Here is a 57,671-nt window from a genome sequence, read left to right on the forward strand (position 1 = left end):
TCGGGGATTTTGAGCGAACGGTACGCCCGCGAGGTGGCCAGCAGGCCAGCGTGAGGGCTGGCCATTTCGTCGAGCGGTCGGGGGTCGATTTCGAAGGGGGACTTATGTTGAGTGGGTATGCGCGCAGACATGCGTGTGATATAGACATACTATCTATATCATGTCAACAGAAAAAATGCGCCTAGAAGCAGTTTTTTCGTCTTTTCAGAAAATTACGTGCGGATCAGGGTCATCCTCATGAGCGCTTAACTTAACTTCATGCGTCCCGCCCCAACACACCGGAACGCTGGCTTCAGCCGGCTTTAGCCGGCAGCCCCATGCGGTGACCGGACTCATTGAGCATTGTGCATCGAGCATTTTCCATTTTTCATTGCACGCAGCTCTGTAAGATTCTGAGCCCCTCCGTAAAAACTGTCAGAGGCCCCAATAAATAATAGCAAATACTCAATGTTCAACGCTCAATGTGCGTAATCGGTTTAGTGACGGCAGGCGCTGCCGCCTAAAGGCGCCTAAAGGCGGCGTTCCGCCCCGCCAAGACTGAGGCACTACGATTCAGGCTGGCTCGGTTTAGAGAGTTGGCTGGGGCGCGAAAGAGGGGCTCAGGCGCGCGAGGGTATTTTGTGGACGTCTTGACGATTCAGGAGCCGCCGGCTCATCGCTGAACAGGAACCGCAGGTCATCGAGCGTGAGGCTTTGGGCAAACTTCTCTTCCCCGAGGACATCCTGGACCAGGGCGGCCTTGGCGCGTTGGAGTTGGCGGATTTTCTGTTCGATGCTGTCTTTGATGAGCAGCCGGTAGGCCATCACTTTGCTGGTCTGGCCAATGCGATGAGTGCGGTCGATGGCCTGCATCTCCACCGCCGGGTTCCACCACGGATCGAACAAGACGACGTAACTGGCCGCCGTGAGGTTCAAGCCGAAACCGCCGGCCTTGAGTGAAATTAAAAAGACCGCGGCCCCTTTGGCTATCTGGAACTCTTGCACGAGTTGGCCTCGGTTTTCCGTTTCACCTGCCAAATAGAAATGCGCCCATTTCCGCTCAATTACGGTCTGGCGCAAGATGCCGAGCATGGAAACGAACTGCGAGAAGACCAGCACTTTATGGCCTTCCTCCATTAATGGTTCGAGCAGGTCCAACAATGCGCTGACCTTCGCGCTCTCGGCTTTGGCCAATTCCTCGCTGACCAGCGCCGGGTGGCAGCAAATCTGGCGCAATCGCAGCAGCGAGGTGAGGAAATGAAAGCGCTGCTCGTTAAGTTCCTTTTGCGTGGCGATGCTCAGCAGCATCTGCTGCGCGCGCTTGAATTCCGCGCGGTACAGCGTCTTCTGCTCGCCTTCCATTTCGCAGATGAGGTCTTCTTCGATGCGATCGGGCAGGTCCTGGGCGACCTGGCTTTTGGCACGGCGCAGCAGGAATGGGCGGACGCGTGAGGCAAGGCGGCGGCGGGCGAGCGGGTCCTCCTGGTGGTTATAGCGGCGGGTAAACTGGGCGCGGTTGCCCAGAACTCCGGGCATCGAGAAGGCGAAGATGCTCCAGAGATCGAGCAAGCGGTTTTCGATGGGGGTGCCGGTCAGGGCCAGCCGATGTTCGGCTCGAAGCGTGCGCGCGATTTGGGCGGTCTGCGAATCGGGGTTCTTAATGTATTGCGCTTCATCCAGAATGGCCGCTTGCCAGCGTGCCTGGGCTATCTCGGGGCTTAGGCTGCGCATTTGAGCGTAATTGAGAACAATCAAGTCAGCCTCGGCGCGGGCGGATTCCAAGGCCGCCGCCTCTTCACCCTGCCAAAGCCGGACGCGCAAGCCCGGGCAAAATCTTTGGGCCTCGGCGCGCCAATTGTCCATAACGGATTTTGGGCAAACGACCAGGCTGGGCAATGGGCAGGAGCCATTAATTTTGGCCTCATCGTTGCTGCCGTTGCCGTTGCTCTCCTTGGTATTGCTGCCGTTCCCATTGGTTCCATTGCCATTGCCGCCGTTGCCGTTGTGGGCCGCTGCGGATTGATGGCCGCCGGAGCGCAGCCAGGAAAGCCACGCGAGGGTTTGGAGGGTCTTGCCCAAACCCATATCATCGGCCAGCACGCCCCCAAAACGGTTGGCTGTCAGATACGACAGAAAATGGAAACCTTCGACCTGGTAGGGGCGCAGTTCGGCGTGGATGGCGGCAGGGACGGGCGGTGTAACACGCGTTTTCAACTCGGCGGCGCGGCGGTGAATTTCCTCTGCCTTTTGCTCCGGCAAGAACTTGCGCGCCGCCTCATCGGCCAGTTGCAAGGCATGGAGCCGTTGCGGTTCGGCGGTAAAATCGCGCGCATTCAAGCCGAGCCTGGCCAGGCGCTCATCTTCCTCCGGCGTGAGGTCGAACTGGAGGCGGCGCCACCCCTTTTTGCCCAGGCGCACAAAGCCGCCGCGGGCATTGAGCAGAAGCTTCAATTCCTCAGGGGTGAGGGTCATGTCCGAAACGTTGAGGGCGACTTTGAGGTCGAACCAATCGACACCGGCTTCCTCGACGTCGAGCCGCAGAGTGCCTGAGACCGGGTTGTCCCTGAGGGTGGCCAGTTCGCGATCAAGCTGGACCTCGACTTCGGGTGGCAGGGAGGAGAGCCAGGGAAGGAATGTTTCCGGAAAACTTTTGGTCAGCCGGATTCGCCAGCTTCCGTGGTAATTCTCCCACTTGGCATTCAAGGCCTCGAGCAGGGCGGGGAATCGCTTTTGAGCCGAGCGGTCGATGAGCGGAATAACCTCCTCGCTGCCTGCCGGTTGTTTTTTTGCGCGCGGCATGCTGGCATTGGGCGGGACGTGCCAGCCCTCGCTGCCGCAGTGCTCGGTATGCTTTCCTTCGACCTCGGAAAGAACGCGAATAAACACGGCCTCGTTCTGGCTGCCTTGGTAAGTTGGTTTTACTTCACAACAGAGCTTCACCACGGCCTGGACCCGGCGCGTCCGCTCCAGTATCCGCTGGGGCAAATCCAACTGCAGGCTCTGGATGAAAGCCACCCCTTGCGCGCATTCCATAGCAGGGGCTGGGATGCGGACCGGCTCGAGCATGCCAAACTGGTGTGGGGGAGGTCCCTGAAACAGGGCGCGCGCCGTCAAATAGAGAGAAGGCTGGCCGCTCAGCGCGAGCAAGACGGGTGGGGCCGGCGAGCCGTCGGCCAAACGCAGGGATAACTCATAATCATCGGATTCATCCTTGGCCGGCTGAAGCTGGTACTCAAGCGGCTCGGCTGGGCGCGCGAGCGGCAGGCCATCGGATGAAACAATACGTTCGGCCAAGTCAGGAAATGCCAAGACGCGCCTCAGCAACTTGCCCGTTTCCGCGCTGTCGTACTCGAAATGACAGGCGGTGTAATAGTCATAAGGCTTGTACAGCGCGTTCCAAATGGGGTCGGCCTGGGGCGTGACGTTTAACGCGCCATTCTCCTGTTCATTGTGGAAACGGCGCACGTGCGTTTGTTTGAGGTCCTTGAACTTTTCCTCGAACCCCATTTTCCATTGTACTCGCACTTCGTCGGGCAGCACCATCAGCCGAAAATCAACGGGTTCGCCTTCCGGTTGGCTCTCGCTTGCAGTTTGCGCCAGGTCGGCGCGCCAGGACTCGATGAGTTTACGCCGTTGCCACTCGTTCATAGCCGGTTCGATGGCGGCCAAATCCGTCACCGGAACCATGAACTGGGGAATAGCGGCCTTGCGGCGGCGAAGTTCCCAGGCGCAATAGAGCCAAAACTGGTGATCGTCCCGAGGCGCCTTGGGCCACAATGTCAGCGGTGTCCAAGCGTAGTCTTGCACTTGCGGAGAAAGCCGGCTGAGGTCCTGCCCGGTTATGCAGGCGCCGTTGCGCGCATTCTCATAGCAGTGTCGGATGAAATCCACATAGGCCACTTCGGCCCGGTCCAACTTGCGCCCGAGTTCTTGCGCCAAGGCAACGGTTAAAGCAGACGCCGGGGGTTGCGGGACTTTCGGTTCCTGGCGCAAGACGACCGGGGCTTTGGGTTTCGATTTGGAATTGGATTTAGAGCCAAGCGAGGAAGCAATGGTCGAAAGTTGTGCCCCGTTGCTCTTGAGGGCCAGCATGGCCGCAACGGCGTGTTTGCAGTCACGCTCCATGGGGCAGGTGCACAGTGCAGACCAGCCCGCGGTCGGATCATACCTAAACGTCACATCGTAATCGTCGTTGCCCCGAACTACGGCGGCATACTTCCGGTCCTGTTCAATACACGCCAATTCAATAACGGCGCCGTCAATAAAATAGTGTTTGCCGCGTCTGCGGCTTTTCGAGGGGAAAGTGTCCAGGAATTCCTGGATTTGTTCGCTCGCCAGCAAAGGATTCATAGTAATAAAAGCGTCACTCTAGCTTGAATGAATCAGGCCCGAGGGGACAAGCACGAGTTGCTGGCCAGTATTGACCGATCACTCACAGTCTGTTGACCGCGCCCTGTGAACAAGTGAGCAGCTCCTTTCTGGACTGCTGTAGGAGACGACGTAAGGAGTCTCTGACCAGCAACTTCCGGGTGAAGCAAAGGCGGCCGGCAGACGGTCTTGATCAGAGACTCCCCACGTCGTCTCCTACAAAGGTTTGGAACCGGCCTTATCATTGGCACTCTGAGCCTGCGGCAATTTTCGTGTCTTTTGAGGCGGGTTGTGGCAAATGAAGCGGAGTGCACCTGGCGCGACTTAGATTACGCGATTTCCGCAATTACGCGCGGCTGGATGTGGAGTTCGCGCCTGGGTTTCACCTTTTGCTTGGAGATAACGCCCAAGGTAAAACCAACATTCTGGAAGCGATTTATCTCATTGCGACTTTGCGCTCGTTCCGCGGCGTGGGCGGCGCCCAGATGGTGCGTCATGGCCAAAAGGGCTATTTCGTCGGCAGCCAAATCGTCGGCCAGGCCCCGCAGGAGACCAGGATGTACTGGTCGGCCCGCGAGCGGAGCCTCTCGCTCAATAACCGGCCCGTGCGCCGGCTCACCGAGTATCTCGGGGTGCTGCGGACAGTGGTGTTCTGCACAGAAGATTTGTTGCTGGTCAAAGGCCCCGGACGCGCGCGGCGGCGTTTCATGGACCTGCTGCTGTCCCAAACGCATCCAAGCTATTTGCCCCTGCTTCAGCGCTACACCAAAGCGCTGCGCGCGCGCAATGCGCTTCTCAAAAAACCCGCGCCCGAGCCGGCAGCCCTCGAGGGCTTCTCCCGCGAATTGGTTGGCGCAGGCTCGGAAATCATCCGGCTGCGCCACCAGTTGGCGCCGGGGTTCACCCCGTTAGTCATTGCGGCCTACAGGCGCATTGCCGCTTCAAGCGAGGAGTTGCGCATCGAGTATGCCCCCAGTGTGAAGGGAGATTTTGCCGTCGAATTGGCCAACACGCGCCCCCGGGAACTGGCCTGGCGCATGACCCTCCTGGGACCGCACCGGGATGAGTTGCACCTCTCTTTGGCCGACCGCGCCGCAGCCCAATACGCCAGTGAAGGCCAGAAACGCACTCTGGCCATTGCCCTCAAGATGGCCCAGGCCGAATACCTCACCCAACTGCACGGCGCGCCCCCGGTCTTGCTCATCGACGATATCATGGGGGAGCTAGACCTCAAACGCCGCACCGGCCTGGTGCCCTTGCTCGCCCGCTCGGAGCAGGCCCGCGGCCAGGTGTTCATGACCGCCACCGAAGAGAACTGGCCCCAGGAATTGGGCCGGCAGGCCCAACGCTGGCATGTGCAGCACGGCGCGCTGTTAAAAGGGAGTTCAGGAAGATAACGCAGGCGCTTTTCGGTGGCTTGGACCTTAGAGCGTATGTTCCCATCCGAATGCTTAATGATGAGTCTAAGTTATAGGAATGAACATTGGGCTTGTCATTATCACTTCTTGTTGTTCTTGTGGCAAAATAGGGTTGGTCTTCGCCAAAAAACGCGAAGCACCAGCCGGCCAGGCAGTTAAGGTTGCATTGCAATTGAAAGTGATAACCACTTTATGTCAACAGGCCGACAATTTAGGCACAGTCCGCGCGCTGCATCAGCACAGCGCGCCTCGTCCAGCCTTGGTTGTTCCGCCTGCCGGCCCCTTCTCTCTATGAAAAAGAACCTGTTCACTGTATGTATCCTGAGTGTGGCGGCGATGGGTTGGAGCGCCTACGGGCAAGCCAACCCGCCGGCAACCCTTGAGGCCACCAATGGCCATGCCGCCAGCATCACCTATCTGCGCGATGTAAAGCCCATCGTCATGGGCAAATGTCTCCGGTGCCATAATCAAGAGACGACGAAGCTGCCCAATTGGGGTGATTACAAGACGGCCTTTGCCGACCGTTGGGAGTTAAAGCGCAGGGTCTGGGACAGTTGGAAGGGGCATTATTACAAGCAATCGATGCCGGCTGGCAACAGTCCGGAATCCGAAGAGATGACGAAGCAAGAACGGCAGACAATCAAGAATTGGGTCGAGGAGGGGGCGGTGTATGGGGTTCCTGAAACTGGGGGTTTGCTCACATCCAAAGCCGAGAAGATCGAGGCCGGAAAGCGGCTGTTCAACGTCGTTTGCGCGGTGTGCCACCAGCCTACCGGCCTTGGGCTGCCGGACAAGTTCCCCCCGCTGGCCGAGTCGGATTTTCTCAACGCGGACAAGAAACGCGCGATTGGCATCCTGCTTCATGGGCGCCAGGGGCAAATCGTGGTCAATGGCAAGAGCTTCAACAACAGCATGCCTTCCTTCCCGTTAGGGGATGAGGACATCGCCAACGCGCTGACGTTTGTCTATAATTCATTCGGGAACTCGGGCAAAGAAGTCACCGCCGATGAGGTCAAGGCGCTTCGAGCCCAAAAACAGGAAGCGGCCCCGCCCAGCAACCCGGGGCAACTGGCAAAGACTGCCAAGCAAAACGACCCGTGGGAATAAGAAGCCTAAGAGCCTGTTTTAAAAATAGAATTGCCGCCCCAGGTTCACACGAGCACATCTTGACACTGCCACCGGAACTTGTTGTAGCCGCCGCGGAACGTCGGCTTTAGCCGGCAGGGGCGGTGAATTACACACTGCTGCCGGCTGAGCCGGCGTTCCGGTGGCAGTGTCAAGATGCGCTCGGTTCACACCACCCGCATCTGCACCGCATCGACGATCTGGTCGCTCACCAGGATGAGGCCAATCACAACGACTGTGGCCCCCGGGTGCAACCGCTCTTGGGCGAGCAGGCTTTTGAGCGCCGCCTCGATGGTGTTCTCCGGGTTGATCAGATCGAACGGCGCCACGAACGGCCTCACCCCCCAACTCAGGCTCAGGCCCCGCGCCACTTCCTCGCCCGGGCACAAGGCATATATCTTCGAATAGCGCGGGCGCAGCCACGCCGTGTGCCGCGCCGTATTGCCGCTGCGCGTAATGACCAGGATCGCCTCCGCCTTTAATTCGTTGGCCATCACCACCGCGCTTTTGACCAGCTTTTGGCGCGGGCTGGTCAGCTCGCACGATTCAGAAAAGTTCGCTCCGCCGCTGCGCTCGATTCGTGTGGCGATCCGGTCGAACACCTCGATACAACGCAGCGGGTGCTTGCCTACCGTCGTTTCGCCGCTCAGCATAATTGCGTCGGCCTGTTCATAGACGGCGTTGGCCACGTCTGTGACCTCCGCGCGGGTGGGCATGGGAGATTCGATCATGCTCTCGAGCATGTGGGTCGCCACAATCACCGGTTTGCCATGACGCAGGCACAGCTTGACGATGCGCCGCTGGACGATTGGCAGCTCTTCGTACGGAATCTCGATTCCCAGGTCGCCGCGCGCCACCATGATGCCATCGGCTTCTCTCACGATGTCTTCGAGGTTGGCCAGGGCCTGCTGGTCTTCTATCTTGCCGATCACCAGGGGCACATTCTTGGCGCCCTCGAACAGCTCTTTAAGCTGTAATATGTCCCGGGCTTCGCGCACAAAGGACAAGGCTATCAAATCCACCCCTGCTGCGAGGCCGGCCTGCACGTCCTGGATGTCTTTAGCCGTGAGCGCCGGGAGGCTCACCTTGACCCCGGGCAGGTTAATATGCCGCCGGCTTCGCAGCTTCCCCTCGGTGAGCACCTCGCACTCGACGCGGTTGCCGTGCTTGGCCAGCACCTTCATCTCGATGTTCCCATTATCCACCAGCACAACATCCCCTATGCTGATGTCGTTGACGAAGTTCGCATAATTGACATCCACCGACCGCTCCTCCTCGCTGCGTTCCCCGCGCACGGTCAGGACCAGTTTCTGGCCTGGGCGCAAATCCAGCGGCACGCCCAGGTTGCCGGTGCGAATGGCGGGGCCTTGGGTGTCCATCATGATGCCCGTAAAACTCCGCCGTGCTGCCGCCGCCGCCCGGATGTCGCTCACCACCCGGCGCAGCCAGTCGTGCGTCGCGTGAGACATATTGAGACGGAAGACATTCACGCCCGCCTCGATGAGCCGTCCGATCATCTCCGGGGACTCCGTCGCCGGCCCGAGCGTGGCAACGATCTTGGTCTTGCGCGCCCCAGCGATGACCGGCCTTCGTTCGAACGCTTCTTTGGCCGCTCTCATTGACGGCCCTTCTGCAATGTGGCGGTTCTCATAAAAATCCGCATAGCGAGGCGGCGGAACGAGACACTAATTTCACGAATTAACACGAATTTTTCTGCGATCGCAGCCAAACTGGGCTGGTTTACACCATGTTTTGACATTTAAGGACTCTATCCGGGAAAACCATCCGCGAGCAACTCGCGAAGCGCCCCGGCGAACGTCTCTTGTATCAATGCTGAACCGAATTTTCAACGGTTTCCTCTTTGCGGTCGGGGAGAGGCGCCTGTTCGCTGGTGACGCTTAAGACTTTCATTGTCGTGCGCAGCGAGTGGAGCCTCCTCTCCCCGGCCCTCTCCTCCCCGGGGGAGGAGAGGGAGTGGAGTTTGGACGTGTTTTCATAATGATCTCATCTGCCTTTGTCGGAAACTCTCGGCTCAAGAGCTCTCGGCCTTCAGCGCTCTCCTTTTCTCAGTAAACAACCGCTCGGCATTAAGTGAGCATTCAGTCCCAGGGTTGAGCAAACCACTTGCTCCCTGCATGATCTGTCCTCAATCGAAAATCTAAAATCAAAATTCTAAAATCCCCTGGTTGCTTTTTGTCCCCACTCCCTCCAACCTCCCCAGCGGTCAAGTTACCATGAGCACTGCCATCCAGACCACCAACCTGACACGCGACTTCGGCCAGTTCCGTGCCGTCAATAACCTCAATCTCCGCGTCGAATCGGGCCGCTTTTATGGTTTCCTTGGCCCCAACGGCGCCGGCAAATCCACCACCATCAAGATGTTCACCGGCCTGCTGGCCCCTACCTCCGGCGCTATCCGCATTCTGGGCGAGGACGTTGCAGACCCCCACCGCGCCATCGAGGTCAAGCGCCGCATCGGCGTCGTGCCGGAGAACCTCGCCCTTTTCGATAACCTCACTGCGCGCGAATACCTCACCTTCATCGGGCGCATGTATCTCCTGCCACAAGCCACCGTCCGCGAGCGGTGCGACGAATTGCTCGCCATGATGGACCTCGAAGCCGACGAGAAAAAGCTCACGCTCGAATTCTCCCATGGCATGAAGAAGAAACTCGCCCTGGCCGCCGCTCTGCTCCCCAATCCCGACCTCTTGTTCCTCGATGAACCTTTCGAGGGCGTCGATGCCGTCGCCTCCCGCGTCTTGCGCGACACCCTCAAGCAATCCGTCGGGCGCGGCGCCACGGTTTTTCTCACTTCGCACGTGCTGGAGATTGTGGAAAAACTCTGCACCGACGTCGGCATCATTGCCCATGGGGAACTTGTTCATCAAGGGACTATGGACGAGCTGCGCGGCGCCGGCTCGCTCGAAGACAAGTTCCTCGCGGTGGTCGGCAATGGCGAACACGAGGCGCAGAAGCTGAGCTGGCTCGAGGGTTGAAATGAATTTCGACCATTTCAAGACCATCCTCTGGCTGCGCTGGCGCCTCACGCGCAACCAGTGGACACGCCACGGCGGCCTGGGCGCGGCCATTGCCGTGCTGGCCATAGCCGCCATGCTCGTCCTGGGCGGGGGGACTTTCACAGGGGCTTTGTTCGCAGGCATATTCGCCCTGGGCGCCGCCAAACCCCTGGTCATCCTGTTCGTTTGGTTTGGTGTCACTGTCGCGTTCCTGTTTTTATGGACGCTGGGGCTGCTCGCCGAAATACAACGCTCGGAGACCATCGACCTCCAGCGCCTCATGCACCTGCCGGTGTCCCTGAGCCAGATGTTCCTCATCAACTATCTGGCCTCCCACCTCACCCTGAGCGTTATTATCCTCGTGCCCGGCATGATGGGTTTGGCCCTTGGCCTGGCCATCTCGCGTGGGGGCGCGATGCTGTTGTTGGTCCCGCTGGCCCTGAGCATGGTCTTCATGATCAGCGCCTGGACCTATTGCCTGCGCGGCTGGCTGGCCTCCTTGATGTCCAACCCCCGCCGCCGCCGCTCCGTCCTGGTTGGCATTACGCTCGTCTTCGTTCTGCTCTCCCAGGGACCCAACGTCTATTTCAACATCATCCGGCGCGCGGGCCGCCACCCGGCCACAGCCAACTCCCAGCAACATCAAAACGCGCCTCAGCAAAAGGACGCCGCGCTCGACCAACTCCTCGCTGCCCAGAAGTTTATACCGCCGCTCTGGGTGCCTCTTGGGGCCGGGGCCCTGGCCGAAGGCCGCCCGCTGCCTGCCCTGTTGGGCGCCCTGGGCTGCCTTGCCCTCGGTGCGCTCGGCCTGCGACGCGCCTATCGCGCCACCATTCGCTTTTACCTGGGCAACACCGGCCAAAAAGCCCGCACACGTCCTAAGCGCGACCCGGCCAAACCTCCACCCGCCAACCCCGCCGGCGCCCGCAGGCGCTTCCTCGAACTCCCTCTGCCCGCCGTCCCCGAACAAGCCGCCACCCTTGCCCTGGCGACCTTTCGTTCGATGCTCCGCGCCCCTGAAGTTAAAATGGCCTGGGCAAGTTCCTTTCTCGTGACCCTCATGGTCGGCGGCTCCTTCCTGGTCAGAGGCGCCCCCAAAATGCCTGAAGCCGCCAAACCCTTCATTGCCACCGGCGCCATGGTTTTCTCGGTCTTCATGCTCGTCCAATTCTTCACCAACCAGTTCGGGTTCGACCGTGACGGTTTCCGCTCGCTCATCCTTTCGCCCGCGCACAGGCGCCTCATTCTTCTGGGCAAAAACCTCGCCTGCCTCCCGGCGGGCGCCGGTTTTGGCATCATCCTGCTGACGTTCATCACGGCGTGGCTGCGCCTCGCGCCCATTATTCTGCTGGCTGCCCTGGCGCAACTCGCCGCCCTCCTCCTGCTGGCGGGACTCGTGGGCAACCTGCTTTCCATTCTTGTGCCCTATCGCATCCAACAAGGCTCGATGAAACCGACCAAGATGCCCGGCCTGGCGATGCTGGTCATGGTATTCTGCCATTTGCTCTTCCCGCTCGCCATGGCCCCCGTCTTCATTCCCCCGCTGGCGGGCCTCTTGTGGCAACAGGCCGGCTGGCCCAGCGCCGTGCCGGTCAACCTTCTCTTCTCGCTGGCCCTGGCCGCCTTGATGGCCTTTGTTTATTGGCAAACCCTCGGTCCTCTCGCCCGCCTCCTCCAACGCCGCGAGACCAGGATTCTTGGCGTCGTAACCGTCGAGGTGGAATAACCCGTGCCCGCTCTGAAGCTTGGACATTTATCCAGCGCCTTTCGCCTCCCTTTGTCGGAAACCTCGTCGAAAACTTTGTTGGATGGTTTCTTTCAGTGAAGAATTCAAAATGCTCGATCATTGTGCATCGAGAATGTTGGGGATCGGGCTTGTAACCGCCAAATACCGTGGCGACGTGAGGCATCTGCCGCTGTCTTGTCTAACTTCATGATGCAGGACACCAATGCAACAAAGGCGCTCGGTTGGAAACGCCCGCTAACGGGGTGGCTGTGGTTCGCAGGCTGGGGGTTGTTGATCGCCACCCTAGCGGTTCTCATCCGGCTCATTCTTGGCGCGGTTACTGGGAAATCTGACGACGCCTTGCTCTGGCTGCTCGCCATCGGAATCGCCCTGGCGTCAGCGCTGGTAATCGGGCTTGCGATCCAGTGCCTTTCCAGTTGGCGCAATTTCAAACGATTTCTCATCAGCCTGTGTTGCCTGGCCGGATTGATCGCCCTGTTTTATGCCGAGGAGGACGTGCGCGGGAAGCTGGCCTGGGACCATTTCAAAACCAAATGGGAAACCAAGGGTGAGAAGTTCGATTTCTCCGCATTCATTCCCCCAAAGGTCCCCGAAGACCAGAACTTTGCAATGACGCCCCTGGTGGCCGGCACTTACAGCCGGATTCTGGACCGCAACGGCCACAAGGTGTCACCGCAAAATACGAATGTTGTCAACCGGCTCGATATGCCTCTGGAAGCCAATGGCAACGGTCCCACCAACGGTATCGGGAACTGGCAGAAGGGTATCGGCAGTGACTTGGAAGTGTGGCAGCGTTATTACCGAAAACTGGCGCTGTCCACTAACTTATTTCCGGTCCCGGCGCAACCGCAGACACCGGCGGCCGACGTGCTGCTGGCCTTGAGTAAATATGATTCGACAATCGAGGAGCTGCGCCGGGATGCGGCGCTGCCCCAGTCACGCTTCCCGCTTAATTACGATGCCGAGGAGGTGTTCACCATTCTGCTGCCCCACCTGGCCCCGCTTAAGGGGTCCGCTGTCGTTTTACGCTTGCGCGCGTTGGCCGAAATCCAAGCCGGACAGAGCCAAAAGGCGCTGGACGATGTTGGACTGGCATTGAGTTGCACGGGGAAAATTCGCTCGGAGCCATTCCTCATTTCGCAACTAGTGCGCATCGCCATGGTGCTCATCACCGAGCAGAGCATCTGGCAGGGCCTCGAGACGCATTGCTGGAGTGATGCCCAGCTTTCCCAATTGGACCAGCAACTCGCTGCTCTGGACTTTGTTGCCGATTATGAACGGGCCATTCGCGCTGAAAATACTTGCCAGGTCTCTGCCACGGAATTCCTGCGGCGGCACCGGGACGAGTTGCGCAATCTGGGAGAGGATGTTGACAACGGCGCAATGAGCGTCGAAGACATCCCTGCTCATTTGATGCCTTCCGGCTGGTTCTATCAAAACGAACTTCGCGGCTCGAAATTCATATTCGAACAATGCCTGCCGATTGGCAATGTGGCTCAGCAGACCATTGCTCCTGGACTGGTCAAAGAGGCGGATGCCTCGTTGGATGCGATGCCCTTCGGCCCATACACGATGGTGTGCAAGCTGTTGCTTCCGTCACTGCCGAATTGCGCGCGGAAATTCGCGTTTGGCCAAGCCGCCGTCAATTTGGCCCGCACCGGCTGCGCCCTCGAACGCTACCGGCTGGCGCAGGGGAGGTATCCCGATGCCCTCGATGCGTTGGCGCCGCAATTTATCGGCAAGGTCCCCCGAGACCCTGTTGGCGGGGAAGCGCTCCATTACCATGCCATAGACGACAGGCATTTCGTTCTCTATTCGATCGGTTGGAACGCAAAGGACGACAGCGGGACCGTGTCGTTGACCAAGAGCGGCAGCGTGGACCTGGACAACGGCGATTGGGTCTGGCGGTACGCAGAGAAGTGAGCCCATGAATGGCCGCAAGGAGCCCGGTAGCCAGGCCCCAGTGGCAGCGAAAGAAGGACGCCAGGTGAACTCCGGCTACACCGCGGCAATCAGGTCATCGACAATGAACTACATCTTTAATCTGCCGATGCTTCTCCCTCTCCCCTTCCGCCACTTCCGAACGGGGAGGCGCCAAGGGCTCAGCTAAACCATGGCCGCGTTCGCTTCGAGGATGCGCCGCTTACGACATTGACGACCCGCCGCGCCAGATTGGCGTCTTCCTCGATCTGCCAATCGAACATGCCCACCAGAACGAAATCGGCGCCGTTATTAAACGCATGAGGAAAAGCCGCCCGTGGCGGGATGGCGCCTGCAGCCAGCACCTTGAAGGCGATCCAGGGCTTGCGGACCTTGGCCATCACCTCGATAACCGCCTGCGGATCGGCACACCAGGAGTTGTCATGAGTTCCCAGGGCGCCTGTCTCTCCCGGACGGGGCGCGGTGTAGTACTCGTGGGTATGGAGGGTTTTCTGGTAAAAATCCACGTCCAGCTTGGCCTTCTCACACTCGACAACCACTCTCAAGTCATGCGCGGCCACCCCCGCAATCCGCTTTCGGGCTTTGATAAACTCGATGCTCTGTGCAATCTTTTCCATCTTTCCCTGGTCCAGAAGTGATTCACAGGCATCACCTGTCAGATGAACGCCAACGGCTCCTTCGTCAATCGCCCGCTGAATTTGAGAAAAACCGCCGCCGGCATCGAGCCGGGTCTGCGCGAACCACTTGAGCTTGCCTCCAGCTTTCCAATGTTCAAAAATCTGGGAGTTGTCGTCCATGACCCATGTGTTAATCGCCGTAATACCCTGGCTTTCGCCGCGCTCGAGTGTCTCGCGGATTTTGGCGGGGGTATTGTAACGGCGCATCAGGGTCGAGACATAACCAAGGTCGCGCGAATGGGACCAGCCGCCGATCAGGTTGCCTCCCATCATCAGACGGCTGAATTGCTGGCCTCCCAGGGTGCCTGAGGGCAGGGCTTCCACCGAGAGAGTCAAGCCGGACGTGCCCGCCGGGGGTGAGGAGTCCGTAGATTGAGCTTTGAGCGCCAGCGGAAGGGCTGCGGCTGAAAGGAGCGTGGATTGGACGAAGCGGCGTCTGTTTATGTGCCTTGACATATAAGGTGGCTTATCATTCTCGGGAATTTTTGTCAAATGATTAATCTGAACGACCAAGATGCCGGAACAGTCGGAACCAACCGGAGAAGCCGGAAGGCTCAAGAAAGCATTGCTCCCGCGCTGGATTTCCCGCCAAGATGCGCGAGTTTATCCGACATGAGCACCGACACCGCTACGTTGAGCCGCAGCCGAACCGATGCCGCCCCCGCCCCGGAGGCGCTTTCGCAAACGCCACCGCCTGTTGCCCGGCCCAAAACGGGTCTGATCAAGTTGATGCGGGATGTGCTCAATCATGGCGGTCCCGGTTACCTCCAGTTTGCCATCACCAATATTTGTAATGCCAAATGCGATTTCTGCGGATTTGCCGTGGACCGCTTCGATCCGAAGCAACGGCGGAGCGTGACGTTGCAGGAGGCACGGGATGTGATCGATATTTGCGTGAAGAATCACATCGGTTACCTGTTGTTTGTTGGGGGCGAGCCGCTGGTGCACAAAGACCTGCGGGCGATGACGCGCTACGCGGCTGAGCGCGGGATTCACCCGATGATCTGCACAAACGGATCGCTCTGGACGGAGGCCAATATGCGCGAGCTGGCCTCGGACGGTTTGAGCAGCGTGATCATGTCCATTGACGCCCATGATGTGGCCCGGCACGAGAAGAACCGCGGGCTGCCGGATGTCTGCCGCAAGATTCAGCGGGCCAACGCGGTGTTTGCCGAACTGGGGATTCAGACGACCGCCAGCGTGACGGCGAGCAAGTTGATCGAGGACTACGATAAGCTGCCGGCGTTTCTTGGCGAACTGGGTTTCAAGAGCTGCACGTTCAGTTACCCGCTGACCAACCTGGCATCCAGCTACCTGAGTTTCAGCGACTCCAGCCTGGTCAGCTACAAAACCGAGGAACTGATCCAGGTCTTCGAGAAAATCAAACAAATGAAAAAGCGCAGCGGCTTCCCGGTGGTCAATCCGACGGAGTCGCTGAGCGAAATGCAACGGCACCTGCGGCGCCAACCGGAGCGTTTCGGTTGTTTGGGCGGGCACAAGTACTTTTACCTCGATTGGAAACTGAACTTATACAGGTGCCATTTTTGGGAAAAGCCGATGTGCAGCATTTACGAGTTCGACGAATCGAAACTCATCCGAGACGGTTGCACGCGTTGCATGATCGATTGCTACCGTGACCCCAGCGTGCTGCAGTTCGTGGCCATTAGCGCCAGCGATGCCTGGAAGCAATTGCGCAAAGGAAATTTAGCCGGCGCCGCCCGGCACCTGTTGGACCGCCGCAACCTGACCTCGCTCAAGGCCGTTTGGGAAGACCGCAAATGGATTGGAAAGGTTTAGCCGAGAGACAGGGTAATCCCTTTATAATGGAGTCTGCAACATGCGCTGGAACTGTAAGCTGCCGTTGCCGAGAGATTCTCCCTCTCCTCCTTTGGGGACTTTGGGGAAGGGGCCGGGGAGAGGATGCACTTGGTTGGCAACGAAACGCTTTGACAGTTGGTATGAACCCTTTAGCCTCTGTTTCCATCTATGAGATTCGGAATCAATACATTCCTCCTGACATCGCCGTTTACCAACAAGAGCACAAATCTCTTTCCAAAAATCAAACGATGGGGCTTTGAATCCGTCGAGATTCCTATCGAGGACCCCTCCCACATCAATCCTGCGGTGGTGAAGAGGGAATTGGACAAGGCCGGGCTGGTGTGCGGCTCGGTTTGCGCCTGCCTGGGGCCCGACCGGGATTTGCGCGGCACACCGCGGCAGCAGAAAACCGGGCTCAATTATCTCAAAAAAGTCATCGACCAGATGGTGGTGCTGGACTCCCCGTCCCTGATTGGGCCGATCTACTCGGCCGTTGGCCGCGCCGATGCGGTGCCCCGCGCCGAGTACAAGCGCCAATGGAAAACAGCCGTCAAGAATATCAAGGACCTCTGCGCTTACGCGCAGAAACACGGCAAACAGGTGTGCCTCGAACCGCTCAATCGCTTCGAGACGGACTTTATCAACACTTGCGACCAGGCGCTGCAGATGGTCAAAGATGTCGGCAGCCCGGCGCTGAAGATTCAGCTCGATACCTTTCACATGAACATCGAGGAGAAAAACCAGGCCGCCGCTATCCGCAAAGCGGGCAAGCACCTGGCCCACCTGCATGCCTGTGGTTGCGACCGCGGCACGCCCGGTAACGACTGTATTGATTGGCCGGGAATAGCCGCTGCCCTAAAGGAAATCGATTACCAAGGCGATGTCGTGATTGAGTCCTTCACGACCAACGTGAAGGTCATCGCCCGCGCGGCAGCCATTTGGCGTCAGATCGAGCCGACCCAGGAAGAGATCGCCGTTAAAGGCCTGAAGTTTTTGCAAAGGATTTTATAAGCTGGTCCTCCGATGACGGCCCAGTCCACGGACCTGCGCATTAAAATGCTGCGCTAGCTCCTCTCGCATCGGTCTGCGCGAAGCGTCGTGGACTGCGCCAGTCCTCTGGCGCTTTTGGGCCGCCCCTCGTGTCGAGTTTTCAACGCGGGGAACACAGCACATTTGAATGATGGCATCCTTCCTAAAAAAACGCGCAGCCGGCAACTGGTTCTCGATAGCCCTGGTCGTCTCAGCAACTTTGGATGCGCTCTCGACGGCATACGCTTTTCATTCAGCAGGCGCCTGGGACGTGGAGAGCAATCCGCTCTTTCGCAGCTTGGCGAGGACGATGTCCGGGCTCGGAGGTCCGGTGGCGTTGTTGCTCGCTATGAAGGCGGTCGGGACGGGTCTTTTAATTTTGTGTCTGAGACTAACTCTGGGCCAAGTCTCCAGCCTCTATCCCCAGGTCGGCAGAGAGCTGAGGTTTGTTCGGTTCGCAAACTTCCTCTTTTGCGGGGTTGAAGTCTCCGGGTGCGGGAACTGATCGCCGACATCTTTAACCTCCGCATTTCGAAACCTGACCTCAAGCGGTTTCATTTGGGGCCATTACCCAATTCCCGGATCTGCGAGGCTGGAAACATTACCCTGTTGTTTATTCCGTTCCTTCCTGCGGTGCAGTTTCTTGCATCAAGTCCTTTTCTGGCCTTAATCCTGCTCAAAAGGCATCTTGCAAATGCGCGAAAGGTGGCAGTGCGCTTGCAGCAGTTCTTAGCTTTATGCCGAAAAAGACGGGGATAGATTCATGAAACCTAAGACAATTCTTGTTATCGACGATAGCCTGGTTGTGCTGCAGGCCTTATCCATGAAACTGCGGAGCAGGGGTTACCGGGTCGTTACGGCTGCGGATTCCTCCACCGGGATCAGCCTGATGCGCCAGGAGAAACCGGACCTGCTTATTCTGGATGTTAATTTTCCAACCGACTCTTGGGACGGCTTTGGTCTGATGACGTGGTTCAGGCGGATGGAGGAGAGCCGGGAATTACCCATCGTCGTGATTAGCGGCAGCGATGAGGGGAATTATGAGCAGCGGTGCCGTGAGGCAGGAGCCGTTGGCTTCTTCCTCAAGCCGCTGGATTACGAGCTACTCCTGGCTGCCTTGCGCCAGGCTCTTCATCAAACCCCCGAAGAACAGGCGCTGGTGGCTCTGCCCGTCGTCGATTCCCCACCCCTGCGGCCTTCCCAGGTGGAACGGCCAGAACTGGTTTTGCTCGTTGAAGATGACAAGAGCCTTCGTGAGACCTTGGAGCTTTTCCTCCAGTCGGAGGGATTTCGGGTCACCAGCGTCCCGGATGGTTCGGAGGGCTTGCGCCAGGTCATCGCAACCGAGTTTCACATTACACTCTCGGACATGGTCATGCCCAATATGCCAGGAGATCAGTTTTACAAGGAGGTCGAGCGCGTCAAACCGCATCTGTGCCGCCGCTTCATCTTCATGACCGGTCACCAGGCCGACCCTCGTTCTGACGCCTTCATTCGGCGCGTCCACAGCTTCATGCTCTGGAAACCATTTCCGCTTTGCGACCTGCTGACGGCTATCAACGTTGTCTGGAAGAAAAGCCAGTCTGGCCCAGTCCCCTCCCCGGGCCTTTCCGCCAAACCGCCCCTTTCCCTGGCGATGGCCGCCCGCTAAACCTCTTTGCTCGGGATACCACCTTTACGCTACTATACCTACTATACGGTCAAAAACGGGGACAACTGGGCATACGCTTATCTTCTTTTCACGCCTGACCGGGACACGCAGACGAGCCGCCGGGCCAATTCCAAGGCCCCAACTGGCACGGCATCTTCTCCAAGGGCCGCCAGGGTAATGCGGGGTCCTGGACGAAACACCTCCATGAGAAAAGGTGGCAAGGCTTGCGCCACCGCAGCCCGCAACGGCTCACCGACCCCTGACAAACCCCCGCCCATGATGATCACTTCCGGATGGCATAGGTGGACCACATGCGAAAGCCCAAACGCCAGGTCTTCCGCCGTCTCGCGCAGAATTCGCTCCGCCGCCGCGTCACCCTGCGCTAGTGCGGCCGGCAAATAAGCAGCTTCGGCGCCCGTATCTTCACCCAGTCTCCGGCTCAAAGCGCTGTCCGGTTCCGCGGTTTTTAGTGCCCGGATTTTGGCATCCACAGCCCAGCCCGAGCAGCGCGATTCGAGGATTGTCCCCTGCCTATCCAGCCGCACGTGACCAATCTCAGCCTCCCCGGGCGGCGCGCCATGGTAAATGGCGCCACCCAAGACTAATCCACCCCCGACCCCTGAGCCGAGAGTCACATAAAACACAGGATCGAATCCCAATCCGGCGCCGCGCAAGGCCTCCCCCAGAGCCGCCGAGTTGGCATCATTCTCCACCACTACCGGCAGACCGGATAAACCATGGAGCCAGGAGGCTAAATCAAACCCGGACCACCCCTCGATCTGATGCGAACGCGCAACCCGGCCTGCCCGCCAATCCACTGGCCCCCCGAACCCGACTGCTACCGCCTTGCTGTCATGGGCCCGCATCAACCGCGGCAGCTCCGCCTCGATTTGGCGCCGAATGCCTTCCCCGCCGCCTTCGACCTGGACCGCGAGTTTGCGACGGCTGATGATCCGGCCTGAATCGTCCCCTGCGAAAAGCTGGAGTTTTGTGCCGCCAATCTCAATGGCAATGAAGTGGCTCATGAGTCAAGTAGAAGAATCCCATTTGAATCGATCAAAGAAAAAGCGGCTCCAGATGGCGATCGAAAAGGTTCGTCATGACATTTTTAGCAATAACATCTTCATTGGCTTGGAGCGCATCGAGGTAACGGTTTCCTTTTTCGGCGGCAATCTTGTAGGACACGTGCAGCAACTGGCGGAGGTGCGGGTTAAAAGTGCTCGCGGTTTTGTCATGGCGCAACGCCGAGGCGAATTGTTCAGCAGCCCAGCCCATCACCGTCGAGGCTGTTGGCAAGCCGGCGCGATCAATATCAATCACCGATGCGTACGGGGCGCACAACTCATCCAGGCGTCCGAGGGCCTCGCCATAGATTTCTTTCGCCAAACTCAAGCCGCCGCCCCCCGCCTGTGCCAAGCCAATCAATTCCTCCAGCCACGTGGTGCCGGCGGTCTTTAGATGCAGTCCGGCATCGAACCGTTTCAAAACCGAATGCATCACCGGGTACAAGGAAAATTTATCGCTGCCGGAGTGGACGCTGAGCTTCAGGCTTTTTGGCAACGGATACCGCGTTGCGGCAAAGCGGACGACCGCTACATCATCACTAAACTCACGCTCGAATTGAGCCAGGTTGCCCACGTAATCCACCCCTTTGTTGAAACGCCCGGTGAATTTCGGCGCAATGGTCTGGGCTGTCACACCCTCATCAGCCAACGCGGCCAGAATCAGCAGCAGTTCCCCAGGACCTTGCGCATCGAGCGTCTCGTCCATGGAAACTTCTGTAACAAACGCGGCCTGGCCCTTTGCTGCGGCAATCTGGCGGTAAATTCTGCCCGCCTCCTGAGTGGCCGGAAGATACTTCTGCGCAATGGCCACCAGGCGGGACCGCTCGAAATCGAATGGGTGAGCTACCCCCGGTATCTCGAGACGGCCGGCCCATTCAGGGTGCCTGTCCAAAAAAACATCAAGGCGCTCCAATTCAATCGGGCTTCCGATGAAATCCGCCACATCAATGGTATAATAATCCGCATAGGGCAAAAAACGGCCCACTGTCTTGCTGCCGATATGATCGGCGTCCACATGATAGGGTTTGTCCCACCTGAGCCGCTTGACAGCCGTGTCCGCCGCCCAGCGCGTGTCCACAGGCTCGGAGCCAATCAGAACGTGTTCGCGATTGGATTTGTTCCAGACGGGTACGACGAGCAGACCGTTGCGGCCAGCCTCAATGCAGGCGCGCAACTGGGCCGCGGCTTGGCGGCCAAACCGGTCGCCAACCCCCAGCGAATATTTCTCAAGTGTCAAGAGTTTGGCCATTGCCTGTCAGGAAAGTATCGTAATGAGCCTGAATTCCCAGGAAAACCGTCATTCAGCAGGCATCGCTTTATGCCCCGGTGACCCGGCTCAGCAGCCAATGGGCGGCACCGTTCGTGCTCAATCTTTTGCAAAGACCGTCTGGCGCCGGCTGTGCGCGGTCAGGTTCTGGTCAACGCACGGTAAGAATTATGCCGAAAAAAATATTGATTGTAGAAGATAATACCGAGTTGCTGGAGCTGCTGCGCCTGGGACTTAAAGACGCGGGCTTTACCGCCATCACTGCTTCCAATGGGACGGAGGCTCTAAAGAAAGCGCTCGGCACTCCGCCGGATTTGATTGTGCTGGACCTGGTGCTGCCCGAATTGGACGGTTTCGCTGTTTGCGAAATCCTGCGCAAGGACCCCGCCACCGCAGCCACCCCGATCATCCTGCTCACCGGCCTGGCGGGCGAGTTCTCCCGCTATGCCGGCCTGGAATCCGGGGCCAATGAACATATGGCAAAACCCGCCAGCACCGATCACCTTGTCTCGCGCATCCGGTTTTGGCTCGAACAACCCTCCGCAGCGCAGCGGCCCGCGGTCCCTTCAGAAGCTGCCCCGCGACGCTCCTCCCCGGGCCAAAGCGGATCGCAATAAAAAATTTACACGATAGAAAAAAATATTTCTTGAGAAGTTGCCGCTGGGTGTTAAGAGTAAGGGCATCGAGGCGCACGGAATGCAATGAAAACCGGGCGCAGGTTCTTTGGAAGCAGCAAGGTTGAATTTAGAATTTACCCTGCCTATGCGCGTGATTAGAAACTATGTCCTTGAACCGTAGTAAATAACTCAAGGGATCAGAGTCGTGGTTGTGGCCGACAGGCCTTGATTGGAAGTCGAAAGCATCCCGGCGGGTCCCACCTGTTTCTAATAAGTTCAAAGGAACTGTTACACACGGCAATGGCGGGGTTTTTTGTTTGCACAGGGTTTTGTTTGGGAAATAGGACGGCTCCTGTTATCTTTGCTTTATGGCGCGAGAAGACCTGTTCCCGGAAGTGGCCGCTCCACAAACCTCGAATCCTGCGGAAATCCAGCCCGCGCCCCATCAACCGCTCGCCGCGCGAATGCGGCCCCGGAATCTGTCCGAGTTCGTCGGGCAATCCCACATTCTTGGCGAGGGCCAATTGCTGCGCCGGGCCATTGAAGCCGACCGCATCCAATCTCTGATCTTTTACGGGCCCCCTGGCACCGGCAAGACATCCCTGGCGCAGATTATCGCCCGGCAAACCAGCAGCAAATTCGAGCGCCTCAGCGGTGTCGAATCCAATGTCGCCGATATGCGCCGGGTGCTGGCGGCTGCCGCCAATCGCCTCGAAAACAAGCGACAATCGACCATCCTCTTTATCGATGAAATCCACCGCTTTAATAAAGCCCAACAGGACGTTTTGTTGCCCGATGTCGAAGCCGGGGTGGTGCGCCTGATCGGCGCCACGACCCATAACCCATTCTTTTTTGTCAATTCCCCCCTGGTTTCGCGCTCGCAAATCTTCGAACTCCGGCCCTTGAACGAAGCGGAGCTTTACCTCCTGCTGCAGCGGGCGCTGTCCGATTCCGAACGCGGGCTGGGCCACATTCGAATGCAGGCGGACGAAGCGGCGTTGAGGCACCTGGCCAAACTGGCCGATGGCGACGCCCGCAAAGCCCTCAATGCTTTGGAGATTGCGGCCCTGACTACTTCCCCTGACGCCCAAGGCCTCGTGCGCCTCGACCTGCGCGTCGCTGAACAGAGCATCCAGAAAAAGGCTATCGTTTATGACGACGAAGACGCGCATTACGACGCCATTTCGGCTTTTATAAAATCCATGCGCGGCAGCGACCCGGATGCGGCCTTATATTGGCTGGCAAAAATGATTCGCGCCGGCGAAGACCCCCGCTTTATCGCCCGGCGCATTGTCATCCATGCGGCTGAGGACGTCGGACTGGCCGACCCCATGGCTCTGGTGCTGGCCAATGCCGCCTTTCAAGCGGCTGAATTCATCGGCTGGCCTGAGGCGCGCATCCCTCTGGCTGAAGCGGTCATCTATATCGCTACCGCACCCAAAAGCAACAGCACCGTCGCGGCTATCGGCGCCGCCATGAAGGATGTGGAGTCCGGACGCACATTGCCAGTCCCCGAACACCTGCGCGATTCCCATTATCCGGGAGCCAAACGCCTCGGACACGGCCAGAACTATCAGTATGCCCATGATTTCCCCGAGCACTTCGTCGTGCAAGACTACCTCGGAGCAGTTAAACGTTATTACGAGCCGACCGACCAAGGCGCGGAGCGGAAGATTCAGGAGCGACTGGCAAAATGGCGAGCACAGAAAAAGCCCGAAGGGCCAACGTAATGTCCCACAATCAGCGGACACTTCCGGCTGGCGCGCCCGCGTTTTGGACTGCGGCAGCCCCCTGCCGCTTTTGCAGGAAAAGTTTCTAGCGCTATGAGCCCTGCCATTCCCGATTCTAAATCTGCACTCCGGCGCGAGGTCCAGGCTCGATTGAAAGCCCTTACCCCGATCCAACGCGCGGGTCTTGCTGCCCAGGCCCGCGCCCTGCTTGAACAGCAGGCAGTCTGGCGCGAGGCGAAATCGATCCTTTTTTTTGCGCCCACCCCGGAGGAATTGGATGTCTGGCCGCTGCTGCGGGATGCCTTGGCGGCAGGGAAAACAGCCGCTTTGCCGCGATTTATGCCTGCTACCGGCAGGTACGCTGCCTGCCCCGTGCAGGACCCCGGAGTCGATGTCACTCCAGGTCATTTGGGCATTCGCGAGCCGATCGCCCGCTGCGCAGCAACTCTCTTAACACAGTTGGATTTAATCCTCGTCCCGGGCATCGCCTTTGATCCACACCTTCACCGCCTGGGCCGTGGCAAAGGATTCTATGACCGTCTCCTGGCGGAATTACAGGGAAGGACTTGCGGTGTGGCCTTCGACCAGCAAATCGTAGCCGAGGTCCCGGTCGAGGCGCATGATCGGCGGCTGGACTGCCTGTTTACTCCCACGCGGTGGATAGAGATTAAGTGACGGATCAAAGTGGGATCACACTGCTTTTTGACTGATGCCCTCATCCAGAGTCGCCATCGGGGCAGACATTCCGCATAAAGGCGGCCGCTCAGACGTCCGATTTGGCCACTTGGCGCTCGTCGTCGAGCAAAGAAAGTTTGACTTAACCTGCACTTATCTGTTGCCCCCCCGGTCGTTGGGTTTAGACCTTAGATCACTGTAGCGCAACACTTTTGAATATATGGGACGATTGCGGCCCAATCGACGATTGGCAGGTCCATTTCGATTCTTGCCTCGTCAGCAAAATCTACGGGTCATATGCGCACGTGAATCCACCGTTGCGGGGTTGGCGGCCTGTGTTTTGCTCCTCGGCGGCGCTGTGAGAGCCCAGACAGACGCTAGTGCTACTAGTAGTGGCGAGGCGCGGCAAATGTACGAGCGCATGGTCAAGCGGATGGATGAGATTCGCGACTATTCGGTGGACGGTGAGGACCTTATGCGGAGCGTGCGCTTCAGGCTCTTTCAGCGGACCGACCCTGACGGGTTCAAGGAGTCGGCTAGGGTCTTCGTTACGGACCAAATGAGGGTCTTCCTCAGTAACAGGCAGGGAAAGTGGCGGCTGAGACGGGACGCGGTGAAGGTGGAATTCGAGCGACCCGAGACGACAGTGATGCAGGAACCGGATTGGCTGGCGGAGCAGCACCCGGGCCAGGTTTTCTTTCGCCGCCTTGACGATGAGGACTTGCCCAGCGCGGGGCGCTGCCACCGAATCGAGGTCACACTTTCGGCGGGGTTGGTCGAAAGCTTGGCGAGACTCATCCGCGCAAAACGAGATGAGGCCGCCTCCAGCGAGCGGGCAAAAGGGTGGTTCGACCCGATCGAGTGGGTTGTCTCCCGAAGGATCCTGTTCATTGGAACAGCCGACCCGCTGAAGTACGGAGAGACCGACTACGATGGGTACGGCGACTTGCTCTCGCAGATGGTGTTCACTGGGTACGACCTGAATTCATCTATTGGTAACGCGGTGTTCGAGGTGCCCGCGGGGCTGCCGGTATTCGTCGCGCACAACGCGTCCGACCTCGCAAGCCACGACCGGAAGGCCGGCAGGCAAGCCGCTTGGCTGGCTTGGTCCAACCTAGCCTTCAAAGTGTCGATCCTTAGTACAAACAAACTCCACGCCGGGACGGGGCAGCCGGCCAGATGAGACTTTCGTGGAAGTTGCCTCAACAATGGAAAGAAAACGAGAATGAAAATAACCTATGAGAAAGCGTTCGGAAATGTTCGGATCGTCGCAACCGCGGCCGCAGCGGTCGCATCGTTCCTGCCAACCGGGTGCGCCAACTCCAGCTCGGTGTCATTTAAGAGCTATATATCCAAAGCCAACTCCGCTTGCAGTGGTAGTAGCGGAGAAAACTATTGCGCATGCATGAAAAACCAGATGTCGGCCATGATATCCCAAGCGCAGGGGAAGGGATCGCTTACGACCTCCCAAGTAAGCAGCCTCGGGGCATCTAACAAGCAGGGATTCGACAAGTGCATGTCTGATGCATCCAATGGGGCCGACACTGGCCCGAGTGACTGGCCGGGATGGAGCAAATTGTCATGAGGGAGGTGCGGGCATGAGGCGCTCTCTCTTCCGGGTGGTCGGAGTGTGGCTTCTCCTGGCGGCGGGCGCCAGCCTATCGAGGCCTCCCGCGGAGTTTTGGCGGTCTTTTCGGCCAACGGAGCCGACTGCCGACGACGCGACGTTGAGCCAAGTTTTGATGTGCCGCCGCCAGCCGGGGACCCTGGTGGTTGACACCCGTCAGGCCCGGTACTTTGCCGAGGGCCGCATCCCGGGCGCGGTAAACATGTCCATTTCGGAGTTGAACGCGGTCGTGACGAACAGACCCTCGGCGATCAGCAAGGCCCGAGGTTTGCTGCTCTATGGTTCAGGCAGCGCAAGCGAAATCGAAGCGGCCCGGGAGATCGTCGTTCGGGCTGGCTTGGGGGAGAAGACCGTCATCTTCGGGGGTGGTTGGCGCGAGTGGGTTGAGTGCGGTCTGCCGATCGAGAAAGACCAGGAATAGCCCATGGAAACGGCCAGGGACATCGCCACGCCGGAATGCAGCGAGCGCGAGATGGAGCCCACCATGCAGCGCGTGTGCGCGCGAGCTATGACGGCACTTGCGGCCGATTGCGCCTGGATGGCCCTGCGCCTTCTTTTAGCCGGGGGCTTGGAGATAGCCGGGATTGGGAAAATCGTTGCGCCCGCCGGCTTGGCTGCTTATCTCCAGGAGTTGGGCTGGCCCCCGGTGCTCTCGGGTGGGGTAGCCGCGCTTCTTCCCAGCTTCGAACTGACGTTGGGTATTTGCCTGATGGCCAGAATTGAGTTGGAGTTGGCGTCGGTGCTGACCTGGCTCCTCAGCGCAGGGTTTGTCGTCATGGCGCTCCTTGCGTTGTCCAAACCCACCGGCTTGGGCTGTCCATGCCTGCCGCAGATGAGCCCGGGCATCCTGAGCAGCGGTCTCGGCATGGTTTTCCGAAATCTCGTTCTGCTCCTGGCCGCTTCGCTGGCCGTATGGAAATGGGGGATTCGCGCCGCCGTCGGTGGGGCCGTCCCGGAAAAGTTATGGTCGTAGCGCTCTCCAGATCCTCGCGCGAGGCGCCATCGGGGCGCAGGCTGGGGCCGGAGCATTGGCCATGCCCGCGCCCCTCCGGCTTTACCTTAATGGATCTGCTGGTTGTCATCGCAGTTATCGGCGCGCTCCTGGCTCTGTTTCTTCCCGCGGTGAACAGGGCGCATGAGAAAAGCAACCGTGTCGTCTGCGCAAATAACCTGCGGCAGCTTGCGGCCTCGACGCTCGCCTATGCAAACGACTCGTCCACCGGCAGGCTGACACCGGATCGGTACGAGAGGCGGTTCATCGACGCGGGCCCAGGCCAGAACTGGCTCTGGCGCTATATGACACACGGCTCGGGGTTGCCAAAGATGTTTTTCTGTCCAAGCACACGGCAGGGCCATCTCTTAAAACTACTCCACGATCCGGACGGTACCCTCTGGTATGGCGACCTGATGCGTTCGGCTGACGGACGCCTTGCGGTCCATGGTTGCAGTTACGATACTATCCCGTTCTTCGCGGAGCTGGAGAATTATTGGAATGGCAACTCGAATGCGGAACGCAACTCCCGGGCCGTCCCTAAAACGCTGCCCACGATCAACACCTACGCGCATGAGCACGAGGCCTTCGGCCTCAAAGGCCGAGTCCCCGGACCCAGCGCTGTTTGGATTTACGCTGATGCCAGCTCCTGGAATCCCTTCCAATTGTACCTTCCTGTTAGCGAAAGCAACCATGGCGCGGAAGGGCAAAACGTGGGGTTTTGTGATGGGCACGTCCAGTGGGTGGGCCGCGCGCAGGTGGTTTACAGCTACGAGCTGTCGCAGGACAACAATCGGACGAGGGCTTACCCAAGAGGCCACGGGCCTCGCTGATGCTTTTGCATGAAACGCAAAGTCCTCAGCCACGCCGCGAAGTGCCTGGTCCTCGTCCCGGTGCATGAGCATATCGAGCCCGGCTGCGAGGACGGATTGAGGGAACTGGAGCGCCGCGGCTACACGGTTTGGCGCCGCTATGGCATGTCCGATATAGCTTTTGGGCGGTCCGGCCTGGCCAGCGAAGGGCTGTCGAGTGGCTTTGAAGAGCTCATGTGGATCGATTCCGACATCTTGTTCAACCCTGACGATCTCGAGAAGCTGCGCCGGCACAAACTCCCAATCGTTGGGGGAATCTACGCCAAAAAAGGCGATCGCGATATGGCTTGTGTGGCTCACCGAGGGTGCCCCGAAATAGTCTTTGGGGATGCTGGGGGGCCGATCGAGCTCAAATATATTGGCGCGGGCTTCCTGCTCACACGAAGGGTCGTTTACGAGAGGATTGACCGCGACCTGTTCAGCCGCGATCACCCCAAGCGCGCGCGTGGAGCGACGAGGATGGCGCCTTTTTTCTTCAACACAATCGAAGGGAGGCGGCCGGGAAGGCAGTACTTGAGCGAGGACTACTCGTTCTGCGCCTACGCGCGCAAGTGCGGATTTAAGATTATGGCTGATACAACGGTGCGTCTTGGTCACATTGGGCGCTACGTTTATTCGTGGGAGGAGCTCGGTGGCGCGCGCGAGCGGCGCAGCATAGTTCGGGTGAGGGTCGTTCCAAACGTCGGGAAACCGGTCCAATTGGTCCTCCCTCCAAACGTGGCGGCAAGGGCGAAGGTCCTGAATCAGCGTGGCCATCACGTGGGAGGTGGACTGCTTGGCCGCTGAGACCACACCTGTGCCGCCGTGGAAACGGGCGGAAACACCCGCCGTTACGTCAGCCCCCCGGGTGCCGTGGAGAGTCCTGTCGGCCATCTTAGCCTGGAAGGGCTTTTGGGCGGTCTTCACACTGCTGGTGATATTGCTGCCGGGCTTCAACGTTGCCGCCTTCAACCTCGCGCTGCAGAGATGGCCGCGCGATGCCGGGCCGGTTATCACAAGCCACCTCGCGACGTGGGACGCCGCCCATTACCTTTTTCTGAGCGAAGTGGGGTACGTGCCAGGAACCGCATCCTGCGCGTTCTATCCCCTGTGGCCAAACCTGATTCGCCTCGGCTCGAATGTCACCGGGGGCAACCACCTGATCTCGGGCCTGCTGCTGGCCAACGTCTTCTCTGCAGTCGCCGGCGTCCTGTTTTACCGGCTTGTTTCCAGCCAATTCGGGAACCGTGTAGCATGGCTGTCGCTGCTGCTGCTGCTGCTGTTTCCCGGGTCCCTGTTTTTCCAATTCATCTACAGCGAGTCGCTTTTTTTCCTCCTTCTTGTGGGACTTTGGACCGCCCTTTCGAGGCGGCAGGACCTTCCGGCTGCTGCCCTGGCCTTCCTTCTGCCCCTCACGCGCGGTGTCGGGATCTTCTCGGCCGTGCCACTTGCATGGTATGTCTTGGAGCCCGTGTGGAACAGATGCCAGGCTCTGGGCCGTGGTCTGCCCCTTCGAAGAAGGCTCACGGTTAGCCGAGCCGTTCTACTTCAATGGGCCGCCACCCCAAGGCTCGTGCTGCCAGCGGCTCTGCTGCTGTTGGCCCCTTTCCTGGGCTTCATGGTGTATTTAGGATTTATGGCCCTTTGCGCGGGGGGACCCCTCGAAGGCATCCGCGCTCAGCGATTCTGGGGAGTCCAGTCGGCGTGGAACTTAGTAAACGTCCCAGGCTTTGTCTGGTCGTTCTTCCATGTGCAAACCCTCCACGACTTTTCCGGATCGGGTCTCGATAGGGCGGTCTTTGTCTTTTTCCTGCTTTCGCTTCCCACCGTCTGGAGGCTGGGCAGAGGTCTTTCCGCGTGGGCCCTTGCGCTGGGCCTCCTCCCGGCAATGAGCGGCCATTTCGTGTCCTTCACCCGCTTCTGCGCTGTGGCGCTGCCGGTTTTTGTCGCGCTCGGCGTCTGGCTTGGCCATGCTTCTCGCAGACGCCTCCTTGCAGGCTATGCGATCGCCAGCCTCGCCATACAACTCGTGCTCGGATGGTGCTTCCTGAACTTCTACTGGGCTGGATAGCGGCGTTCCGAGCAATCGAAAAAGTTTGTTTCCGATACGAGGACCTCATGCAACACCATTTTGAAGTGCCGCCAGGATTCACCTGGGACAGTCCGGTTCCCATTGACCTTAGCAAGCGGTACGACGTTCACTTTTGGGAACCTGGGCCGCGATTGGTCGTTTACCGCAACGTGCTGTTCAGGGGTGCGGCCAGTCTTGCCACGCCCCTGGGGCGGGCTGGAGTAGGCCAGTTTGTCAAAGTCGAGCAGGAAGATGGTGGCGTTGTTTTCCTGGCGCGCCAGTCGATCATCAGAATTTGCGAAAACAGCCACGAAAGTAAGGGCGAGGATCTTCACCCAGATTAGCGACTATGCGCCCTCCAGTTGAGCCTCCTACTTCGCAGGACCCTCCCCGCCGGGCACCCGAAACCGAGCGCGCGCATGCCGTCGCGTGCGTCTCGCGCAATGACAAGCATTTTTTAGCGGAGTTACGCGTGGATAACGGGAGCGGTGCTTCCGCGCTCGCGAGGGGTCGCCAGCCGATCTTTCTGATTGGCCAGCCACGGTCCGGCACGACCCTTCTGCAGAGGCTCATCAACTCCACTGGGAACGCCCTGCTCTGCGGCGAGCACCTTGGCCTGCTCAGAGGCGTGGCACAGTCATACATGGAGTTCTTCCACCACCCCAGGCTCAGGAGCCTGATACGGCACCAGAACCTTGGGGTGGCCAGGGCGGCTCGCGCCGTCCAGAAGCTTCGGGACCCGAGGCTCTTCTCTGCTCTCGTGAATGGTCTAGATATGGAGTACGTTCTAGGCGTTTACCGTTGCTTCGTCCGCTCCGTGGGGAACCCGTGCAACGTATGCACGCGGTGGGGTTTTAAGGAGATACTCTACTGCACAGGGCGCGACTTTGTGGTACCCATGCTGCGCGGCTTGTTTCCTGACGCGCAGTTCGTATTTACGGTTCGCGAACCGTTAAAGCAGGTCAAAAGCGTAGTGCATGCGGGCTGGTGGCATCACACCGTGGAGCAGGCCGCGAATCTGTGGGTTGACCAAGCCCGAGCGATGCTGCAGTACTGCCACGAAATGCCAAAAAGCGCCATGCTGGTCCGCTACGAGGACCTGATCTGCCGCGATGAACTGGCAGTCAGGGAGCTTTTTGGGTGGCTCGGCCTGCCATTCGACGGCTACCAGCGCCGGATACTGTTCAAGGTGGGTAAGATCGGAGCCACGCCGAAACGCGGCAAGTTGCCCCCAGCCGTCCAGCGCACCATAGTGCAGCGCTGCCTCGGTCCAGAGAGCCGCGCGCTGTACGGGTACTGAGCATTTGGAATTAGCTGCGGTCGGGCTCAGGGCGGCGCGGCGGGGTCGGCAAGGGACCGGAAGTCAGAATGACCTAATCGCGGAGGAGGTAACAATATATATCATCATATCATGATATATTGATTTTTTATTTGCCTCCCTCCTATTCGGCGGGTATGATAACCGAAAACAGGTCCCGCTTGGGCCGAGCCGTCCCTCGGGATTTTTGAATGCGCGTGAATAACGAACCGAACAAGACGCAAGAACTCGAAGGCCTGCTGCGGCAGCGCATCCTGATCCTGGATGGCGCGATGGGCACCATGGTTCAGGCCCACCACCTGGACGAGGCCGCCTTCCGGGGCGAACGTTTCAAGGAATGGCCGCACGATTTAAAGGGCAATAACGACCTGCTTAACCTGACTCAGCCGCAGGTCATCCAGGCCATTCACCGGGAGTATCTCAATGCCGGGGCGGACATCATCGAGACCAACACGTTCAATTCCACTGCGATTTCCCTGGCGGACTACAATCTCGAGCACATGGCTTATGAATTGAGCGTGGCCGGGGCAAAGAATGCGCGTGCCGCGGTCGAGTCGATTATGGGCGCCCAACCCGGGCGGGTTTGTTTTGTGGCCGGGGCACTCGGGCCAACCAGCAAGACCGCCTCCCTCTCGCCTGACGTTCATAACCCGGCATTCCGGGCGGTTACTTACGATCAGCTCGCTGAGGCGTATTACGAACAGACTCGGGGCCTGATTGATGGAGGGGTGGACCTGTTGCTGGTCGAAACCGTTTTCGATTCGCTCAACTCGAAAGCGGCGCTGTTTGCCATCGACCGCTATTTCGAAGAGACCGGACGCCGGGTGCCGGTGATGCTCTCCTTTACGATTACGGACCTGAGCGGGCGCACCTTATCGGGGCAAACGGTCGAGGCCTATTGGAACTCGGTCTCGCACATGAAGCTGCTGAGCATCGGGATCAACTGCGCCCTCGGACCAAAGGAGATGCGGCCCTTTATCGAGGAGCTTTCGGCCCTCGCCGATATTTACGTGAGCGCCTATCCCAATGCCGGATTGCCCAACCCGATGTTGCCCACGGGATTTCCCGAGACACCTGAGAGCTTGGCCCCGCAACTTGGGGAATGGGCCCAAAACGGCTGGCTGAACATTGTCGGCGGGTGCTGTGGCACCACCCCGGCCCACATCCAAGCCCTCGCCCAGGCTGTCGCCGGCTTGCCGCCGCGCGTGCCGCCCAAACGCGAGCCCTTTACCCGCCTGAGCGGGCTCGAGCCCCTGGCCATTCGGCCTGAAACAAATTTCGTGAATATCGGCGAGCGCACCAATGTGACCGGCTCGCCCAAGTTCGCCAAGCTCATCCTGGCCGGCAACTATGAGGCCGCCCTTGCTATTGCAAAACAACAGGTCGAAAACGGCGCCCAGATTATTGACGTGAACATGGACGAGGCCATGCTCGATTCCGAGAAGGCCATGACCACGTTCCTGAATCTGGTGGCGTCGGAGCCGGACATCGCCCGCGTGCCGATCATGATCGACAGCTCGAAATGGTCGGTTATCGAGGCCGGACTGAAATGCGTTCAAGGCAAAGGCGTGGTGAATTCGATCAGCCTCAAGGAAGGCGAGGAAAAGTTTAAACACCAGGCCCGGCTTGTCCGCCGGTATGGCGCGGCGGTTGTCGTGATGGCGTTTGATGAGCGCGGGCAGGCCGACAGTTTCGAGCGGCGCATCGAGTTGTGCGAGCGGTCGTATCGCATCCTCACCCGGGAGGTGGGATTCCCGCCTCAGGACATCATTTTCGATCCCAACGCGCTCACCGTGGCCACCGGAATCGACGAGCATAACAATTACGCGGTCGATTTCATTCGTGCCACGCGCTGGATCAAAGCCAACCTCCCCCTGGCGCGCGTCAGCGGCGGCATCAGCAACATTTCATTTTCCTTTCGGGGCAACAACGCCGTTCGGGAAGCAATGCACTCGGCATTCCTCTATCACGCCATCAAGGCGGGCCTGGACATGGGCATCGTCAATGCTGGCATGCTGGGCGTGTATGAAGAAATCCCCAAGGACTTGCTGGAGTTAGTTGAAGATATCCTGTTGAATCGCCGGCCTGACGCCACTGAGCGATTGGTCAAGTTCGCCGAGACTCTTAAACAAACCGATAAGGCTCAAGTCATCGAAGAGCAGTGGCGCAGTGGCACGGTCGAGGAGCGGCTCAGTCATGCCTTGGTAAAGGGCGTCGTCGATTTTATCGAGCAGGATACGGAAGAAGCGCGGCAGAAATACGCCCGTCCATTGTCTGTCATCGAAGGGCCATTGATGGCTGGCATGAATATCGTCGGCGACTTGTTCGGCGCCGGAAAGATGTTCCTTCCACAGGTCGTCAAGAGCGCGCGGGTGATGAAGAAGGCGGTGGCCTATCTGTTGCCTTTTATGGAGGCTGAAAAGAATGCCTCTGGCAATCACAATGCCCAGGCCCGCATCCTTATGGCCACCGTTAAAGGCGATGTCCATGATATCGGCAAAAACATCGTCGGCGTCGTGCTCGGCTGCAACAATTACGAGGTCATTGATCTCGGGGTGATGGTGCCCTCTGAAAAAATCCTCGAAACCGCCCGCGCCAAAAACGCGGACATCATCGGGCTAAGCGGGCTCATCACGCCGTCCCTGGATGAAATGGTGCATGTGGCCAAGGAAATGCAGCGCCAAGGTTTCGAGGTGCCCTTGCTGATCGGCGGGGCCACAACCAGCAAAGCCCACACCGCAGTAAAGATCGCTCCCGGCTATTCCAGCCCGGTTGTCCATGTGCTGGATGCGTCGCGCGCGGTCGGCGTGGTGAGCCAATTGATCAACCCTGCCCTCAAACCCAAGCTGCTCCAAACCCTCCGCGCCGAATACGAAGCTGTTCGCGCAAGGCACGCTGATCAAAAAACCAAACCCCTGCTCCCGCTCGATGAGGCCCGCCGCCGGCGCACCCCGATCGACTGGGCCTCCGCTGACCTCCCTAAACCCGAGTTTATCGGCAAACACATTCTCGCTTCCGACATCAAGCCCGCCAATGCGCGTCAGGCAGAGCGGATCGCGCTGGCTGACTTGGTCCCGTTCATCGATTGGTCGCCTTTTTTCCATACCTGGGAGCTGCGCGGGCGCTACCCCGCCATACTTGAAAATCCAGAGGCCAAAAAGCTCTTCGAGGATGCCCAGGCGCTCCTGCAGCAAATCGTCGGCAAAAACCTCCTCGCCGCGCGCGGTTTGTTTGGCTTTTTCCCGGCCAATGCCGTAGGCGATGATGTGGAGGTTTATACGGATGATTCGCGAAAGGAAATCCTCACCAGATTCCATTTTCTGCGCCAGCAAATGGATAAACCGCCCGGGCAGTTCAATCATTGTCTGGCTGATTACGTCGCGCCCAAACAGCGCGCATCTTCCGGCCAACCGCTGCTGGATTACTTGGGCGCCTTTGCTGTCACTGCTGGCTTTGGCGTCGAGGAGTTGTGCCGGAAATTCGAATGCGACCACGATGATTACAACTCAATTATGACCAAAGCTCTCGCGGACCGGCTGGCCGAAGCATTCGCGGAATACCTGCACAAGCGCGCCCGGGAGGCCTGGGGCTATGGCCGCAATGAACGCCTGAGCATTGATGAGCTGGTCCACGAGCAATACCGCGGCATCCGCCCGGCGGCCGGCTATCCAGCCTGCCCCGATCACACGGAGAAATGGACCCTTTGGAAGCTGCTCGACGTCGAGAGGGGCACAGGGATTAAGCTGACCGAGAGTTGCGCCATGTGGCCGGGGGCCAGTGTCAGCGGTCTGTACTTCGCCCATCCCGAGGCAAAATATTTCGGGGTAGGCAAGCTTGGCCGCGATCAGGTGGTCGATTACCACCTCCGCAAGCACATGGACTTGCAAAACGTCGAGCGCTGGCTGGGACCCTATCTCAACTATGAACCGGCATCAACCCCTCCCAAGCCACTACCCGAGCCGACCCCACCCCCGCGCGCTACCGCCTGTTCTTGCGGCCTCCCGCACCGGTGAGCGGGACGAACCCAAAGCTCAGTTGTAAGTTATTAATTTTAAGTTACTTTTGCCAGTTTAGCTCAGCGGTAGAACAACGGTTTTGTAATCTGTCCGAATACCTAACTGTTCATCAAGCATTGGATTTTCCGCAGCTTTTTCGGATTTCCTAGGGACGGATACTGGTTTTTGTTGTTGGAAATGTTGGAAAGAGCATCCCTTTCAGGAAGGGGTCGCCCGAATTGCTGGCGTATAACAGTTTTACACTTCAGGGCCGGAGAGGGGTTGACAGACCCCCTCAAAAAGGGTCAAAACCGCCTCCAAACCCATTCCCGCCCGATTTCCAGACCCTCTGGTCATCCTCGTCAATCGGTCGAAACGACTCTACCAGCCAATCCGACTCTGGCGCATGTATCAACGGAGTGGCGATTAGAGGGGGATGGACAGCGGTTTTGTGACAGAACACGGTAGCGGTGGCGCTCGTGCCGACTAATTAAGCTGCAAACCTCGCTTCTGCCCCTGGCGAACTGTCGAAAATCACGTAATCGCAAATGGGCCGTAAAAACCGCGAGTCAGGCTTCTTCATCCTCCGCAGAGTGCCCTCGTCAATCTGTGTTTCCGCAACGGAGATGTGGCCCTCACTCTCACTAGAGCCGAACGAAGTAACGGCTACCGCCGTCGCGATCAAAGCGAACCTAGTGCCATCATCGGAAACGAAAGGAGACAGGGTTAAGCGTCTCTTCATCTCGCCCGCATACCAAACCAGTCGCTTTCCGCGATAATCCTCGGGCTTGAACTCAGAGCATTTGATATTGAAATTCATCTGCCGATTATACCGCATCGTGACGCATTCTCGCAAGTGATGGGGCGACTTGGGATTCATCCGTAGGCCCTTTAGATAAACAACCTGCGGAGTGCTTCGTTGACTAATCGCACGTTTCCTCCCCCCTTCCTCAGATTGCACCGAGCACACGCCACACGAAAGTTATCCATCATTTCGGTGTCCCTCCCTCCTCCGCAATTTGGGATCACGTGGTCGATGTGCCAGCCTTTTCTTCCTCGCTGGTTAATTTTCCATCTTTTACCGCAAATGTGGCAACGGCCCTTGGATTGAGCCCAAACAGCCATAACCTCCCCCGGAGAAAATCGCCACCGTCTATAAACCATGACGGGGCCATGGCCAGGAAATGGAGCGTCGTCATCCTCGGGGTGGCTTAACGGCACATCCTTGAATTTCACTATGGCAGGCGGCTCCGTTTCATCATAAAACTCGGCTGGATACCGTCTGGTGTCGCGGTCGTAAGCGGCCCACCACATTCCGTCCTTGTTTTCGGCGACCAGAAAATGCCGGGTGCCGCAATCATCGCAAACCAAGTCACCACTTTCTCAATCGCTCGAACCTTGGCGGCACGAGCGTCGCCACTTTAAGTTGGCCGCATCGAAGACACGGGAAATACTTGAAGGGGGAAAACTTCGTCCGTTTCGAGCGGGGACTACGAGCCATCCTCGGTCTCATCTTCTTTGCTTCATCGCCCGTTCCGATTCGGCCAGAAGCCGGATATTCGCCGCTGTCAGGTGCAACACGTAAGCGGCGAATTGCTCCGAAACGGTGATTGGCACCACACCTTGGCCGTGGCCACCGGTTTTGTTTCTGGCCGTGGGCACGCCTGATTCCAGGGTCATCCGCAGTCCAGTCAGGTGGTTTTTCATGAACACCGGAAACAATTTCTCGTCCTCGCAGATTTTTATGAGGGCCTTCGCCGTGTCGGTCTGATTGTATGGCCACTTCCGTTTGTGGCAGATTGCCTTCATGGTGCTTTCAAATGCCTTCAGGCATTCGTTGAGGCTTTCTTTGTAACGACCGTGCCGGTAATGCTCGTGAGCGGCCAGAAATTCCTGATTGGCTCCGGCCAAAAATGGCGGCTCAAGCAATTTCAACGCGGGCACCGTGATTTCCTGGTGCGTGAACTCGGAGTCAATTCGCAGGATGTGACGTTGTGATACTGAAAGCCGACACCGTGTTCCTTGAACCGTTCGTTTATTTCCTTGATCGCAGCCTCGCAGGAAATCTCGGGTGAAAACATGCCGTCTCGTGCCTGGAATCGCACATGCTGCTGAATGAATGAGAGCACAACCTGTATGACATCCAAACACTTTTCGACCTCCTGGCAGCTCAGGAAAAACTCAGTAACTTCCTCCCTCGCGTATTCCATTTTAAGCGGATGGTGGGGCACTTTCCAGAGTTCCTGAACGCCGTATTCTCTGCGTAGGTGCTTACGAATCCACTCGAACAGAATGTTACCCCCACTGAGTGGTCCAGCCTCCACGCCAACGGCATCATCCCAGATTTGGACGACCTGAACCCGCAGGGGTTTTGGCAAATCGTCGTGCCGGTAAACGTCTGGCGTTTTGCCCTTCAATACCTTCTGCTGTTTTGAATAAAGATTAACAATGCTCATTTCCCGATGATTGATCCTGCCACAGTCCAGCAGAATCGCAAACTCCCAATGCAAGCGATGTAATCTGTCTCTTTCCCGGAGGGGTTATTTTCGATTGTCGGGCGAAGAGCGTTCCTGCTTCTATTAAACAGTGGATAGAGCCTACATCATCGATGAGATCAAGCGAATCGCTGCGGCCAACGGCGGACGCCCTTTGTGCGTATCGAAGTCACTAATTAGCCCATGAAGAGACTTGGTAGGCGAATACGTTAAATTGCTCTTGCCAAAGCCGCTACTTGTCGGCTAACCGCAATCATGAGTATGTATCCAATTCCATTTTTCGACCGCAAAGTCATGTATTGGCATGTCGATCGCCAGCAAATTCTCGAACGTTCCTACGTCTGCGGATTCTGTTCTAAATCCGTTTCTTCGAGTTTGGGCATCGCGGTTCGGAACCACCAAGGGGGACAACAGGTATCTGGCCTTTATGTCTGTCCACATTATCACGGGCCATCCTTCTTCACGTGCCAAAATGCTCAAATCCCCGCACCGGCGATTGGCAATCCGGTTGCAAACGTTCCACCCGAATTGACAGCGCTTTATGAGGAGGCCAGAAGGTGCACCACCACAGCCTGCTACACGGCGGCAGTGCTTCTTTGCCGGAAAATGCTAATGAATATCGCTGTTCAAAAGGGTGTCGCCGAAGGGCTGAAGTTTATTGAATACGTGGATTACCTTTCCGCCGAGGGTTATACGCCGCCGGACGGTAAGCATTGGGTGGACCATATTCGCAAGAAAGGCAATGAGGCGACCCACGAGATAAAACTAATGAGTGAGACGGACGCGAGGGAATTGTTAACGTTCATCGAAATGCTCCTCACGTTCATTTACTACTTCCCGTCTATGGTTCCAAAACCACCAGCGGCCACTACACCAACCAAAACGACTTAAATCGAAACTCTTGCCGTGAAATTCCAATGCCAAATAAGCCTATTTCGAGGATGAAGTCCTTCGGCCCTTGCTCAGGTGGTTCGGGAATTTGCGGCTAAAACTCTTCAATCAGCTCCCGCACCCGAACGTCCAATGCTCGGGCGATTTTCACCAGATTATCCAACGTTGGAGACTCCAGCCCTCGACCCCTCCCCCTCGAAAAGACGCTTAATAACCCGAAGAACACCCCCGGCTGGCGCTTGGGGGGGTGCCGGAGATTCCCGCCTTGACGTATTGGCGAACTCGGGGCCAATCTTTGCGTATGGTTTTCATAGCGGTTTGCGCGGTTTAGACCCGTAAAACATGTTGGAATAATGTTGGAAAGGCTTCGGTCTTTCAAGACGAAAAAGGACATGAAAACCCTATAAAACCAGTGTTTTCAGCCAGTTTAGCTCAGTGGTAGAGCAACGGTTTTGTAAACCGTCGGTCCTCGGTTCGAATCCGAGAACTGGCTCCACTCGGTAAACACGGGGTAAAACTTACTTCTGCCTGTCACCGGCGCCAAAAGGGGTAGCGCCGTATCGCTTTCGAACAGATGAGGGGAGAACAATAGCCCCTCGACCGCCGGATGTGGCCAGAGTGTTCAAGCGCGGCCAGTTTACTCATTTCCATAGATTATCCGCTTTTCCGCTTTTCCGCAGGGGTGGAAACGAACGCATCTCCCGCCACAGGCTTGTTGACCCGCTGCGCCTTCATTTCTGCGTACACCGATTGCGCCAGACCCGATTTCGCGAAGCCCAAAACCTTCGTTCCGCGCAGGCCGAAAAACTGCTCCAATTCCGCGGACGTGTAGCGCTCGACCACGGGGTAGTGGGAAAAATCTGAAAGCACTTGCTTGCGGCTCCGTTCCGAGAGGTCGGTCGTGATTAAAATGAAATGCAACCTGCTCTTGCTGCGCCGCAGCGTCTCGCGCCCGACCAGCAGGATGCGAGCACGCATTACAAAAGGAAACAGCCTCTCAATCGGCTTGGCCGGACCCTGAGTCCTCATCACGCCACTTTCACTTTGGTTTTACGGCCTTTGATTTGCGAACGGTTCAGCTTCGCCACAATGCTCGGCGCTTGTTCGGAGGCCACCTCGACAAAGAGATGCCTTTCGCGCACGTCCACTTTGCCGATGGTGTCCCGGGGCAACCCAGTCGCGCCTTGAATGGCTTCGATGATGTCCGCTTCAGAAATGCCCGTTTCGGCGCCCACATTCATGAACAAGCGGGTCTGGCCTTCCAGCGCGCGCTGGGCGCTCCTCGGAACTTTCGAGCGCTTATGGACTGCCGCCTGGTTTTCAAAACGCGAAGGTGCCGTTCGGGGATGCTTCGGCGCGTTGTCTTTGGCTCCCGGCGGTTTGCCTGGTTCGGCTTCACGCCAGCGCTTCTGTGCCAGGAAAACCTCGCTGGAAGGTTTTGGCTGCTCTTTGCGGCGAGGTTCGGCAACGGCATCCCTGCCTGGAGGGGCCTTGTCACCGTCGCGGGGCGGCCGCTGCTCAAAACGCTTGGCGCGCGCTTGACCCGGCAGAGTCGCATCCGAACGCGAAGGGGCGTCCTGGCGCGCGGTGTTGCCGGGCGGCACACCGTCTCCGCTCTGCAACTGGTGCAGCAGCGCCGAGGCAATGTCGGTCGAGCTAAAGCCTTCTTCGAGCAGCCGTTCAATCAATTGGTCCTGCCGCTTGTACTCGCCGCTCTTGAGCGTCGCGCGAATCTTGTCCAGCGCGGCGTTGGCTCGGGCTTCTTCCACTTCCACGACCGTGGGCGGGCGGCCCCGCTGAATCCTTGTATTGGTATAGCGTTCGATGTTGCGTATCTGGAATACCTCGCGTCCCGATGCGAATGAGATGGCCCGCCCGCTTCGGCCCTGCCGGCCAGTCCGGCCAATGCGGTGGACGTAATCCTCCCCGTCATAGGGCAAATCATAGTTAAACACGACCTCGATATTCTCTACGTCGATGCCGCGGGCGGCCACGTCGGTGGCCACCAGGAACTCCAGACCCGACCTGCGGAAGCGGTTCATCACTCGGTCACGCATTGTCTGGCTCATCTCTCCATGCAGGCGATCTGCCGAGTAGCCTTGGGCGTTGAGATGCTCCACCAAGTCATCCACCATTCGCCGCGTGTTGCAGAAGATGATCCCGAGCTTGAGATCGTGCAGGTCGATCAGCCGCGTCAGGAGGTCCACTTTGAAGCGCCGATCCACTTCATAATACACCTGCTCCACCGTTGGAACCGTCAGCGCTTTTTGCTCGATGCGAACGTTCTGCGGCTCCCGTGAGTATTTCTCGATCAACTGCTGTATCGGACGAGGAATTGTGGCGGAGAAAAACACCGTTTGCCGCTCCGTGGGGGTCTTCTGGAGAATGAGTTCGATGTCGTCGCGGAATCCCATGTTCAACATGACATCCACCTCGTCCAGCACCACCATTTTCACCGCGTTGAGCCGCAGCGTCCCGCGGCGGATGTGGTCCAGGATGCGCCCCGGTGTCCCGATGACCACGTGAGCGCCCTGGCGCAGTCCGAAAAGCTGGCGGTCGTAGGATTGCCCTCCATACACCGGCAAGGCATGCAATCCGCGCTTGAACAGTGCCAGCTTGTGCACTTCCTCCGCCACCTGCACGGCCAATTCACGTGTCGGGCAAAGCATCAGCACCTGAGTGTTGCGCTCCTCCACCACGACTTTTTCCAGGGCCGGCGCGGCAAAGGCCACCGTCTTGCCCGAGCCTGTCTGGGATTGGCCGACCACGTCCTTGCCTTGCAGCAGCAGCGGTATCGCCTCGGCTTGAATCGGCGCTGCCTGCTCGAAGCCGAGCTTGTCAATGGCCTTCAGCAATTCGCTCGAAAGCCCGAGTTCAGAAAATAGTTTTGTCGTCATCAGTATTCCGCCGAAGAATGTTTCTCCACCAGCCTATGATAGCACCGCTGTGCACGAAGCGAGCCTCAAAATCCGTTCCCACGATTGAGTTCAAGGCTCCCCTGAAGGTGGATACTGCGGCACTAATTCAGTGTTCGGCGTGTGATTCGTGAGCTTCGCCTGGCGCATAAGGATTCTCAATAGGGCAGGCAGCGCCGTGAGCGCCGCCGCCATGCAAGCCGCGATGCCGTTTGTGGAGGCCAGCAGGAGCCCCTTGGGGCCAAGCGTGGTGAGGTCCGCCTTGTAAAATAAATCCTTAAACAGCTTCGTCTCGGGTTTGAGCCGGCCCGCCAAACGTTCGATGAATTGACGATTGCGCCCGCTTCGACCGCTCTCGACGACCACCACCAATTCGTCGCCTTCGCCTGGGAATTCCTCTCCGGAGCGCAGAATAAAACCGCCAACTCTAGCGCGCGGCTCAGAGTCGCGCGCTGTGTATTGGCGGCTGTTGACAGTTGAAAACCTGCTCAGAGCGAATTGCCGGCCCGTTGCAACCGCCATTCTTGTGCTGCCTACTCCTTCCTTTCTCTTGGCTAAATATACCCATTGAACGCTGCTTTGTCAGGCCATCAGTCAAATCTTGCGCTTTTTAAAAGAAGGAGTGGGACCCTCAGGCAAAGAATTCTCCGATAAAGACCCCCTGGAGATTTGGCATGGGGTGGGCAGGCGGTAGGCGGGAAAGGCCAACTCCCCATAGCCGGCCGAAGGCAGTTGGGGCAGGTTTGTCCGGGTGAATTGCTTCGGCGCATAAAACGCTGCGGCTGCCTAATAAAAATTACACTAAGGCAAAGCTTATGACGACGACAGGGGCAGATGTTCTGATCGAAACATTGATTGATTGGGGAGTGGATATCATCTTTGGGTTCCCGGGCGATGGCATTGACGGCATCATGGAATCGCTGCGCACGCATTGCGAAAAAATGCGTTTCCTGCAGGTCCGGCACGAGGAATCAGCCGCCTTTATGGCGTGCGCCTATGCCAAATACACCGGGCGCCTGGGCGTCTGCCTGGCGACCTCCGGGCCTGGGGGCATTCACCTGCTCAATGGCCTGTACGATGCCAAAATGGACAACCAGCCGGTGCTGGCGATTACAGGGCACCATTACCATGACTTGATTGACACCCACGCCCAACAGGATGTGGACCTGGATCGGGTTTATATGGATGTGGCGGTCTATAGCACGAGAGTCATGGGCCCGGAACATGTCTCCAATGTCACCAACCTGGCCTGCCGCACCGCCCTGAGCCGCCGCGGCGTGGCCCACATCAACTTCCCGATTGATTTCCAGTCCATGCCAGTCAAAAAGGGCCAGCCTTCCCCGCGTGGAAAGGGAGCCGACCAGGCCAATTCCCAGGCCTTTGCCCGGCGCTCAGGGCTGCCGGCGCAGGAAGATTTGGAACGGGCTGCTGAAGTGCTCAATGCAGGGAAAAAGGTGGCCATTTTGGCCGGAGCGGGGGCATTGGATGCGACCGATGAAGTCGTTGCCGCTTCGGAAAAGCTGGCCGCCCCCATCATTAAACCCTTGTTGGGCAAGGCCTGTGTGCCCGATGACGACCCGCACACTACCGGCGGCCTCGGATTGCTCGGCACGGCCCCTTCGCAGGTGGCCATGGAGGAATGCGATACGCTTCTCATGATCGGCACCTCGTTTCCCTATATGGAATTCCTGCCAAAACCGGGTCAGGCGCGCGGGGTGCAAATAGACATCGATCCAGCGCGAATCGCCTTGCGCTACCCGGTGGAGGTCGGCTTGGCGGGCGACAGCAAGCGGACTCTGCAAAAGCTTTTGCCCCTGCTCAAATACAACGAAGAGAGGTCTTTTCTGAGTAAAGCGCAGAAGGGGATGAAAGAGTGGTGGCAGACGATGGAGGAACGGGGCACGCGCGAGGACAAACCGATGAAACCGCAGGTGGTCGCCTGGGAGTTGGGCAAACTCCTCAAGGAAAACGCAATTGTTTCCTGTGATAGCGGGACTATCGCCACCTGGTGGGCGCGCCAAATCAAGGCCAAGCGCGGCCAGAAGTATTCCCTTTCAGGCACCCTGGCCACCATGGCCAATGGCCTTCCCTACGCCATCGCCGCGCAGGTGGCCTATCCCGAGCGACAATCCGTAGCGTTTGTGGGCGACGGTGGCTTTTCGATGCTGATGGCTGACTTTGTGACCGCGGTGAAGTACGAGCTGCCCATCAAGGTGATCATCATCAAGAACAACGTTCTGGGCCAAATCCGCTGGGAACAGATGGTGCTGCTGGGCAACCCGGAGTATGCGGTGGAACTACAGCCCATCGATTTTGTCATGTTCGCCAGGGCTTGCGGAGCAGTGGGGCTGACGGTGACTGAGCCCAGCCAGTGCGCGGATGTTTTGAAAGAGGCGCTCAATGCGCCCGGGCCAGCCTTGGTCGAAGCGGTCGTGGACCCGTACGAACCACCGCTGCCGGGCAAGATCAAGCCCGAGCTGGCCCTGCGTTTTGCCGAGGCCCTGGCTCGCGGCGAGCCCAAGCGCATGCACATTGCCAATACGGTCCTGAAGGACAAGATCAAGGAATTGGTCTAGTAAACTGGCAACTAAGTTTCGTCACATGTGTCGGAAAGCAATTCCCTCTGGAGGAGAGGTCGAGGGAGAGGAGGCGCTCTGTCTCGAAACCTCTGTGGCCAGTACTAGTGCTGCCCCCAATTCAGCCGCCCTGCGGTCTGAGCTTCACGAACAGCGCCTCCCACGCCCTGTACATGCCTTGCCCGGGAGTTAGTTTGCCCGCGCGCTCTAGGGCGGCGTAGTCTTTGAGCGTCAACCCGTCGTAATGCCCCAGCCAGCCACACGCTGCTCCTTTAGATTCGCGCAGGAAGGTCTCCTCCTCCGCAGCCGAGCACGACAGCGGAAAGGTCTCCTCGATGACAACCGGCTTGCCCACCGCGCAGCGGCGCAACGCGTCCATCGCTTCGGCAGGCCGTTTGGAATCGGGATAAATATGAACGCTGATAAAATCGAGTTCGGGAGCAATCTTGACAGGAACGAACCCGGATAAAAACCCCCACTGCTGTGTCCAGGGCAGTAAGCCCACCGTGATGAGAGCCTGGTGGTCGCAGGAGCGAATCGCCGCCGCCATGGCGCGAATCCATTGGACCGGGATGTCCTCGCGCCCGCGTCCTACCGGGTCCAGCGTGATGAATTGAAGAAAGTCATACCCTCCCAGCGAGCTTCCCGAGCGCCATTGGCCTGGCTGCCGTTTGGCGCCCGGCGACAACGGTTCGTTCATCAAATCGTAGCAAAACACAGCCGGACTGCCCGCGCACCTCCGGGCAACCTCGTGCCAAAAATTCGACTGCGCCGCCCAGCGTTGCGACTCAGCCATGGCATCATACCATGCGGGAGTATCGGCGGGGCGATAACAAGCCAAGCCGGTTATATCCAAATAAAGCCCACTCTGCCCGGCCACGCCCAGCATCCGCGAGAGCTGTTCGAACTCCACGCCATTGGCCTTCCCGGGCGCCTCCATGAACTTGCCGTATTGTAAATGGACGCGGACGACATTGGCGCCCAGGCGTTTCATTTTCTCAAAGTCATCCGCGAAAGTTTTCCAATCATCCATCCAGAAATCCTCCATTAATTGGCCGCGATTGCCGTAATTAAAGCCCCACGGATGAAATGGCCGCTTCGACTCCGCCAGAATGAACCCTTTCGAATCGGGGGCTATAACGATGCGCTCCATCGGTTTGCTGGCCGCCAATCCACTCAGCGGGCACCCCGCCAACAACAAGGAGCAAACCATCCCCATGCCTGCGCGTTTCACCCGGGCCACCGCGGCAAACTCATGTTCTCTCATCAAATCGTCCATTTACCGACAATATACTGAGGTGTCCTTAACATGAACTACATCTTATCGATGCTTCTCCCTCTGCCCCAAGGCCAATCACAAGGTCAGTTCCAAACCTTTGTAGGAGAAGGCGTAAGGAGTCTCTGGCCAAGATTGGCATCTGGCCGCCTTGGGTTCTTGAAATTAGTGTCTCGCTCCGCGCGGTTCCCCGCGGTCTGACTACCGCTTTCTGCTTTCTTCGCATCGCCGGCAGGGTCTATTTTGGCCCTCCAAATGAATACCGATCCAGCGCGTCTCAAAATCCTTCTGATTGGCGCGGTCTTTCTTGGCTTTTTCTGCGCCGCCAGCGTGGCGGTGACTGTTTCCGAACAGCACATCGTCATCCCCACGTATCTGTCTGGGGCGCCGGACCCCGATCCGATGTTTTATTTCGGGCTGTCCTCCCAGGGCGCCGCTGGGCGGGTCTATCCCTATCCCCTTTACGATTCGTTGACGAATACCAAGTCGAACAAAGTCTATCGAATCGTTTACCTCGAAAACCAATATGTGCGGATTGGGGTGCTGCCCGAAATCGGCGGGCGCCTGTTCGAGGCAATTGATAAGAGCAACGGCTACAATTTCATCTATCGGCAGCACGTGATTAAGCCCGCATTAATCGGGCTCATCGGCGCTTGGATTTCTGGCGGCATCGAGTGGAACATCCCCCATCACCATCGCGCCACAACGTTCCTGCCCGTTCAGTACCGAATTGAATCCAACCCCGACGCCAGCAAGACCATCTGGGTCGGCGAATTGGAATTGCGCCAACGCATGCGTTGGGCCGTGGGCTACACCTTGCGCCCAGGCAAGTCGTACCTGGAATGTTCAGTTCGCATTTTGAACCGCGCGCCGCTGGTCAATACCATGCTCTGTTTTGCCAATGTCGCGGTGCGCGTCAATGAGAATTACCAGGTCATTTATCCGCCCAGCACGCGGTTTGTCACATTTCATGGCAAGCGCGAATTCACGACCTGGCCGGTGGCCACCACCCGCTATGCGGGCGCGGACTTCACGCGCGGGGTCGATGTAAGCTGGTACTCCAATCACATCTCCGCCAACTCGATGTTCGCCTGGAATTACCAGGATGATTTCTTTGCCGGGTACGATCATGGCCGGCAGGCGGGCATCCTGAGCGTTGCGGACCACCATATCATTCCCGGGAAAAAATTCTGGACGTGGGGCAACGGCCCGCGCGGGCGGATGTGGGAAAAAATCCTGACCGATAGCGACGGTCCTTATATCGAATTGATGGCGGGGGCCTACTCGGATAACCAGCCCGATTACAGTTGGCTGCAGCCTTATGAAACCAAATCGTTCAAGATGTACTGGTACCCCTTTCGCGGCATCGGCGGGGTTAAGAACGCGAACCTCGATGCGGCCATCAATCTGGACGTAGCCACAAACGGCGCAGTCACCGTCGGTTTTTGCACCACGACGGCTTACCCAGCGGCAACCGTCCGCCTGAAAGCCGGCGATACCATTCTGCTGGAACAATCGACGCCGATTGACCCTGGCAGGCCTTACACTAAACACCTCTCGATTCCACTGGGCATCGACGAACACGATTTGCGCGCCTCGCTTTCGGTTGCCGGCAAAGAGCTGGTTTCTTACTCACCTTTGCGGCTTGAACCGCAGAAGATGCCCGAACCTGTCACCGGCCCGCCCCCGCCGGAGGAGATGAAAAGCGTCGAAGAACTCTTTCTGGCCGGGCAGCGCATCGAGCAGTTCCACAGCCCTGGTCTCCAGCCCGAACCCTACTGGGAAGAGGCGTTGCGCCGCGACCCAGGTGATTCGCGCGTAAACACAGCCCTGGGAATTCGCAAGCTCAAGCAGGCCCGCTTTGCCGAGGCGGAGCAGCTTTTTCGAAAGGCCCTCGAACGCCTGACCTTCAATTACACCGCGCCCAAAGATGGGGAAGCCTCTTACTACCTTGGCCTTGCCCTCGAGGGACAGGATCGGTTTAACGAGGCCTTCGATGCGTTTTACAAAGCCACCTGGAGCGCCGCTTGGGAAGGCCCCGCCTACTTTGCCCTGGCTGAGATTGCCACGCGCCGTGGTGACCTTGATAAGGGAATGGAATTCGTGAACCGCGCCCTGGATTTCAACGCGCTGAACCTTCGCGCGCTGAACCTCAAGGCATCACTGCTGCGCCACGCCCGCCGCTCGAAACAGGCCCTGGCTCTGCTCGATGCCGCGGCCGCAAAGACCGATCCTTTGGACGTGCGCCTGGCCACCGAACGCTGGCTGGCTGGAGACAAAAAGGCATCGAGCTTTTTGAATGCCACCCTGCTTCAGCACCCTGCCACCGGATTGGAAACTGCCGCTGAATACGCGGACGCCGGTTTGTGGCATGACGGCATCGAGGTCCTGACGCAAATGGTGAATACCGCCCGGCAGCCGGAGCGCGTTTCGCCCCTCGCGTGGTATTACCTTGGCGATTTCGCCGAGCGCCTTGGCAATGTGAGCCAGGCGGCGGAGTACCGTCATCGAGCGGCAATCGCCCCGCCCGATTATGTCTTTCCCTTCCAGGTCGAGATGCTGCCCGTGTTGCGCCGCGCTATCGCGGTGAATCCTCAAGACCCCCGAGCCCCCTATTATTTGGGCAACCTGCTTTTCGACTGGCAGCCTGACGAGGCGGTTCGGCTCTGGAAGCAATCGGCCAAACTGGACCCCGGCTTTTCAATGGTTCACCGCAATTTAGCTCTCGCGTATTGGCGCCAGCACCCCGCCAATCTGCCCGCAGCTATTGCTGAACTCGAACAAGCCGTCGCCGCTCCCTCCAGAACCGCCATGCAGTTCGAGGAACTGGATGAGCTCTACGCCCTGACAGGAATGGCCCCGGAAAAAAGACTGGCCTTGCTGCAACAGAACCACTCGGTCGTCGCCAAACGCGATGACGCCTTGTCTCGCGAAATTGGTTTGAGAATCTTCTCCGGCCAATACGACGCTGCCATACGGTTTATGACCGGGCGCAAGTTCTCGGTGTGGGAAGGCGGCTCGCTTGACGTAGCGCAGCATTGGGTCAACGCGCATCTCTTGCGCGGTCGCCAGTCCCTTCGCGCCAACCGTCCTCAGGTGGCTCTCGACGAGTTTGAGGTGGCTGGGAATATCCCCGAGAATCTGCCCAGTGAACGGGAGATTGGACGCACTGCCGAGATGGCCTATTGGAAAGGCCTCGCTTGCGACATGGCCGGTAATACAGCCAAGGCGCGCCAATTCTGGAACGAGGCGGCTGCTGAAAACACCAACGGCCAGCATAGAACCCGGCGGGGCCTTGCCGGCAGTCAAATCGAGGAATATTTCCAGGCACTGGCTGAGTTGAAGCTAGGCCGGCAATCCGAAGGTGAGCGGGCCCTGAAATCCCTGCTTGAAAGGGCCGGGCAATCTTTCGAAAAATCAAATGGAATCTCTGGAACTGGTCCAAGCGTCAGAACGCCCGACGCCCAATCCGCCTCAGCCCATTACCTCGCCGGCCTGGCCCAGCTCAGCCTTGGGCAAATCAAACAAGCCCGGACACAATTCGACCTCGCCCTGCGTTGCTCCCCTGACCTCCTCGGAGCCAGGGCGGAACTCGATAGTTTGCGGTAGAATTGAGCACATGTTCGGTGGCTTGCCTTCGCCGGGAATTCGTGCAACATAGGGCGGCAGAGGACCCACAAAAAACTATGTCACTCGAATTCGAACTCCAAAAGTATCCTAAGGAGCTAAAGCTCAAGGACGGCTCGAGATGCCGCGTTCGGCCATTGCGCAAAGACGACGAAAAGGCCCTGCACACATTCTTCATGGCGATTCCGGAATCCGAGCGGATGTTTATCAAACACCGGGTGAGGGAGCCGGTGGTGATTCGCGACTGGTGCCAGAATATCGATCTGGGCCGCAACCTGCCGCTTCTGGCTTTAGCGGAAGGCAAGGTCGTGGGGGTCGCAACGCTCCATCAGCAGCTTGGCGGGTGGAAAAGGCATATTGGCCGGGTGAGTGTTCTGGTCTTGCCGCAAAACCGCGGACGCGGCCTGGCGCGGGGATTGGTCAGCGAGATAGTGGCTCTGGCGCGCATTGGGGGCCTCGAGAAGGTCGAGGCCGAGTTCATCGGGGAACAGGAGGCAGCGGTGAAGATGTTCGCCCTGCTGGGTTTCAGCAATCTGGTACGGCTGGAGAGCTACGTAAAAGACATGCAAGCCATCACCCACGATTATATCCTGATGGGGTTGAATCTCAAAACTGATGAGGAATATGCGGGTGTTGGCTAGACAATAAGAGCCCTGCTGAGCACTCCCTAACATGAACTACATCCGTAATCTGCCGATGCTTCTCCCTCTCCCCTTCCGAAGGGGAGAGGGGTCCCTCGCTGTAGTTTATGCCACGGCCCCCCGTATATGATCACTAACCCTTCTCTGCGCGCCTTCCGTATTATTCTGCTGGCTGGAATGCTTGGCGTTCTAGCCGCCAACGCCGCGCGGGTCCAGGGACTGCGCTGTGAATACCTGCAAGACCCTCTGGGCATCGACACGCCCCAGCCTCGCCTGAGCTGGATTATTCTGCCCGACAATCGTTCGGTTCGTGGAGAACGCCAGCGGGCTTATCAAATCCTGGTCGCCGCCAGTTTGAGCCAATTGCAAGCCGGCCATGGAGATTTGTGGGACTCGGGCAAAGTCGATTCCGATGAGTCGATCCAGGTTTCCTACGGCGGGCAGCCACTGGCTTCGGGCCAGGAATGTTTTTGGAAAGTGCGGGTCTGGGACCAGGAGGGCAATATCTCGCGCTGGAGCCAACCCGCCCGGTGGAGCATGGGTCTGCTCTCGGCTTCGGAATGGCATGGGCAATGGATTGGCCTCGATGGCGGCTTGTCGAACGTGGTGTTGAGCGAGGCCTCCTGGATTTGGTTTCCTGAAGGCCACCCGGAAAAGTCCGCCCCGGTTGCCACTCGCTATTTCCGTCATGTTTTCAATGTGCCTGCCGGACGCGCCATCAAAGCGGCCACCTGGTTGGTAACCGGCGATGATGAGTTCACCGCTTTCGTCAATGGCAAGGAGGTCGGGACCGGCGCGGATTTCAAAGTTGCAAAAGAGTTCAATGTCACAAGCCAAATCCACGCGGGAAAGAACGCACTGGCGGCCTTTGTCAAAAACACGGGGGATGTCCCGAGCCCGGCGGGTTTCCTGGGTTTGCTGCGCATCCAATTCGACCAAGGCGACCCGCTGGTGGTTCCGACTGATGAGAAGTGGCAAAGCTCGGCTGAGGAGTTCGCCGGCTGGCTCGAGCCTGGCTTTGATGACTCGACCTGGCTGCCAGCCATGAAGCTTGGCCCTGCAGGCATGGAACCCTGGGGCGAGGTGGCCCAAAGCGACGACCGCCGTCTCCCCGCCCGCTGGTTGCGCAAGGAGTTCCAGCTCGATAAGCCAGTGGCCCGCGCGGCCGTCTATTTCTCCGGTCTCGGCCTTTCCGAGTTTTATCTCAACGGCCAAAAGGTTGGAACGGATGTGTTGTCCCCTGGGCTGACGGAGTACAACAAGCGGGTTTTTTATGTGACTCGCGATATCACAGGGCTCCTGAAGCGCGGACCCAACGCAGCCGGCATCGTGCTGGGCAATGGCCGTTTCTTTGCGCCCCGGGGAAAGGTGCCCACGACTACCCGCACGTTTGGCTTTCCGAAACTGCTCTTTGAAATGCGCATCGAGTACCAGGACGGGTCCCTTGCCAGCATGGTCAGCGACGGCACCTGGAAGCTTACTACCAACGGGCCAATCCGCGCCAATAACGAATATGACGGCGAAGAGTACGATGCGCGGATGGAATTGCCCGGCTGGAGCCAGCCCGGCTTTGACGATTCGAAATGGGACAACGCGCAAATCGCAGATGCCCCTTCCAAAGTACTGGCCGCGCAGGTGATTGAGCCCATTCGGGTGATGCAGACACTGAATCCGGTCTCGGTCACGCAACTCCAGCCCGGGGTATTTATCTTCGATATGGGCCAGAACATGGTCGGCTGGTGCCGCCTGCATGTTTCGGGCCCGCGCGGGACCACCGTCTCGTTGCGCCACGCCGAAACCCTCAAACCGGATGGCTCCCTTTACGTGGCCAATCTGCGCTCGGCCAAAGCAACCGACCGCTACACCCTCAAAGGCGCCGGCAGGGAGGTTTATGAGCCGCGCTTTACCTACCACGGTTTTCGGTTCGTAGAGGTGACAGGCTACCCGGGCAACGCGTCTTTGTCGGCAATCGAGGGTCGGGTGGTCCGTGACGACCTGGAAAGCGCCGGGGATTTCTCCTGCTCGGATGAGCTGTTGAACCGGATTTATCATAATATCCTTTGGGGGGTGCAGGGCAACTACCGCAGCATTCCGACCGATTGCCCGCAGCGGGACGAACGGCAGGGCTGGCTGGGCGATCGGTCCGCTGAATCCAAAGGCGAAACCTACCTGTTCAATACCGCCGCTCTCTATGGCAAGTGGCTCGAGGATATGGCCGATGCCCAAAAGGACAGCGGGAGTGTCCCGGATGTGTGCCCGGCTTATTGGCCAATCTACTCGGATAATGTGACCTGGCCCAGCAGCACGGTGATTATCCCCAGCGCGCTCCGGGACCAATTTGGCGATAGGCGCATCATCGCGCAGCATTATGACAGCGCCAGGAAATGGATGGATTACATGGCCGGCTTCGCCAAAAACGGCATCATCTCGCGCGATTCCTATGGCGACTGGTGCGTTCCGCCCGAAGACCCCAAACTGATTCACTCCAAAGACCCCAAGCGCAAAACCAATACCGCGCTTCTGGCCACCGCTTACTTCTATGAAGACGCTCTCCTCATGGCCGGCTACGCCAAACAACTCGGCAAAAGTGACGATAGCCGGCGCTTCCTGGACCTGGCGGCCACGCTCAAAAGGGCCTTCAACGAGAGGTTTCTGAATCAGGATGCCGGCCAATATGATAACGGCACTCAAACCTCGTGCGTGTTGTCGCTGGCTTTCGGCCTTACCCCGGAAGCCCAGCGCGCCCGTATTTTTCAGCATCTGCTCGATAAGATTAACCAGGAGAGCGACGGCCATATCGGGACCGGCCTCATCGGCGGCCAATGGTTGATGCGCGCGCTCACGGACAACGGGCGTCCGGACGTTGGCTTTGAAATCGCCACCCAACGGACTTACCCAAGCTGGGGGTACATGGTTGAAAAGGGGGCTACAACGGTTTGGGAGCTGTGGAACGGCGACACCGCAGACCCTGCGATGAACTCGGGCAATCACGTCATGCTGGTGGGCGATTTGGCCATCTGGCTTTACGAAGACCTGGCTGGAATCAAACCCGATCCGGCTCAGCCCGGGTTCAAGCACATCGTGATGCGGCCCGAGCCGGTAGGGGACCTCAAATTCGTCCGCGCAACCCACCAGTCGCCTTTCGGCATGATTGCCAGCCAATGGAAACGCTCCGCGCGCTCGTTCCATTGGGACATCACTGTGCCGGCGAATGCAACCGCTACTGTCTATGTGCCCGCCGCCGGCCTGGACGCGGTCAAAGAGCACGGGCGCCCCGTTGCCCGCGCCCGAGGTGTGAAGTTCGAACGACTCGATAACGGACGCGTGGTGTTGTCGGTCGGTTCGGGCAAATACAATTTCGAGAGCGGCCTTTGAACCTGTTGGCCCTGCAGAACGCATGACTGAAGTCTCCCAGGAGAAGGCTGCCGCGCCCGCCAATCCCGCAAAAGCTGCTTCGCAAAGCGGCCCGCTGGCCAGGCTCTGGAGCATCCCGGCTACACGCGCCCTGGTCGCCCTCATCTTCATCCTGGTAATTGGCTGTATTTTCAACGCGCAAGGGGCATTTTTCAAGATTGGCACCCATCGGGACGCGCTGCGCCAGGCCTCCGTGTTCGGCATCCTCGCCTGCGGCATGACTTTGGTCATCATCAGCGGTGGCATTGACCTGGCCGTCGGCAGTATCCTGGCCCTTGTCGCTGTAGCCTTTTCCCTCACCACGATTCATTGGGGCTGGACGCCCTGGATTTCGGTGCCGGTTTGTCTGCTGCTGGCGCTGGCCTGCGGCGCCGTTTCCGGCGGCATTACCGCCTGGTTCGGCATCCAGCCGTTCATCGCGACGCTGGCGATGATGGTCTTCGCCCGGGGCCTGGCCAAAACCATCTCCGGCGGCATGAAAGTCTCGACCATTGTCCAAATGCCCAACGGCAGCTATCAATCAGTTCCCGTGCCTCGCATTTTCGAGTTGATTGACAACCGCATCCTGGGCGGCCATGTCTCGGTGGTGACTGTCATTTTCCTGGTGTGCGCAGTGCTCGCCTGGATTGTGCTCTCGCGCCATTATGTGGGCCGCCAACTCTATGCCATTGGCGGCAACGAGCAGGCCGCCAGGTTATCGGGTGTGCGGGTGAACTTTGCTAAAATCCTGGCGTATGCGGCCAGCGGCCTTTTTGCCGGCGTGGCCGGCATCTGCCAGGCAGCCCAGGAACAGCAGGGCGACCCCGAGGCAGGCATCGGTTATGAATTGACAGCGATCGCCATCGTGGTCATCGGCGGCACCACCCTGGCCGGTGGCCGAGGGGGGCTCGGGCTGACTTTATTGGGTACGTTGACCATCGGCTACCTGGAAAAAATCCTGAGCATCAATGCCGTCCCGGAGGCCAGCCGCTTGATGCTCACTGGCGCCATCATCGTCGTTGCCGTCCTGGCCCAAAAACGCCGGCTGTAAGCAGCATCCTAATCAACCCTCTGGCTCGGGGTGCCGTTCCGGCAAGCACATGAGCCAAGCCTCCCCACCGTCCCCGTTAAGGTGCGACTGCGAAGCGGATAGGCAGTATGGAGTCTAGAGTGCCCAGCGGCGGTAGTGGGCGAGGGTTTGGGAGACATCGGGGAGGAGGGGGAGCAGTGAGAATTGTTTGTATTCAACGCCGGTGGGCCAGGAAACTTTAAGGCCGAGTTTTTCTTTGGTTTGGAACCAATAGATCACTTGTTCGACGGCGGCTTGTTCGAGGTCATCGGGGAGGCCTTGGCAGGCGGCCACCGGGGGATCGGGCGGCGGGGAGCCGGGGAGCAGGTAGCCGCCGGTGTAGGTGACGCGGGCGAGGGAAGGCTGAGGGCTAAGGGCTAAAGGCTGAAGGGAGATGATGCAGGCACGGCGGATGAGGTAATCGATGCCGGGCTGGTCGAGCCATCCTTCGGATTCGGAGGATTTGGTTTCGAATTTGGAGACGGATTCGATGGGGTAGCAGGGTGGGGAGAGTTCGGTGTCGGTGGGATCGAATTCGTGGGTGGCGTTCTCGGTGCGGGCGAGGGTGCGGTTGGTTTCGTGGTCGAAACGGGCGGAGACGGCCTTGAGGGCGTTGGTCAGGATGGCGTCTTGGCTGGTGTCGGAGTCGAGGATCGAGAGGCGCGATTTGACTGTGCTGAGTTGGGTGAGCATGACGTGTTTTAACGCAGAGAGGCGAAGACGCGAAGGCGCAGGGGCGGAGTTTTTAGAATTTCAGATTTGAGAGGACGGTGACTCGTGCCGCCCCCCCGACCAGAAAGGGGGGGCGGGAGCGAGTGGTGGGAGTGGAAGGACATCCAAAAGCGGCAGAGGGCTGCCGCAGTCCCAGACGCTGGCGCGGTGGGTGGGGCCGGAGGCATGCTGGGAGCGGGCAGGGACTATGCTGCAGCGGCGGTGAGGAGTGCGGCGGTGGCGTCTTCGGCGCAGTAGTCGAAGTCAATTTCTTCGATGAAGCGGACGGCGAGCTGGTCGTTGCTGAACCAGATGTGGGTGGAGGTGTCGATGCGCGGGGTGCCGTGCTCGCCCATCCACCAGAAGGAGAGGGCTCCGAAGACGGCGATGGTTTTGCCAGCAGCGGCGAGGGTGTCGAATGGTTGGAGGACATCGGTCCAGACGATTGGATAGCCGTCGAGGATGGCGCTGCCGTCTGGGAGGCGCTGATAGATGTGGGGTTCGGCTTGGGTGTTAAAGGAGCCGAGGTGGGTTTCCCAGGTGGTATCCAGGTAGTAGGCCGAAAGGCGGCCATTGAGAGCGGCTTTGTTGACCTTGGTGCGGAGGAGGCGGAAGTCGTCGAGGGTGGCATCGCTGGGTTTGGTCTTGCCGGCGGCCAGGGTGACGACATGGCCTTTATCCTTTGCGATTGTGGCGATGCCTTCGACGTTTTCGTAGGTTTCGGGGGTGCCGTCGGCGAGGAAGCCCCAGGTGTCTTCGGCCCTGGCGAATTCGACGGCGGCGTAGCGTGTGAGGAATCGGCCGATGGGGATGACAGCTTGCTCGTCGATTTCGCGGGGGAGCCGGATTACGCCGCCGATCTTGTGGGATTCGAGTGAAGCTAGAGTGACGGTGGGCGATTTTTCGGCGAAGGCGGCTGAGATGGCGATGGAGCCGAACGCCGGCCTGGTCCCCATTCTGACTGGGCGACAGGTGCCGGTGCCGATTGGGTAGGGGGACATACGGCGGCGAACGACACCGAAGTCCGAGATGAGTTCGCGGATTTCGTTGCCGTACTGAGCTGGGAGTGGGATATCGGTGGTGGTCAGGGCGGCTTTGGTTGAGAGGTTGAGGGTGTTGCGGGCGAAGTTGAGGAGGGTGTCGCGCTGGGTTGCCGGTGCGGAACAGAGGGCATCGATGGCGCCGCTGCGTTCGCAGTGGAGGATGAATTGGGAAGCGACTTGGGCGGCGCATTCGTCGGTGACGCCGCCGATGGGGCGGGTGCGATGTGGGGCTGCTGAGCCGAATTTGGCTACGGTGGCGGTCCGGAAGTTGCCTAGTTGCAGAGCAAGGTCAGCTTGGGCGGCCTGGAGTGTTGCCAGGGTGGATTTGAGGCCAAGCAGGGTACCGAGATCGGTTTTGATGGCGCCGAGGTCGGCGGTGAGGGTGGTGATTTGGTCGAGAGTTTGGGTTTCAGTTTGCATTTGGTTGTTGGATTTTTGTGACTAGAGATGTTTGAGGAGATCGCGGATTTGGCGAGACAGGAGCAAAGCCGGGGAAGTGGGAATAATGGGAGGTATGGGAGATGTGGTTTTGGCGATGGCGAGGGATTGATGGAGGAGATCGAGGGTGGTTTGGATGTCGGATTTTTCGAGGGCGCCGGATTTGAGGGCGAGGGCCAGGGCGTTGGGGTTGGCGGGGATGGCGACGGCGGAAACTTCGACCAACTCTTGCTCGAGGTGTTTGCGGGGGGAGGTGGCGGTGGGGTCTTCCCAGCGGATGGGAATGAAGCCGACGGAGACACCGTGAAGAAAGCCGCCGGCGTACAGGGCGTGCGCGATCTTGGCCATGGGGTTGGCGTCGGTGGCGAATTGGATGCGCTGGAAGAGGACCTGGCGACCAGCGAGGGCGCGGACTTCGGTGATGAGGGCTTTGCCGAGGGTGAAGATGACGTCGCCGTATTGGTGGGCGTTTTGGAAAACGGGGTTGCGGCGATAGGAGTCGAGGCGCCAGCCGGAGGGGGTGATGATTTCGCCGAAACGATCGAGGGTGGCATCAGAGGAGGTGAAGTCCAGGGTGGGATTTTGCGGATTTTTGATTTCAGATTTTTGATTTTCGATTGGATCGGTTTGGGGAGCATGGACTTCGACTTGGAGGGTGGAACGGAGGGGGAGCATGGATTTTTGAAGTTTGATTTTCGATTGGGGAGAGGGCAGGGGGAGACACGAATTTCACGAATTAGCACGAATTTTTTCGGGGCTGAATAGGGTTGCATTTTGGGGAGAAAGCGGCAGAGGACTGCCGCAGTCCAAGACGCTGGCGCGCGGGACAGGGCCGGAGGTGTGGAGAGGAGGGCACATGGGATTTTGGGAATAGACGATGGGAAATAGCCGACAGCCGATAGCAGATGGCAGATGGGGTCAGAGGTTTTGGTTTTCGCCGGCTTTTTGGAGGGTGCGGGGAAGGAAGCCGGCGTTGCCCCAGGGGAGGGGTTTGAAGCCTAGATCGAGTACGCGATTGAGTTCGTTGAAGGGGATGCCCATGTCGAAACCGGTTTTGGCGGTGATGAGGCGGGTGCGGCGGGCTTGCTGCATGATGGGGAGGCTGTCGATGTCGAACCAGCCGGTGGCGCTGGGGTCGATGGTTTTGACGGTGATGTCCTCGGCGGCTTCGAGGCGGGTGCAGAGAGGGGCCACGCGGTTCTCGATGAAGTTCTGGCGGGAGCCGACCATAACATCGTATTTGGCGTTGTCGGTGATGGTGACGATTTCTTCTGGGACACCGAACGCCGCACAGATTTCGGCGCGAGAGAATTTGCGGTTTTCGAGGAATTGGAGGTCGGCGCTGGAGAGGGTGGGTTTTACTATTTCAGCGCCGCCCCAGAGGAGGAGAGGTTTGTCGGCGATACCGGCGCGGCGTTTGCGCTGGTTGAGATGGGCGAGGACTTGCTGCTGCTGGGTGTCAGTGAGTTGCTGTTCGGTGCGAATGATGACACCGAGGTCGGCATTGTTTTCCATGAGGCCCTTCATGAAGCTGGCTGCGGCGAAATCGGTCTGGGCGGGTAGGGTGGCGGCATAGAGTGGGGGCATGCCGCGCCAGAAGTCGAAAGGGTTGGGGAGTTT

42 protein-coding genes, 1 tRNA gene and 1 other RNA gene (1 of these 44 running past the window's edge) are annotated in these 57,671 nt (G+C 58.6%); 27 read left to right on the plus strand and 17 right to left on the minus strand.

The genetic code is table 11. The features are described 5' to 3' along the window. Nucleotides 1-567: 567 nt before the first annotated feature. Complete coding sequence (locus VG146_11730; GenBank protein ID HEV2393019.1) at nt 568-4,329, minus strand: DEAD/DEAH box helicase; 3,762 nt, start codon at nt 4,327-4,329, stop codon at nt 568-570. 326 nt (nt 4,330-4,655) lie between these two features. Between VG146_11730 and VG146_11735 the strand changes: the two genes are divergently transcribed. Further along, a complete protein-coding gene (locus VG146_11735; protein ID HEV2393020.1) occupies nt 4,656-5,744 on the plus strand; it encodes a DNA replication/repair protein RecF in 1,089 nt (362 codons plus the stop codon). 312 nt (nt 5,745-6,056) lie between these two features. Next, on the plus strand, nt 6,057-6,872 hold the full coding sequence (locus tag VG146_11740) for a c-type cytochrome (protein HEV2393021.1): 816 nt from the start codon (nt 6,057-6,059) through the stop codon (nt 6,870-6,872). A gap of 185 nt (nt 6,873-7,057) precedes the next feature. Here the strand turns inward: VG146_11740 and pyk are convergent, their stop codons facing one another. Continuing rightward, entirely contained in the window at nt 7,058-8,509 is a 1,452-nt protein-coding gene (gene pyk / locus VG146_11745) for a pyruvate kinase (GenBank protein ID HEV2393022.1), read from the minus strand. Nucleotides 8,510-9,124: 615 nt separating this feature from the next. Here pyk and VG146_11750 point away from each other — a divergent pair. The 3 genes from VG146_11750 to VG146_11760 all read left to right on the plus strand — a co-directional run bounded on the left by VG146_11750 (nt 9,125) and on the right by VG146_11760 (nt 13,577). Continuing rightward, the gene (locus VG146_11750; GenBank protein ID HEV2393023.1) at nt 9,125-9,886 is read left to right on the plus strand and encodes an ABC transporter ATP-binding protein; all 762 of its coding nucleotides are present in this window, start codon (nt 9,125-9,127) and stop codon (nt 9,884-9,886) included. Nucleotide 9,887: 1 nt separating this feature from the next. Beyond that, nucleotides 9,888-11,633 carry a hypothetical protein gene (locus VG146_11755; GenBank protein ID HEV2393024.1) on the plus strand — a complete coding sequence of 582 codons (1,746 nt, stop codon included), beginning with the start codon at nt 9,888-9,890 and terminating at the stop codon, nt 11,631-11,633. A 195-nt stretch (nt 11,634-11,828) separates the two neighbouring features. Then, a complete protein-coding gene (locus tag VG146_11760; GenBank protein HEV2393025.1) occupies nt 11,829-13,577 on the plus strand; it encodes a hypothetical protein in 1,749 nt (582 codons plus the stop codon). A 179-nt stretch (nt 13,578-13,756) separates the two neighbouring features. Here VG146_11760 and VG146_11765 read toward each other — a convergent pair whose 3' ends face one another. Continuing rightward, on the minus strand, nt 13,757-14,728 hold the full coding sequence (locus VG146_11765) for a hypothetical protein (protein ID HEV2393026.1): 972 nt from the start codon (nt 14,726-14,728) through the stop codon (nt 13,757-13,759). Nucleotides 14,729-14,884: 156 nt separating this feature from the next. Between VG146_11765 and VG146_11770 the strand changes: the two genes are divergently transcribed. From VG146_11770 to VG146_11780, 3 genes are all read left to right on the plus strand, one after another. Next, nucleotides 14,885-16,069: a radical SAM protein gene (locus VG146_11770; GenBank protein HEV2393027.1), complete on the plus strand. Its 1,185-nt coding sequence runs from the start codon at nt 14,885-14,887 to the stop codon at nt 16,067-16,069. A gap of 189 nt (nt 16,070-16,258) precedes the next feature. Beyond that, nucleotides 16,259-17,101, plus strand: coding sequence for a sugar phosphate isomerase/epimerase (locus tag VG146_11775; GenBank protein ID HEV2393028.1), 843 nt, complete (start codon nt 16,259-16,261; stop codon nt 17,099-17,101). 781 nt (nt 17,102-17,882) lie between these two features. Next, nucleotides 17,883-18,770 (plus strand): response regulator, encoded by an 888-nt coding sequence (locus tag VG146_11780; GenBank protein ID HEV2393029.1) that lies wholly within the window; start codon nt 17,883-17,885, stop codon nt 18,768-18,770. 77 nt (nt 18,771-18,847) lie between these two features. On the opposite strand, the gene VG146_11785 is transcribed toward VG146_11780, so the two are convergent. After that, a complete protein-coding gene (locus VG146_11785; GenBank protein ID HEV2393030.1) occupies nt 18,848-19,795 on the minus strand; it encodes an ROK family protein in 948 nt (315 codons plus the stop codon). Between the two features lie 31 nt (nt 19,796-19,826). Beyond that, nucleotides 19,827-21,083, minus strand: a complete 1,257-nt coding sequence (locus tag VG146_11790; GenBank protein ID HEV2393031.1) for a tagaturonate epimerase family protein — start codon at nt 21,081-21,083, stop codon at nt 19,827-19,829. Between the two features lie 188 nt (nt 21,084-21,271). Between VG146_11790 and VG146_11795 the strand changes: the two genes are divergently transcribed. The 10 genes from VG146_11795 (at nt 21,272) to VG146_11840 (ending at nt 29,663) form a co-directional block, all read left to right on the plus strand. Then, the gene (locus tag VG146_11795) at nt 21,272-21,718 is read left to right on the plus strand and encodes a response regulator (GenBank protein HEV2393032.1); all 447 of its coding nucleotides are present in this window, start codon (nt 21,272-21,274) and stop codon (nt 21,716-21,718) included. Nucleotides 21,719-21,851: 133 nt separating this feature from the next. Further along, nucleotides 21,852-22,032: non-coding RNA, 6S RNA (gene ssrS, locus VG146_11800), on the plus strand. A gap of 54 nt (nt 22,033-22,086) precedes the next feature. After that, on the plus strand, nt 22,087-23,448 hold the full coding sequence (locus tag VG146_11805; protein ID HEV2393033.1) for a replication-associated recombination protein A: 1,362 nt from the start codon (nt 22,087-22,089) through the stop codon (nt 23,446-23,448). 93 nt (nt 23,449-23,541) lie between these two features. Continuing rightward, nucleotides 23,542-24,123, plus strand: a complete 582-nt coding sequence (locus VG146_11810) for a 5-formyltetrahydrofolate cyclo-ligase (GenBank protein ID HEV2393034.1) — start codon at nt 23,542-23,544, stop codon at nt 24,121-24,123. 409 nt (nt 24,124-24,532) lie between these two features. Continuing rightward, on the plus strand, nt 24,533-25,306 hold the full coding sequence (locus tag VG146_11815) for a hypothetical protein (GenBank protein HEV2393035.1): 774 nt from the start codon (nt 24,533-24,535) through the stop codon (nt 25,304-25,306). 415 nt (nt 25,307-25,721) lie between these two features. Beyond that, nucleotides 25,722-26,171 carry a rhodanese-like domain-containing protein gene (locus tag VG146_11820; GenBank protein ID HEV2393036.1) on the plus strand — a complete coding sequence of 150 codons (450 nt, stop codon included), beginning with the start codon at nt 25,722-25,724 and terminating at the stop codon, nt 26,169-26,171. Between the two features lie 3 nt (nt 26,172-26,174). Then, the gene (locus VG146_11825) at nt 26,175-26,723 is read left to right on the plus strand and encodes a MauE/DoxX family redox-associated membrane protein (GenBank protein HEV2393037.1); all 549 of its coding nucleotides are present in this window, start codon (nt 26,175-26,177) and stop codon (nt 26,721-26,723) included. A gap of 89 nt (nt 26,724-26,812) precedes the next feature. Next, a complete protein-coding gene (locus tag VG146_11830; GenBank protein HEV2393038.1) occupies nt 26,813-27,574 on the plus strand; it encodes a type II secretion system protein in 762 nt (253 codons plus the stop codon). Between the two features lie 9 nt (nt 27,575-27,583). Next, the gene (locus VG146_11835) at nt 27,584-28,399 is read left to right on the plus strand and encodes a hypothetical protein (GenBank protein HEV2393039.1); all 816 of its coding nucleotides are present in this window, start codon (nt 27,584-27,586) and stop codon (nt 28,397-28,399) included. Continuing rightward, entirely contained in the window at nt 28,362-29,663 is a 1,302-nt protein-coding gene (locus VG146_11840; protein ID HEV2393040.1) for a mannosyltransferase family protein, read from the plus strand. The genes VG146_11835 and VG146_11840 overlap by 38 nt, the downstream gene beginning before the upstream one ends. Here VG146_11840 and VG146_11845 read toward each other — a convergent pair. Then, on the minus strand, nt 29,648-29,998 hold the full coding sequence (locus tag VG146_11845) for a hypothetical protein (GenBank protein HEV2393041.1): 351 nt from the start codon (nt 29,996-29,998) through the stop codon (nt 29,648-29,650). The two genes, VG146_11840 and VG146_11845, sit on opposite strands and share 16 nt — an antisense overlap. 14 nt (nt 29,999-30,012) lie before the next feature. Between VG146_11845 and VG146_11850 the strand changes: the two genes are divergently transcribed. Next, on the plus strand, nt 30,013-30,963 hold the full coding sequence (locus VG146_11850; GenBank protein ID HEV2393042.1) for a sulfotransferase: 951 nt from the start codon (nt 30,013-30,015) through the stop codon (nt 30,961-30,963). Nucleotides 30,964-31,178: 215 nt separating this feature from the next. Beyond that, nucleotides 31,179-34,994, plus strand: coding sequence for a methionine synthase (metH, locus tag VG146_11855; GenBank protein HEV2393043.1), 3,816 nt, complete (start codon nt 31,179-31,181; stop codon nt 34,992-34,994). Nucleotides 34,995-35,867: 873 nt separating this feature from the next. Here the strand turns inward: metH and VG146_11860 are convergent. The 3 genes from VG146_11860 to VG146_11870 all read right to left on the minus strand — a co-directional run bounded on the left by VG146_11860 (nt 35,868) and on the right by VG146_11870 (nt 37,432). Then, entirely contained in the window at nt 35,868-36,290 is a 423-nt protein-coding gene (locus tag VG146_11860; protein ID HEV2393044.1) for an HNH endonuclease signature motif containing protein, read from the minus strand. Between the two features lie 195 nt (nt 36,291-36,485). Then, nucleotides 36,486-36,920, minus strand: a complete 435-nt coding sequence (locus tag VG146_11865; GenBank protein HEV2393045.1) for a hypothetical protein — start codon at nt 36,918-36,920, stop codon at nt 36,486-36,488. After that, a complete protein-coding gene (locus VG146_11870; protein HEV2393046.1) occupies nt 36,908-37,432 on the minus strand; it encodes a hypothetical protein in 525 nt (174 codons plus the stop codon). Before VG146_11870 ends, VG146_11865 begins: the two co-directional genes overlap by 13 nt. A 333-nt stretch (nt 37,433-37,765) precedes the next feature. Here VG146_11870 and VG146_11875 point away from each other — a divergent pair, with 333 nt between their 5' ends. Together VG146_11875 and VG146_11880 are read left to right on the plus strand one after the other, a co-directional pair. Continuing rightward, nucleotides 37,766-38,362, plus strand: a complete 597-nt coding sequence (locus tag VG146_11875) for a DUF4145 domain-containing protein (GenBank protein ID HEV2393047.1) — start codon at nt 37,766-37,768, stop codon at nt 38,360-38,362. 421 nt (nt 38,363-38,783) lie between these two features. Beyond that, nucleotides 38,784-38,858 (plus strand) — tRNA-Thr (locus VG146_11880). A 158-nt stretch (nt 38,859-39,016) separates the two neighbouring features. Here the strand turns inward: VG146_11880 and VG146_11885 are convergent. From VG146_11885 to VG146_11895, 3 genes are all read right to left on the minus strand, one after another. Further along, nucleotides 39,017-39,340 carry a hypothetical protein gene (locus tag VG146_11885; GenBank protein HEV2393048.1) on the minus strand — a complete coding sequence of 108 codons (324 nt, stop codon included), beginning with the start codon at nt 39,338-39,340 and terminating at the stop codon, nt 39,017-39,019. Between the two features lie 50 nt (nt 39,341-39,390). Beyond that, on the minus strand, nt 39,391-41,259 hold the full coding sequence (locus VG146_11890; protein HEV2393049.1) for a DEAD/DEAH box helicase: 1,869 nt from the start codon (nt 41,257-41,259) through the stop codon (nt 39,391-39,393). A gap of 90 nt (nt 41,260-41,349) precedes the next feature. Beyond that, complete coding sequence (locus tag VG146_11895; protein ID HEV2393050.1) at nt 41,350-41,799, minus strand: hypothetical protein; 450 nt, start codon at nt 41,797-41,799, stop codon at nt 41,350-41,352. Nucleotides 41,800-42,092: 293 nt separating this feature from the next. On the opposite strand from VG146_11895, the gene VG146_11900 reads away from it, so the two are divergent. After that, nucleotides 42,093-43,853 (plus strand): thiamine pyrophosphate-dependent enzyme, encoded by a 1,761-nt coding sequence (locus VG146_11900; GenBank protein ID HEV2393051.1) that lies wholly within the window; start codon nt 42,093-42,095, stop codon nt 43,851-43,853. A gap of 121 nt (nt 43,854-43,974) precedes the next feature. On the opposite strand, the gene VG146_11905 is transcribed toward VG146_11900, so the two are convergent. Further along, nucleotides 43,975-45,132: a cellulase family glycosylhydrolase gene (locus VG146_11905; GenBank protein ID HEV2393052.1), complete on the minus strand. Its 1,158-nt coding sequence runs from the start codon at nt 45,130-45,132 to the stop codon at nt 43,975-43,977. Between the two features lie 252 nt (nt 45,133-45,384). Between VG146_11905 and VG146_11910 the strand changes: the two genes are divergently transcribed. The 4 genes from VG146_11910 to VG146_11925 all read left to right on the plus strand — a co-directional run bounded on the left by VG146_11910 (nt 45,385) and on the right by VG146_11925 (nt 53,841). Next, on the plus strand, nt 45,385-48,738 hold the full coding sequence (locus VG146_11910; GenBank protein ID HEV2393053.1) for a DUF5107 domain-containing protein: 3,354 nt from the start codon (nt 45,385-45,387) through the stop codon (nt 48,736-48,738). 77 nt (nt 48,739-48,815) lie between these two features. Beyond that, nucleotides 48,816-49,397 carry a GNAT family N-acetyltransferase gene (locus tag VG146_11915; protein HEV2393054.1) on the plus strand — a complete coding sequence of 194 codons (582 nt, stop codon included), beginning with the start codon at nt 48,816-48,818 and terminating at the stop codon, nt 49,395-49,397. A 126-nt stretch (nt 49,398-49,523) separates the two neighbouring features. Further along, a complete protein-coding gene (locus tag VG146_11920) occupies nt 49,524-52,772 on the plus strand; it encodes a family 78 glycoside hydrolase catalytic domain (GenBank protein HEV2393055.1) in 3,249 nt (1,082 codons plus the stop codon). Between the two features lie 22 nt (nt 52,773-52,794). After that, on the plus strand, nt 52,795-53,841 hold the full coding sequence (locus VG146_11925; protein ID HEV2393056.1) for an ABC transporter permease: 1,047 nt from the start codon (nt 52,795-52,797) through the stop codon (nt 53,839-53,841). 114 nt (nt 53,842-53,955) lie between these two features. Here the strand turns inward: VG146_11925 and VG146_11930 are convergent, their stop codons facing one another. The 4 genes from VG146_11930 to VG146_11945 form a co-directional block, all read right to left on the minus strand. Next, entirely contained in the window at nt 53,956-54,552 is a 597-nt protein-coding gene (locus VG146_11930; GenBank protein HEV2393057.1) for a hypothetical protein, read from the minus strand. A gap of 224 nt (nt 54,553-54,776) precedes the next feature. Beyond that, on the minus strand, nt 54,777-56,033 hold the full coding sequence (locus VG146_11935; GenBank protein ID HEV2393058.1) for a phage major capsid protein: 1,257 nt from the start codon (nt 56,031-56,033) through the stop codon (nt 54,777-54,779). Between the two features lie 21 nt (nt 56,034-56,054). Then, nucleotides 56,055-56,726 (minus strand): HK97 family phage prohead protease, encoded by a 672-nt coding sequence (locus VG146_11940; GenBank protein HEV2393059.1) that lies wholly within the window; start codon nt 56,724-56,726, stop codon nt 56,055-56,057. A gap of 243 nt (nt 56,727-56,969) precedes the next feature. Further along, nucleotides 56,970-57,671, minus strand: the 3' portion of a protein-coding gene (locus VG146_11945; GenBank protein ID HEV2393060.1) for a phage portal protein. It continues 309 nt past the right edge of the window; 702 of the gene's 1,011 nt are visible here — the last part of the coding sequence; the start codon falls outside the window, past its right edge; the stop codon is at nt 56,970-56,972.

It is taken from the genome of Verrucomicrobiia bacterium (assembly GCA_035946615.1).
In the GTDB taxonomy this organism is placed as follows: Bacteria; Verrucomicrobiota; Verrucomicrobiia; order Limisphaerales; family UBA8199; genus DASYZB01.

What these genes read in the sequence shown, in the direction of transcription:
- VG146_11730 (HEV2393019.1), bottom strand. Translation starts at nt 4,329, where the DNA reads ATGAATCCTTTGCTGGCGAGCGAACAAATCCAGGAATTCCTGGACACT.
- VG146_11740 (HEV2393021.1), top strand. Translation starts at nt 6,057, where the DNA reads ATGAAAAAGAACCTGTTCACTGTATGTATCCTGAGTGTGGCGGCGATG.
- pyk (HEV2393022.1), bottom strand. Translation starts at nt 8,509, where the DNA reads ATGAGAGCGGCCAAAGAAGCGTTCGAACGAAGGCCGGTCATCGCTGGG.
- VG146_11750 (HEV2393023.1), top strand. Translation starts at nt 9,125, where the DNA reads ATGAGCACTGCCATCCAGACCACCAACCTGACACGCGACTTCGGCCAG.
- VG146_11755 (HEV2393024.1), top strand. Translation starts at nt 9,888, where the DNA reads ATGAATTTCGACCATTTCAAGACCATCCTCTGGCTGCGCTGGCGCCTC.
- VG146_11765 (HEV2393026.1), bottom strand. Translation starts at nt 14,728, where the DNA reads ATGTCAAGGCACATAAACAGACGCCGCTTCGTCCAATCCACGCTCCTT.
- VG146_11770 (HEV2393027.1), top strand. Translation starts at nt 14,885, where the DNA reads ATGAGCACCGACACCGCTACGTTGAGCCGCAGCCGAACCGATGCCGCC.
- VG146_11775 (HEV2393028.1), top strand. Translation starts at nt 16,259, where the DNA reads ATGAGATTCGGAATCAATACATTCCTCCTGACATCGCCGTTTACCAAC.
- VG146_11780 (HEV2393029.1), top strand. Translation starts at nt 17,883, where the DNA reads ATGAAACCTAAGACAATTCTTGTTATCGACGATAGCCTGGTTGTGCTG.
- VG146_11785 (HEV2393030.1), bottom strand. Translation starts at nt 19,795, where the DNA reads ATGAGCCACTTCATTGCCATTGAGATTGGCGGCACAAAACTCCAGCTT.
- VG146_11790 (HEV2393031.1), bottom strand. Translation starts at nt 21,083, where the DNA reads ATGGCCAAACTCTTGACACTTGAGAAATATTCGCTGGGGGTTGGCGAC.
- VG146_11795 (HEV2393032.1), top strand. Translation starts at nt 21,272, where the DNA reads ATGCCGAAAAAAATATTGATTGTAGAAGATAATACCGAGTTGCTGGAG.
- VG146_11805 (HEV2393033.1), top strand. Translation starts at nt 22,087, where the DNA reads ATGGCGCGAGAAGACCTGTTCCCGGAAGTGGCCGCTCCACAAACCTCG.
- VG146_11810 (HEV2393034.1), top strand. Translation starts at nt 23,542, where the DNA reads ATGAGCCCTGCCATTCCCGATTCTAAATCTGCACTCCGGCGCGAGGTC.
- VG146_11815 (HEV2393035.1), top strand. Translation starts at nt 24,533, where the DNA reads ATGTACGAGCGCATGGTCAAGCGGATGGATGAGATTCGCGACTATTCG.
- VG146_11820 (HEV2393036.1), top strand. Translation starts at nt 25,722, where the DNA reads ATGAGGCGCTCTCTCTTCCGGGTGGTCGGAGTGTGGCTTCTCCTGGCG.
- VG146_11825 (HEV2393037.1), top strand. Translation starts at nt 26,175, where the DNA reads ATGGAAACGGCCAGGGACATCGCCACGCCGGAATGCAGCGAGCGCGAG.
- VG146_11830 (HEV2393038.1), top strand. Translation starts at nt 26,813, where the DNA reads ATGGATCTGCTGGTTGTCATCGCAGTTATCGGCGCGCTCCTGGCTCTG.
- VG146_11835 (HEV2393039.1), top strand. Translation starts at nt 27,584, where the DNA reads ATGAAACGCAAAGTCCTCAGCCACGCCGCGAAGTGCCTGGTCCTCGTC.
- VG146_11850 (HEV2393042.1), top strand. Translation starts at nt 30,013, where the DNA reads ATGCGCCCTCCAGTTGAGCCTCCTACTTCGCAGGACCCTCCCCGCCGG.
- VG146_11860 (HEV2393044.1), bottom strand. Translation starts at nt 36,290, where the DNA reads ATGTGGTGGGCCGCTTACGACCGCGACACCAGACGGTATCCAGCCGAG.
- VG146_11870 (HEV2393046.1), bottom strand. Translation starts at nt 37,432, where the DNA reads ATGAGCATTGTTAATCTTTATTCAAAACAGCAGAAGGTATTGAAGGGC.
- VG146_11875 (HEV2393047.1), top strand. Translation starts at nt 37,766, where the DNA reads ATGTATTGGCATGTCGATCGCCAGCAAATTCTCGAACGTTCCTACGTC.
- VG146_11885 (HEV2393048.1), bottom strand. Translation starts at nt 39,340, where the DNA reads ATGCGTGCTCGCATCCTGCTGGTCGGGCGCGAGACGCTGCGGCGCAGC.
- VG146_11890 (HEV2393049.1), bottom strand. Translation starts at nt 41,259, where the DNA reads ATGACGACAAAACTATTTTCTGAACTCGGGCTTTCGAGCGAATTGCTG.
- VG146_11895 (HEV2393050.1), bottom strand. Translation starts at nt 41,799, where the DNA reads ATGGCGGTTGCAACGGGCCGGCAATTCGCTCTGAGCAGGTTTTCAACT.
- VG146_11900 (HEV2393051.1), top strand. Translation starts at nt 42,093, where the DNA reads ATGACGACGACAGGGGCAGATGTTCTGATCGAAACATTGATTGATTGG.
- VG146_11905 (HEV2393052.1), bottom strand. Translation starts at nt 45,132, where the DNA reads ATGGACGATTTGATGAGAGAACATGAGTTTGCCGCGGTGGCCCGGGTG.
- VG146_11910 (HEV2393053.1), top strand. Translation starts at nt 45,385, where the DNA reads ATGAATACCGATCCAGCGCGTCTCAAAATCCTTCTGATTGGCGCGGTC.
- VG146_11915 (HEV2393054.1), top strand. Translation starts at nt 48,816, where the DNA reads ATGTCACTCGAATTCGAACTCCAAAAGTATCCTAAGGAGCTAAAGCTC.
- VG146_11920 (HEV2393055.1), top strand. Translation starts at nt 49,524, where the DNA reads ATGATCACTAACCCTTCTCTGCGCGCCTTCCGTATTATTCTGCTGGCT.
- VG146_11925 (HEV2393056.1), top strand. Translation starts at nt 52,795, where the DNA reads ATGACTGAAGTCTCCCAGGAGAAGGCTGCCGCGCCCGCCAATCCCGCA.
- VG146_11930 (HEV2393057.1), bottom strand. Translation starts at nt 54,552, where the DNA reads ATGCTCACCCAACTCAGCACAGTCAAATCGCGCCTCTCGATCCTCGAC.
- VG146_11935 (HEV2393058.1), bottom strand. Translation starts at nt 56,033, where the DNA reads ATGCAAACTGAAACCCAAACTCTCGACCAAATCACCACCCTCACCGCC.
- VG146_11940 (HEV2393059.1), bottom strand. Translation starts at nt 56,726, where the DNA reads ATGCTCCCCCTCCGTTCCACCCTCCAAGTCGAAGTCCATGCTCCCCAA.